We start from the raw sequence: 55,632 nt of genomic DNA, 5'->3' as shown, positions 1-55,632 counted from the left end.
TCTTGAAGCCATAGGCCTCGATCATCCGCCGCGCCTGGGCAACGATCTGCTCTTCGTTCAGCGCCTCGCCCCAGCTGTCCGGCTTGTAGGGTGAATCCACGTGTTGCGCATATTTGAAGAACAAATAAGCGCTGAACGGAATCTCGTCGCGTATCGCCCCGCCCAGCAGATCCACCAAGGGTAGGTTCAGGGCGTGCGCCTGCAAGTCGAGGAACGCCACTTCGAACGCCGAATAGGCATTGCTCACCGCTTTGCTCGCGTGGGAGCCCGGCGCCAGTTCGGCGCCGGCCAGGGTCGGCGATTTGTTCGCCGCCACCGTGGCTTGGACAATGGCCCGCAGCTGATTGAGATTGAACGGGTCAAGGCCGATCAGCTGACTTTGCAACTGCTGCTGGATCGCCAGCGCCGATGCATCGCCGTAGCTTTCACCGAGGCCGATGTAGCCGGTGTCGCTTTCGATTTCGATGATCGAGCGCAGGGCAAAGGGTTCGTGAATGCCGCTGGCATTGAGCAAAGGCGGATCACGGAAGGCGATGGGGGTGACGGTGACGCGAGTGATTTTCAAGAGGCTGCTCCCGTTGCATCAGTTTTCAGGGCTGGGTGACTCATCGGCGGCTTCTTTGGCGCAGTGTCTTTGCACGGCGTGTTCGGAACGTCGCCACGCGGCGCGGTTCGGGCAAAAAAGATCACCACGGCAGCCACCAGCGAAACGCCGGCCAAACCGTACAGCCCGCCCTCGATGGACCCGGTGGTCTGCTCCAGCAAGCCGAACGTGGTCGGGGCCACGAAGCCGCCGAGGTTGCCGATGGAGTTGATCAGGGCGATCACCGCCGCCGCGATGCGCGCATCCAGGTAGCCTTGCGGAATTGGCCAGAACAGCGCCGAGGCGGCCTTGAAGCCGATCGCGGCGAAACAGATGGCGACGAAGGCGAAGACCGGCCCGCCGAAGGTGGACATGAACATGCCGAACGAGGCGATCAACAGCGTCAGCGTGACCCATGCCTGCTGGAATTTCCACCTGCTGGCCATGGCAGCGAAGCCGTACATGGCGACGATGGAGATGATCCATGGGATCGAGTTGAACAGCCCGACCTGGAAGTCACCCAGATTGCCCATCTTCTTGATCATGCTCGGCAGCCAGAACGTGGCGCCGTAGATGGTCAGGGCAATGGAAAAGTAGATGAAGCAGAACAGCGCGATCTGTTTGTCGGCCAGCAACTTGAACATCGAGGGCTTGACCGTCTGCGTGGCTTCCCGGGCCCGCTGCTCCTGGTCGATGGCGGCGATCAGTGCGGCTTTTTCTTCTTCGCTGAGCCACTTGGCCTCCCGTGGGTGGGATTGCAGCCAGAACCAGACAAAACCGCAGAGGGCGATGGACGCAAAGCCCTCGACCAGGAACATCCACTGCCAGCCGTGCAGGTTCAAGCCATCGATGTGCAGCAACGCGCCGGACACCGGGCCGGAGATCACCGAGGCGATGGCCGAGCCACTGAGGAAAATCGCCATGGCCTTGCCGCGTTCGGTCGAGGGCAGCCATTGGGTGAAGTAGTAAATGATGCCGGGAAAGAAGCCGGCTTCCGCGGCGCCGAGGACAAAGCGCAGCACATAGAAGCTGGTTTCGCCCTGGACGAAGGCCATGGCCATCGCGGCGGCGCCCCAGGTGAACATGATGCGCGTCAGCCAGACGCGGGCGCCGTAGCGTTGCAGCAGCAGATTGGAAGGCACTTCGAAGATCGCATAACCGACGAAGAACAGCCCGGCGCCCAGGCCATAGGCGGCAGCGCCGATGCCCAGGTCGGTTTCCATATGGCTGCGCACAAAGCCGATATTGACCCGGTCGATGTAGTTGACGATGAACATGATCACGAATAACGGCAGGACGTGGCGCTTGACCTTGGCGGCAGCCCGGGCAAGCACGTTCGGGTCTGGTGGACTCTGCAGGGTATTCAATGAGCGACTCCCGATATTGTTTTTTTGGGGATTGCTGGTGACGTGGGTCGATCATGGACGCGGGTATTGATCCCGTCTAATCTAACTTGGCATTCGATTGATACCTGGATTAGATCAATGTTCGAGCTGAGCCATCTGCGCTGTTTCACCACTGTCGCCACTGAACTGAATTTCCGCCGCGCCGCCGAACGGCTGAACATGACCCAGCCACCGCTCAGCCGGCAGATCCAGTTGCTGGAGCATCACTTGGGCGTCGAGCTGTTCACCCGCAACACCCGTAACGTCGCCCTTACCGCGGCCGGCCGGGCGTTTTTCATCGAGGCGCAGAACCTGCTCGAGCGCGCCCAGCAGGCCGCAGTGACCGCCCGGCGTTTTGCCCAGGGCGACATCGGCTCGGTGAATATCGGCTTCGTCGGCAGCGCGGTGTACGAGTTCCTGCCCAAGGTCATTGCCGAGACACGCATCACCCAGCCCCACGTGCGAATCGACCTGTCGGAAATGAACACCTACCAGCAGCACGAGGCCTTGCGCGCTCGACGTATCGACCTGGGCATCGCCCGCGCACCGTTGCTGGAACCCGGTTACGCCACCGAATGCCTGGTCCGCGAGCCCTTTGTGCTGGCCGTCCCCAACATCCATCCACTGGCTGATGCCAAAACCGTATCGGTCAGGGACCTCGACGGTCAGCCGTTCCTGATGTATTCCCACGCCGCCTATCCGCCGTTCAACGAACTGCTGACCGGCATGCTGCGCTCTGCCCGCGTCGCCCCGGATTATGTGCAGTGGCTCGGCTCGTCCCTGACCATCCTCGCCCTGGTTAACGCCGCCATGGGCCTGGCGCTGGTGCCCCGTTGCGCCACCAGCGTAGTGTTCAAGAACGTGGTGTTCCGCGATATCGACCTGGGCGAAGGCGTACAAAGCGAGCTTCATCTGATCTGGCGCGAGAACAACGACAACCCGGCGTTCGCGATGCTGCTGGAAGGGATTCGGCATGCGGTGCGCGAGGGGTGGGGAGGAGGGTGAGGGGCCTGGTCTTGGCTAAAGCCGTGCACCCTGGGGCATGGTTATCTACACAACTCTGACGTAGTGCCGTCAGTAACCACGATGCGAAGCGAGCCGCTCTTGATCTTGATCTGCTTTTGATCTCAGGCGCCCCGTCAAACCACGCTGGCCGGAATTCGACAGGGATTTGGGTGGTTGGCTGCCAGGCCGCCATCGGGAGCAAGCCCCCTCCCACATTTGCACCGCTCGGCATCAGTTGGATACCCGTCGTCCACCAGGCCGTCGCGGGAGCAGGTTCAGGGCCACGCCAAAGTTGTGTAGATACCCATGCCCCCGGGGGGCCAAGCACCCGGGTCCGTCACCTGATGGTCATAAAACAGACGGAAGGCACATCAGAATCCTAAAGTTGCGAGGTACTGGGCAGATACCCCCTATATCCGCAACACTGTTCAAGGATCGAACTCATGACCCAGCGTCAATCCGGCTGCATTTCCCTTCCTGGTTATCCGCGTTTTTGCTGGTTTGCCCTTATACCGGTCGTGCCTGCTGTCGTGTGGCTGCTGGTGCAATCAGCTTCCTCGGCCAATCTGCTGGCCTGCGCGGTACTGGTGCTGACGGGCTTGGGTGCTTGTGCCTGGAGCACACATTCGCAACGCAACGCTGTGCTGCTTGCGACCGCGCGGGCGCAGGCGGATCAGTCGGCGGTGGACGCAGCGCACCACGGCATGGCTTCTCGCGCACAACTCGATGAAGTGCTGCTCGGCGCCATGCCGATCTGGGCCAAGCAGGTGGAAAGCTCGCGGCACCAGACCGAAGAAGCGATTGTGAGCCTGGCCAACCGTTTCACCGGGATCGCCGCACGATTGCAGGAAACGGTACAGGCCTCGCAGCAGGCTGCCGGCGAACTGGATGGGCAGTCGGCCGACGGCGCGCTCGAGGTACTGGCGCGCAGCGACAGCGAGCTGAGCCAGGTGATCAATTCGCTCAAGGCCACACAGACCAGCCGTGACCAGACCCTGGTCCAGGTCCGCAGCCTCACTGCCTATACCAAGGAACTGCGCGCCATGGCCGCCGACGTGGCGGCGATTGCCGCGCAAACCAACCTGCTGGCCCTCAACGCCGCCATCGAGGCGGCGCGTGCCGGTGAGGCCGGACGCGGCTTTGCGGTGGTGGCCGATGCGGTGCGCAGCCTGTCGAACAAATCCAGTGAAACCGGCCAGCAGATGTCGGCCAAGGTCGACATCATCAATAACGCCATCACGCAATTGGTGCAGGCCGCGTCCAGCAGTGCCGACGAGGACAGCCACTCGGTGGCCGAGTCCGAAAACAGTATTCAAAAGGTGCTCGAGCGCTTCCAGAACATCACCGGGCGCCTGGCCGAATCCGCCGACCTGCTCAAGCAGGAAAGCTACGGCATCCGCGATGAGATGACCGAAGTGCTGGTCAGCCTGCAATTCCAGGACCGCGTCAGCCAGATCCTCAGCCACGTGCGCGACAACATGCACGCCTTGCACGACCACCTCCTGCAAGCCAGCCAGGCGCCGGACCAGGCGGTGGGCGTCGACGCCCGGCAGTGGCTGGCGCGCATGGAAGCCACCTATGCCACCGACGAGCAACGGCGCCTCCATCACGGAGTGGCCGCCGCGCAGCCGAATTCCCAAGACATCACCTTTTTTTAGGAGTACACCATGGCGAAGAATGTATTAGTGGTCGACGACTCCAGCAGCGTACGACAAGTGGTCGGCATTGCCTTGAAAAGCGCCGGCTACGACGTGATCGAGGCCAGCGATGGCAAGGATGCCCTGAGCAAGCTCACCGGGCAGAAAGTGCACCTGATCATCAGCGACGTGAACATGCCCAACATGGACGGCATCACCTTCGTCAAGGAGGTCAAGAAGCTGGCCAATTACAAGTTCACGCCTATCATCATGCTGACCACCGAGTCCCAGGAGTCGAAGAAGGCCGAGGGCCAGGCCGCCGGCGCCAAGGCCTGGGTGGTCAAGCCGTTCCAGCCGGCGCAAATGCTCGCAGCCGTTTCCAAGCTGATCCTGCCTTGATCCTCTGGCGCCAGGGAGGCTGCCATGCCAATCAGTACTGAAACACTCGACGGCACCACCTGCGTGCGCATTGACGGCGAGCTGACGATCTACACCGTGGCGGAACTGGCGGCTGCGCTGCTGCCGCAGATGGGCGTCACGCCGCGCCTGGAGCTGGACCTGTCACAGGTCACGGAAATGGATGGCGCCGGTTTGCAGTTGCTTGCAGTTGTCCAGCGTGAGGCGGGCGTTGCCGGTACAGCCTTGAGTGTGACCGGCCAGAGCCAGGCGGTCATGCACGCACTGCAACTGTGCCGTAGCGCAGGCTTGTAGTCGCCACTTCCCATGTTTTTTTGATCGACAAGGACAGTCCAGGTGAGCATCAATCTCGATCAGGCACAGCAGACATTCATCGTTGAGGCACGCGAGCTGTTGCAGGCCATGGAGCAATCCCTGCTGCAATTGGAAAGCGAGCCCGGCGACCAGGACGCCATCGGCGCGATTTTCCGCGCCGCGCACACCATCAAGGGTTCGGCGGGCCTTTTCGGTCTGGCGTCGATCGTGGGGTTCACGCATATCGTCGAAGACGTGCTTGACCGCCTGCGCGAAGGCAATGTGGTGGTGGACGCCGCATTGATCGCTCTGCTGCTCAAATGCGGCGACCACATGCTCGAACTGGTCGAAGTGGTCGCCAACCGCGGTGAGACGCCGACGCCTGCCGTTCTGGAGCGCGGTGAGGCGTTGCGCGAGGCGCTGAGTGCCTATCAGCCGATGCGAACCGTCACTGCCAGCGTTGAAACCGCTGAGGTGGCCGACGACACGGCGGTCGAAGTGCTCTGGCACATCTCCCTGCGCTTCGGCGTGGACGTGTTCCGTAATGGCATGGACCCGCTGTCATTTTTGCGCTACCTCGAGACCTTGGGGCAGGTGCTGCAGGTCACCACCCTGACCGACAGCATCCCGCCCATAGACCGCTGGGACCCGGAAAGCTGCTACCTGGGGTTCAAAATCGGCCTGCGTTCGACGGCCAGTCACGCCACTCTCAACGAAGTGTTCGACTTTGTGCGTGACGATTGCGAGGTGCACATCCGTGCCGTCGACGAAGCGCCTGAAAGCACTGCGGTCGTTGCCGGCGACCGTGTCGCCCAGGCAGAGCAGGGCGTCGTGGCGGCGACACCGCAGCGTTCTGCGCCAGCCACCGAGACGAAGCCCCGTGACGGCAATTACGTGCGGGTCAACGCCGACAAGCTCGACGAGCTGATCAACCTGGTCGGCGAACTGGTGATCGCCAGTGCCGGCTCAAGCCTGCTGGCCCGTTCCTGTGACAACGACCCCTTGCAAGAGGCGACTTCGACTGTATCGGCCCTGGTGGAGGAGATCCTCGATGGCGCCCTGCACCTGCGCATGATCCCCATTGGTGACACGTTCAACCGCTTTCGCCGAGTGGTGCGCGATATCAGCCAGGAACTGGGCAAGGACATCGAACTGATCATCAGTGGCGCGGAAACCGAACTGGACAAGACCGTGGTCGAGAAAATCGGCGACCCACTGATGCACCTGCTGCGCAATGCCATGGACCACGGTATCGAAAGCGCCGATGCGCGGCAGGCGGCGGGCAAGCCGGGCAAGGGCCATCTGAGCCTCAATGCCTACCATGACTCCGGGAGCATCGTCATTGAAATCGCCGACGACGGCGCCGGGCTCAACCGCGAGCGCATCCTGCAAAAAGCCCAGGAACGCGGGCTGGTGGCAAGCGGTGCGGTGTTGACCGACCAGGAGATTTACAACCTGATCTTCGAAGCGGGGTTCTCCACCGCCGAGGCGGTGACCAACCTGTCCGGGCGCGGCGTCGGCATGGACGTGGTCAAGCGCAATATCACCTTGTTGCGCGGCACCGTCGACCTGGACAGCCGCCCCGGCGAAGGCACCGTGGTGCGCATTCGCTTGCCGCTGACCCTGGCGATCATCAATGGGTTCCTGGTTGCCATCGACCAGTCTACCTATGTGATCCCGTTGGACATGGTCCAGGAATGCATTGAACTGGATGAGCGCCAGCGCCAGTCCAGCCGCGACGACGGCTATCTGGACCTGCGTGGCGAGGTGTTGCCGCTGGTGGACCTGCGCGAACACTTCAGCCACGAAGGGCCCGCTTCACGGCGCCAGAACGTGGTGGTGGTGCGCTACGCCGAACACAAGGCCGGGCTGGTGGTGGATGACCTGCTCGGCGAGTTCCAGACCGTGATCAAACCGCTGGGCAAGCTGTTCGGCGCACTGCGCGGCATCAGCGGCTCGACCATATTGGGCAGCGGCGCGGTGGCCCTGATCCTCGATGTACCGGCACTGCTCAACCAAATCGTACAACTGGAAGCCCGCACGCCCCAGGCGCCTCAATCGCCGCCGGTCGTCGCTCGCTGATGTCTTTGCAATTCCATGGAGGTTCCCCGATGAAATGGTTCTACGATCTCAAGATTTCCACCAAGTTGATCAGCTCATTCCTGGTGGTCCTGGCGCTCACTGCGGCCATGGGTGGCTTCGCCATCCACCAGCTCGGCGCCGTCAACCAGGCAGCCCAGGACATCAAGGGCAACTGGATGCCTTCCATGCGCGCAGCGGCAGGCATGCGTTTTTTTGCCGCCAACTATCGCTTGAAGGAAAACCGCCACCTCGCGACCGAGATCGCCGAGGAAAAGGCCCAGGCCGAACGTGAAGCCGCCGACGCGCGCCAACAGTTCGAAACCCGCATGGGCACCTATGAGCAGTTGCTGTCGAACGATGAAGATCGCCAACTGCTGGCTAGCGTGAAAAGCGCGTGGGACGCGTACCTGGCGAGCAGCAAGCAATTGCTCGAGTTTTCCCGGCAGAACCAGGAAGTCCAGGCGCGCGGTTTGCTCAGAGGGGAGTCCAAGGGGCATTTCGATGAGGTGACCAGCCGCCTGCAGAAAATGATTGAGCTCAATGATGTCGGTGCAACGGTCGCGGGTGATAAGGGCTCGGCGCTGTATGAAAACGCACGCCTGTCGATCATCGCGGTACTGGTCGCGGCCTTGTTGATCGGCCTGGGCCTGGCGGTATTCATCGCCCGCATCATTTCCCGCCCACTGCGCCAAGCCGCAACCGCCGCCGAGCAATTGGCCGAAGGCAACCTCAACGCCCACATCGAGCCGGGTGCCAAAGATGAAACCGGCATGGTGCTCAACGCCATGCGCAATATGGTCGGCAAGCTGGCGCATATCATCGGCGAAGTGCGCAACGCCGCCGATAACCTCGCCAGCGCCTCCGAGCAGGTCAGTGCCACCGCGCAATCGATGAGCCAGGCCACCAGTGAACAGGCCGCCAGCGTCGAGGAAACCAGCGCCTCGGTGGAGCAGATGAGCGCCAGCATCAACCAGAACACCGAAAACGCCAAGGTCACCGATGGCATGGCCAGCAAGGCTGCCAAGGAGGCCACCGAAGGCGGTGAGTCAGTACAGCAGACCGTGGTGGCGATGAAGAAAATCGCCCAGCGCATCAGCATCATCGATGACATTGCCTACCAGACCAACCTGCTTGCCCTCAATGCCGCCATCGAGGCCGCTCGGGCTGGCGAGCATGGCAAGGGCTTTGCCGTGGTGGCCGCCGAAGTGCGCAAGCTGGCCGAACGCAGCCAGGTCGCCGCCCAGGAAATCGGCGAGCTGTCCTCCAGCAGCGTGGACATGGCTGAGAAGGCCGGCAAGCTGCTCGACGAAATGGTGCCCTCCATCAACAAGACCTCCGACCTTGTGCAGGAAATCAGCGCCGCCTCCGAAGAACAGGCCGCGGGTGTCGGGCAGATCAACACGGCCATGACCCAGCTCAACCAGGTGACCCAGCAAAATGCTTCGAGCAGCGAGGAGCTGGCGGCCACGGCCGAAGAGATGAGCAGCCAGGCCGAGCAACTGCAACAGGCCATGAGCTTCTTCGTGCTGGATTCAACCCCCAGGGCCGCGGTTCAAGACAACAGCGTCGACAGCCCCGGCAGCAAGCCCAACCGTCAGCCTCCGCGGCCGAAACCACAGGCACCGCGCAAGGCCTTCGCCTACAGCCTGGCCAGCGCCCCGGATGAATCGGAATTCACCCGCTTCTGATCCCACGATCGATGCGGGCCTACAAGGAGAGTGACATGGGCGCAGTGATGACGACTCGGCATACCGCGTTTGCGGTGGATGAGGATGCGCAATACCTGACCTTCATGCTTGGCGGCGAAATGTTCGCTATCGCCATTCTGGGGATCAAGGAGATTATTGAATACGGCAGCCTGACTGTGGTGCCGATGATGCCGGCGTTCGTGCGTGGGGTGATCAACCTGCGCGGCGCGGTGGTGCCGGTGGTGGACTTGTCGGCGCGCTTTGGGCGGGCCAATTCGGCGATCACCCGGCGCTCCTGCGTGATCATCATCGAGGCGAGTAGCGAAGAGGGCAGGCCACAGGATATCGGCTTGCTGGTCGACACCGTGTCGGCGGTGCAGGAGATCCCGGCCGCGCAGATCGAGCCACCGCCCAGCTTCGGGGCGCGGATTCGCGCCGACTTCATCGGTGGCATGGCCAAGGTCGACGGCAAGTTCGTGATCGTGCTGGAGGTGGACAAGGTGCTGTCCATCGATGAGATGTCCAGCCTTGCCGAGGGCGGCCAAGCACCCCTCGACCTCGATCCGCGTTGAGTGCCGACCATGCCAGATACCGCTTCCATCGACGATCGTGAATTCGGCCAGTTCCAGAGCTGGCTGTACCGTGCGGCCGGCATCAACCTGTCACCGGCCAAGAAGGCCCTGGTGGCCGGGCGCCTGTTCAAGCGCCTCAAGCACTATGAGCTGCACAGCTATGGTGAATACTTCAAGCTGATCATGAATGACCAGCGCAAGGGCGAACTGCAGGTTGCGCTGGATTTGCTCACCACCAACGAAACCTATTTTTTCCGCGAACCCAAGCACTTCGACTTCCTGCGCCAGCAGGTGCTGCCCAAGGCGGCGCCGGGCAAGGTCTTTCGCGTGTGGAGCGCGGCCAGTTCATCGGGCGAAGAACCCTACAGCCTGGCGATGACCCTGGCCGAGAGCCTGGGCACCACCCCCTGGGAAGTGATCGGCTCGGACATCAGCACCCAGGTGCTGGCCAAGGCGCGCAACGGCCATTACGCCATGGAGCGCGCCGGGACGCTGCCCCAGCCGTTGCTGAGCAAGTACTGCCTCAAGGGTATTGGCCGCCAGGAGGGCACCTTCCTGATCGACAAGGCCTTGCGTAGCCGGGTCAATTTTGTCCAGGTCAACCTTAATGAAGCGCTGCCGGCCCTGGGCGAGTTCGAGGTGATCTTCCTGCGCAACGTGATGATCTATTTCGACCAGCAGACCAAGAGCCAGGTGGTCGCGCGTCTGCTGCCGCTGCTCAAGCCCGGCGGTTATTTCATCATCAGCCACTCGGAAAGCCTCAACGGTGTAAACGACACCTTGAAGCTGGTGGCGCCGTCGATTTACCGCAAGCCATGAAAAAACCAGTCGATGCGAGCGAAGTGGTCTTAGCGCCTGGCCAGGTCAGCTTTGCGACGCGGCCGACGCGCCTGCGCACCTTGCTCGGTTCCTGCGTGGCGATCACCTTTTGGCACCCGCAACGGCGGATCGGCGGCATGTGTCACTTCATGCTGCCGGCACGCCTGCGCGATCATCAGCCCCTGGATGGCCGCTATGGCGACGAAGCCATGGAATTGTTGCTGCGCCACGCCCAGGTCAATGGCACCCATGCACGGGATTACCAGGTCAAGTTGTTCGGCGGCGGCGAGATGTTTCCCGATCAGCCGCGCCGCTTGCCGACCCAGGACGTGGCCAGCCTGAATATTCGCGCAGCGCTGGCCCTCGCCGAGCGCTATCACCTGCACCTGACGGCCCAGGACATGGGCAGTACCGGTTACCGCACGGTCATGTTCGACCTGTGGAACGGCAACGTCTGGGTCCGGCACCAACCAATGGGAACACTTCAACAAGATGCCTACCAAAAAAATCAGTGTGCTGCTGGTCGATGACTCGGCCGTGGTGCGCCAGGTACTGCTGGCGATTCTCGCCGACACGCCGGATATCCACGTCATGGGTGCCGCCTCCGACCCGATTTTCGCCATGGACAAACTCACCCGGGAATGGCCGGATGTGATCGTGTTGGATGTGGAGATGCCGCGCATGGACGGCATCACCTTTCTCAAGAAAATCATGAGCGAACGGCCGACACCGGTGGTGATCTGCTCGTCGCTGACCCAGAAAGGCGCGGAAACCTCCCTGCAAGCGCTGGCAGCGGGCGCCGTGGAAATCATCACCAAGCCGACCACCGGCTTGAAGAACTTCCTGATCGAATCGGCGGCCGAATTGGTGACAGCGATCCGTGCCGCAGCGAACTCCAACGTCAGGAACCTGGGCAAGCGCAGCGTCAGCCCGTCGCCATTGGCCCCGGCCAGCAAGCTCAGTGCGGATGCGATCCTGCCCGCCGCCAACGGCCATGCCATGGCGCAGACCACCGAACGTATCGTCGCCATCGGCACCTCCACCGGCGGCACCCAAGCGTTGGAGGCGGTGTTGACGGCGCTGCCGCGGGTGTGCCCGGGCATGGTGATCGTGCAGCACATGCCGGAAAAATTCACCGCCTCGTTTGCCGAGCGTCTGAACAGCGTCTGCGAGATCGAGGTGCGCGAAGCACGCAACAATGACCGCATCCTGCCTGGCCTGGCCCTGATCGCCCCTGGCGGCAAGCACCTGATGGTCACCCGCAGCGGTGCCTACTACCACGCCCAGGTTATCGACGGCCCGCTGGTCAACCGGCATCGGCCGTCAGTGGACGTGCTGTTTCGTTCGGTGGCCAAGTTCGCCGGCAAGAACGCCACGGGCATCATCATGACCGGCATGGGCGACGACGGCGCGCGCGGGCTCAAGGAGATGCTCGAGGCCGGTGCCACCACGGTGGCCCAGGACGAGGCCAGTTGCGTGGTGTTCGGCATGCCCAAGGAAGCGATCAAGCTCAACGCTGCCCAGCGGGTCATGGCGCTGGAAGATATTCATCGGGCGATTTTGCATAAGTGAACCTATTGATCTGGGTCAATAAGGTGGGCGCGTGCAGGGTGTAATTAGGGCTGTTGACTGCACGGCCTGACGTACTCAAGAGTACGTGTGTGGGGCGATACGCCTTTCGATTCTTTGCGCTGTTTAAGGTTTTCAAGACGTTTAACTGTCTTGAAACCCATCCCGCTATTGCCAAGTGTTTTGCACATCCGAGGTATAGGGAACATGAATCGCCACGCACAGGTTATGGCTGACGAGGAAGAGGCGCGCACCCTCGAGAGTGTGCTCGGCTGCCTTTCAGGTGCGGTTGCAGCGCTGGATCGAGCGGCACGGGTGGTAACGGGCAACCCTGCGTTCTCAAGCCTGCTGGTTGAAGACGGCGCTTCTTCTGCTGTCGGCTGCGAGTTTGTCTCACTCTTGCGTGCCGAGGACCATTGGCTTTTTTACCTCGCCCTGGAGAAAGCGGGGACAAATAATCGCGCATTTTTTGCGGCGGAGGGCGAGGGGCAGGGCATGCTCGATGTCTGCCTGACGCTGTGGCGCGACGCTTATTTTATCGTTGAAGTGATTGCGCGCCAGGCTTCATCGACGCCGCCACCCGCGGTCGAAAGTTATGCGCAGATCCCGCTCAGGTCGATTTTCGACGCCTCCGGCACCGGCTTGGCGCTGGTGTCACTGGAGGGCCGTTGGCTGCGTGCCAATGGTGTCATCTGCACGATGCTTGGCTACAGCGAAGCGCAGTTGCAACGCACCACATTCATGGCGCTGACCCACCCCGACGATATGCAGGTCGGCAAACAGCTGATCGAAGAGTTGAAGTGCGGTGCAAGGGCGGGAGCGACAATGCACAAGCGCTATATTCACCGCGACGGGCACGTGGTGTGGGTGCGCTTGACCGTGGGCTTGGTCCGTGACGACCAGGGGCAACCGACCTGTTTCGTGTCTCAACTGGAAGACATCACCGAGAATTGGCAACTGCGCGAAACATTGATGGGCAGCGAGCTCAAGTTTCTCACCCTGGCGGAAAACTCCCCCAATATCATTGTCCGTTACGACCGCAACCTGTTACGCACCTACGTCAACCCGGCCTATCTGCGTTTGACTGGCAAGACGTGTGACGCGGCGATAGGCGTCAGCCCGGATGAGGAAGCCAGTGACTACCTCAATCAGTTGCGCCGAGTGGTAGCAACGGGCGAGACCGCGCAATTCGTCGACAGCTGGAGCATCGCCAACGGTCTTGGTTACGTGAGTTGTGCGGTCAGCCTGATGGCCGAACGCAGCAACACTGGCGAAGTGGTCGGTGTGCTCTCGTTGGCCCACGACATTACCGAACTGCGCAGGCAACAGCTGCTGGAAGATGCGCGTTTGGGCATCTTCGAAAAAATGGCGACGGGTGCCTCCCTGGAGGAAACGCTGGCACTGCTCGTGGGGTATCTGCAATTGGCCTTGCCCCATCGGTCTTGCCGTGTACAGCTGGTAGAGCCGCACGGCACTGGCCTGGCGAAGTACCAGGGACCTGCTTCGGCAATTGCAGGCAACTCGCGGGCCTGCTGGTCCGAACCGATCATGGACAAACAAGGCCAGATCCTGGGGGCTTTCGAATTGTCCCGGTCGCCCGGTTCGGTGACGCACGAGAGCGATATCCAGCCTGTACGGCAAACCTGTCACATCGCCGCGATCGCAATTGAACGTTGGCAATCGGAGTCGTTACTGCGCGAGCGTGAGCGCCGTTACCGGGATATTTTCGACCATAACCTGGACATGCTGCTGCTGTTGCAGGTGACATCGGCCGGCGATGTGTCTTGTGTCGAAGCCAACCCGGCGTTGTCACGCGCGCTGGGCAAAGCCCATGAGGCGCTGATCGGCGCGACGCTGGTGTCGATATTCGGCCGGTTGGGCGCGCAGAAACTCCAGGGGCTTTGCGAGCAGTGCAGGGCAGCCGGTCGCACGGTTGAGTCAGATGAGAGCATGCTGCTGCTCAACGAAATTCGTAACCTGCATTTCACCCTGGTACCGGTGGCTGATTCTGGGCGTACGGGCTCGCGCATACTGGTGATCAGTCGCGATACCACCTTGCTGACCCGCGCCCGACACAAAGAGCTGGAGCGCCAGCACGACATCAACACACTGGTAGAAAACAGTCCGGACGCCGTCGCCCGGTTGAGTGCCCAAGGTGACGTGCTCTACGTCAATGCGCGGTTAAAGACCTGGGTGGGTGACGCCTGGCCGAAGCTGATCGGCATGCCGATGGATGCGTTGGCCCCCCTGAATCACCAGTCCCAGCTGTTCCGTGAATTGGTGGCCCAGGTGATTCGTGAAAACAAGGCAACCGAGCAAGAGTTTCGACTCTCAGTCTTGAAGGCGGCCCCCAAAGTAGTACTGATCCACTTTGTTCCGGAGGTGGATGGTGAGCGAGTGGTCAGCGTACTGGCGGTAGGGCGCGATATTTCCAAGCTGCGTGCGGCGGAGCGGCGCCTGGCCAATTCCAACGCGCAGTTGCGCGATTTGTCGACCCGCCGGGAAACGGCACGGGAAGAGGAACGCAAACTGATTGCCAGGGAGGTCCACGACGAATTGGGCCAGCACCTCACCGCACTGCGCATGGGGATTTCGTTACTGCGGTTTCAGTTCGGCGCCACCACGCCGGAGCTCGCGCCTCAGGTGGAACGCTTGCTGGCGCTGACCGACAAGACGATTCAGGTGGTGCGCAATGTTTCCACCAGCCTGCGACCGTCCGCCTTGAACCTGGGGCTGGTCTCGGGACTGGAATGGCTGACCACCGAGTTCTCCACCCTGACCCTGGTTCCGTGTGTGCTGCACTTGCCTTCGATTCCCCTGGTCCTGCCTGATACACACATTACCGCCGCGTTTCGCATCGTTCAGGAATCGCTGACCAATGTTGCGCGATACGCCGAAGCGACACAGGTCAGCGTCACCCTGACCCCGCAGGAAACCCATTGGCTGCTGGAGGTGCAGGACAACGGCAAGGGTTTCGAGCCGGAGGCGCTCACGCGCCAGACCCTGGGCCTGGCGGGCATGCGTGAGCGTGGCCTGATGTTGGGCGGCAAAGTCATTATTTTCAGTCATCCCGGCCAGGGCACTACGGTCCAGGCATTTATTCCGATGCACAAGGATACGTATTGATGATTCGCATGCTGATCGCCGATGACCACACCATCATGCGCGAAGGGCTCAAGCAGCTCTTTAGCCTGGTGGCCGATGTGCAAGTGGTGGCCGAAGCCGAGAGTGGAACGCAGCTGATCGAGCTGTTGCGCCAGGTCGAGATCGACCTGCTGCTGCTGGACATGAACATGCCGGGTATCAGCGGCGAGATCCTGATCGCCCGTTTGCACGCCCAGTACCCGAGCCTGCCGATTCTGGTGTTGAGCATGCATAACGAAATCCACATTGCCCAACGCGCATTACGTGCTGGAGCGCTCGGGTACGTCACCAAGGACCGCGACCCCGAGACTTTGCTGGCTGCCATGCGGCGGGTGGTCAGTGGCCAACGTTACCTGGACCCGGGCCTGGCTGAGCAGATTGCGCTGCAAAGCAGCGGTTTGAAACAGCAGACCTACGTCGAAAGCTTGTCTGATCGCGAGTTCCAGATTCTGCGCTTGCTGGCGCACGGCCTGAGTGTCAACCAGATTGCCGAACAGTTGGTCATCAGCAACAAGACCGTCAGTACCCACAAGACGCGCTTGATGGAAAAGATGGGGTTCAGCTCGACGGCAGACATTGTGCGCTTTGCCATGACCTTGGGCATCTCGTGATCCGCGCGCTCATGTAGGGATTTTCCTAACCGGTTTGCCGTTATCCCTACCCCAGAATAGGGATGCTCTGATGGTTGCGTTGCCATCATTGGGCCATTATTGCTCCCAGGCCTTCGAACAGCCGATTCACCGGCGATGAAAGGCTTTGACTGGGAGACACACCGTGAGTGAACAGGCCCCAACCCCTTCAGCTGCCTTGACCCTGGTTCCGATGATGATTGCCGGCCTGCTCGGCGGCAGTGCGCTTGCCTACAGCGGTGGTTTCAGCGCCTGGGCCCTGATAGCAGGAGTTGCACTGTTGGTGCTGTGCACAGGCCTGAGTTGCCTGGTGCACTGGCGTCACCAGGCACACTGCAAACACCTGTGCCAGCAGCTTGACGATCCAGCAACTGCGGCGACGGTGGTGGCTGTCGATAACGGCCTGGCAGACGTCTGCGTCCATGTATTGCCCATCTGGTCCAGGCAGATCGAAGCGGCGCGTGAGATCAGCGAAACCTCGATCCTCAAGCTCAGCGAACGCTTCAGTACGCTGTCATCAGACATCAGCCACAGCGTGTCCAGCCAGGGGGCGCAAGACGCCTCGCTGCAACTGGTCGACTTATTGGAGGTTGGCCAGCGTGACCTCAACTCCATCGTGGTAGCGCTGCGTGCCGCGCTGTCCAATAAAGAGAACGAACTCAAGGAAGTCCTGCAACTGTCCGGGTTCACTGAGCAACTCCAGCAGATGGCCAAGTTTGTCGGAGACATTGCCAGTCAAACCAACCTGCTGGCGCTCAACGCTGCCATCGAAGCGGCGCGTGCCGGCGAGGCCGGGCGAGGTTTCGCGGTAGTGGCCGATGAAGTGCGCAAACTCTCGAGCATGTCCGGCGAGACCGGGCGCAAGATCAGTGAAACCGTCAACACCGTCAACGCGGCCATTGCCCGTACGGTGCAAATGTCCCGTCACCACGCCGAACAAGACACCCTGACCCTCGCGGATTCGGAGCGTGTGGTGTCGCAGGTCATCGAACATTTTCGCGGTACCGCCCAGAGCATCGTGGGCAACAGCCATGACCTGCAGCAACAGAACGCCAATGTCGCCGGCGAAATTGCCCAGGTGCTGGTCGCCCTGCAGTTCCAGGATCGCGTCAGCCAGATGTTGACGCTGATTACCGGCGACCTGGGCAAGTTGCAGCAACAGTTAGGCGAGCGCCAGGAAGCGAGCCTCAGCGGTGGCGTCCTGATGCCGATGCGCGGTGACCAGTGGCTGCAGACACTTGCAACGGGCTACACCATGCCCGAGCAGCACGCGATTCACGGCGGCAAAGCGCACGCCAAGGCGCAAGCCAGCGAAATCACCTTTTTCTAGAGGAGTTTTTCCGATGAGCAAAACCATTCTGATCGTCGACGATTCGGCCTCCATCCGGCAGGTGGTGAGCATCACCCTCAAGGGGGCGGGTTACGACGTGATCGAAGGCTGTGATGGGCGTGATGCGCTGAGCAAGCTGGACGGTCGCAAAATCCACTTGATTGTCAGTGACGTGAACATGCCCAACATGGACGGCTTGAGCTTCGTCAAGGCCGCCAAGCTGTTGCCGGCCTACAAGTTCACCCCGGTCATCATGCTGACCACCGAGGCCAGTGATGCGATGAAACAGCAAGGCCAGGCCAGCGGTGCCAAGGCGTGGATGGTCAAGCCTTTCCAGCCTGCGCAAATGCTCACCGCCGTCTCCAAGTTGATCCTGCCATAGCGATGACCAGCGAGCGCTGGCCAGGAGGTTTGCATGAAAAGCACCGTGCCGATGCTGCGTCGAATCCAGGTCATGGAAGGCCCCCTGACGATCTACACGGCCAGCGAGCAAAAAGACGTGTTGTTGTCGTTGTTTCCCCTGGCCCATGAGGTCGAGTTGGACCTGTCCAATGTCGATGAACTGGACAGCGCCGGTTTGCAACTGTTGATTCTGATCAAGCGCGAATCGTTCAAGGAAGGCACGCAGCTGGTGCTGAGCAACCCCAGTGCGACGGTACTCGAAGCCCTGCGGCTCAGTGGCCTTGACGACTACTTTGCCAATCCCTCTTTCACTGTATCGGTTGGAGCATGACCCAATGGCCCAGCCCATGAACATGGATGACGTGCTGCAAACGTTCATTGCCGAGAGTCGCGAGCTTCTGTTGCAAATGGAAGATGCGCTGCTGCAGATCGAGCAGTCGCCGCACGACCTGGACACCATCAACGGCCTGTTCCGCGTGGCCCACACCATCAAGGGGTCGGCCGGCCTGTTCGGCCTGATGCCAATCGTTGAGTTCACCCACGTCGCCGAGAGCGTCCTGGATCGCGTACGCAGCCTGGAAGTGAGGGTGGACGAAGCCTTGAGCGCGTTGTTTCTCGACGCCCGCGACCATATCGGCCAACTGATCGACCTGCTGGCCGAGGATGGCGACCTTGAGCGCCTGGGTGAACCGTTGCGGGTTCAGGGCCAGCGCTTGGCTGAGCGCCTGTCGATGTATCTGCAAGCGCCCTGCGCGCTGCCTGCATCGGTTGCTCAAGACCAGTCGCCGATGGCTGCCGAAGGGCCTGGTCACTGGCATCTGTCCGTGCGCTTTGGTGCGGATATGTTTCGCAATGGCATGGACCCCCTGGCGTTCCTGCGTTACCTGAGCACCCTGGGGCACTTGGCGCATACCGTCACGCTGTTCGACGCATTGCCGCCTTTGCTGTCGATGGACCCGGAAACCAACTACCTGGGCTTTGAACTGGCGCTGGTCAGCGACGCCTCGCGGGAAGTCATCGACGGCGCCTTCGATTTTGTCCGCGATGACGCCCTGGTGCTGATCCTGGCGCCCCAGGCCGATATCCAGGCGTATCGCGCGCACATCGACGCGCTGCCGGAAGACAATACGGTGTTGCTGGAGCTGTTGGTACGTTGCGGCAGCTTGACTGAGGCTCAGGCCGCACTCGTTATTCAAGATGAGGCGCCAACGCCCGCCATCGCGCCTGAAGTCGCGCAGGATTCACAGGCCACGCCGGCCAAGGCCGGTAAAGGCGCGGCCAATAACGAAGGCAACCTGATTCGAGTCGATGCCGCCAAATTGGATCAACTGATCAATCTGGTCGGTGAGCTGATCATCGCCGGTGCCGGCGCCAACCTGGTGGCGGTGCGCAGTGGGATTGGCGAGATGATCGAGGCGACCAGCCTGTTGTCGCGGCTGGTAGAGGAGGTGCGTGATTCGGCTCTGACCTTGCGCATGGTGCAGATCGGCGCGACCTTCACCCGCTTCCAGCGCGTGGTCCGGGATGTGTCCAAAGAGTTGGGCAAGGACATCGTGCTGCGCATCGGCGGTGGCGAAACCGAACTGGACAAAACGGTCGTCGAGCGCATTGGCGACCCGTTGACGCACTTGGTGCGCAATGCCATGGACCATGGCATTGAGGCGGTGTCGACTCGCCTGCAGCGGGGCAAACCGGCCCAGGGCACCGTACGCCTGAATGCCTACCATGAATCCGGCAGCATCGTGATCGAGGTGTCGGACGACGGCGGTGGCCTGGCCAAGCACAAGATCCTCGCCAAGGCCCGCGAGCGCGGCCTGGTCGGGGAGGGCCAGGTACCGGCCGACAAAGACATCCTGAACCTGATCTTCGAGCCAGGCTTCTCCACCGCCGACCAGGTCAGCAACCTGTCCGGCCGCGGCGTGGGCATGGACGTGGTCAAGCGCAATATCACTGCATTACGCGGCAGCGTGAGCCTTGAGAGTGAAGAGGGGCAGGGCACCACGGTACGCATTCGTTTGCCGCTTACCCTGGCGATCATCGATGGCTTTCTGATCGGTGTGGGCAAGGCCTCTTACGTCATCCCGCTGAACATGGTGGAGGAGTGCATCGAGTTGGAGCCTGGGCAGGGGGCTGAATCCGGCTTCCTGGACCTGCGCGGCGATGTGCTGCCGATCTTGCGGCTGCGCGACATGTTTGCCGTGCAAGAGCCGGGCGGCATCCGCGAAAACGTCGTTGTCGTGCACTACGCCGGCTTGCGTGCCGGCCTGGTGGTCGATCGCTTGCAGGGGGAGTTTCAAACCGTGATCAAGCCCTTGGGCAAAGTCTTCGGAGAGGCCCATGGATTGGGTGGTTTCACCATCCTCGGAAGCGGGGCCGTGGCCCTGATCCTGGATATTCCCAATCTGTTAGGACTCGTTGCCAAGGAAGCCACCAACCGTTCGACCCCACGTCCTTTATCGATCCAATAAGCGTCATCAGGAGTTCCTCGCCATGACCGTTATCAAAAATATTACGCTGTTGATTTTCACGGCAATGCTGGGCGTCGTCGTGTTGGGTGGCACCAGTTTCTATCTGACCAGTGAAGTCAATTCCAGCGCCAGTTTTGCCAGTGTCAACACGGTACCCAGCCTGCTTGAGATCGATCGCGCCGCCGAGGCTTTCGCCAGCCTGCACGCCCTGCAATGGGAGCACCTGAATGAATCGGGCAAGAGCACGGTTGCGCCGTACGCCGCACTGATAGCGCAGCATTTGGGCAATATCGACAACGCCTTGGAGCGTTACCGCACCCAACTGGCTATCGACGCGCATGATGCGGCGTTGTTGAGCCAGTTGCGCACCCGGTTTGACGAGTTTGCAGCCTTGCAGGGGCGATTCGACAAACTGGTTGAAACAGGCGATATCGCCGGCGCTCGCGCGTTGCTCGAAGTGAGCCAGCCTCTGCAAACGGCGACCCAGGCAGCAATCGCCGATGTGCGCCAATACAACCTGGAACTGGGGCGCAAGGCTCAACTGCTGGCCACCAGCACTGAGCAGAATGCCCGCTACATCATCCTGCTGATCGGCGCGCTCACACTGCTGGTCACTGGACTGATGGGCTTACTGCTGGCACGCAATCTCATGCGCCAGATGGGCGGTGAACCCGCCAGCGTCCGCGCCTTTGCTGCGCGCTTGTCAGCTGGCGAGCTGGAGGCAAAAGCCACCCTCAAGGCCGGTGATACCACGAGCTTGATGGCTTGCATGCAACAGTTGGGCGAGAACCTGCAGGCGCTGGTCGCGCAGATAAACACGATGTCCAGCGCGCACGACAAGGGTGAGATCGACGCACAGATCGATGTAAACCGCTTTCACGCCAGCTACCGTTCGATGGCCCAGGGCATCAACGACATGGTCAACGGTCATATCGCGGTGAAGAAGAAAGCCATGGCCTGTATCCGTGCCTTTGGTGAAGGTGATCTATCGGCGCAGCTGGAACAGTTCCCCGGCAAAAAAGCCTTCATCAATGAAAATATCGAGCTGCTGCGTAGCAATATCCTGGCGCTGATCAATGAAATGCAGCACATGTCCAGCGAGCACGAGAAAGGTGACATTGATGTCATGATCGATGTTGAGCGCTTTAGCGGTTCGTACCGTGAAATCGGGCAGGGCATCAATGGCATGGTCAGCGGCCATATCAGTGTGAAGAAAAAGGCCATGGCCTGCATTCGCGCGTTCGGCGAAGGCGATCTGGCCGCGCCCCTGGAGCAGTTCCCGGGCAAGAAAGCCTTTATCAACGAGAACATCGAGCAATTGCGCGCCAACATCCTGGCCCTGGTCGACGACACGCGCCAGATCAGCGACAGCGCGATGATCGGCAAACTCGATACCCGGCCGGATGCCTCTCGCCATCAGGGCGATTTCCGCCGCATCATCCTGGGAATCAACGGCTCGCTGGATGCGATCATCGTGCCGATCACTGAGGCCATGGACGTCCTGGCGTCGATCTCCAGTGGCGATCTGACCCGGACCATCGTCGGTGACTACCAAGGCAAGTTCCTGGAGCTGAAAAACTCGGTCAACGGCACCGTGGAAAAACTCTCGGAAATCATCGGCGAAGTGCGCGGGTCGGCCGACTCGCTGTCCAGTGCCTCCGAGGAAATCTCCGCCACTGCCCAGAGCATGGCGCAATCGGCGTCCGAACAGGCGGCGTCGGTGGAACAGACTTCGGCGTCGATGGAGCAAATGTCAGCGTCCATCGCCCAGAACACCGAAAACGCCAAGGTGACCGATGGTATGGCGGGCAAGGCTAACAAAGAGGCGTCCGAAGGCGGTCGCGCCGTGAAGGACACGGTGGCGGCGATGAAGACCATCGCTGAAAAAATCGGCATCGTCGATTCCATCGCCTACCAGACCAACCTGTTGGCGCTCAACGCGGCCATTGAAGCGGCGCGGGCCGGCGAGCACGGTAAAGGCTTCGCGGTGGTAGCAGCCGAGGTGCGCAAACTGGCCGAGCGCAGCCAGATAGCAGCGCAGGAAATCAGCGAAGTGGCCAAGAACAGCGTGGCCCTGGCCGAACGGGCGGGCAACCTGTTGGATGAAATCGTGCCTTCGATTGCCAAGACCTCTGACCTGGTGCAGGAAATTGCGGCCGCCTCGGAAGAACAATCGATCGGCTCCGAGCAAATCAACAGCGCAATGTCGCAAATGAGCCAACTGACTCAGCAAAACGCGTCGGCCTCCGAAGAGTTGGCCGCGACTGCCGAGGAAATGAGTGGCCAGGCCGAGCAGTTGCAGGAACTGATGGGCTTTTTCACCGTACAGGGCAAGCGCGTCGGGCGGGCTGTTGCCACGTCGGGTCTGGGGCGTACGGCGTCGCTGTCGGATCATGACAGCCGTGCGGTGGAGAGCGGTTTCGTCCGCTTCGGGAGTTGAACCATGAGTGCCTCAGCCGTTGTGCCTGGCACTTCAGCCCCAGCGCTGCAAGTCGGCGAGCCCTTGCAGTACCTGACCTTCTCGGCTGATCAGGAGATGTACGCGGTCAACACCTTGAGCGTTCGAGAAATCATCGAATACAGCCAGGTGACCAGCGTGCCGATGATGCCGGAGTTCCTGCGCGGGGTGATCAATCTGCGTGGCTCGGTGGTGCCGGTGGTGGACCTCAAGGCCCGGTTCGGCAAGGGCGTGACGGACCTTGGCAGCCGCACGTGTATCGTCATTCTCGAAGCGGCCAAGGAGGGCGAGTCCCAGGTGCTGGGGGTGGTGGTGGACTCGGTCAGCGAGGTGATCGAGATCCTCGATATCGACATCAAGCCCGCGCCGGCCTTCGGCAACCCTATTCGTACTGACTTCATCAGGGGGATGACCAAGGTGCGGGGAGCGTTTGTCACGCTGCTGCAGATCGAGCAGGTGCTGTGCGTCGATGAGATCGCCGGCTTGATGCGCGCTTGAGGTGTACGACCGTGCCCCCAGGTGCGGGCCAAAGCAATTGATCCGAGGTGAATCATGGCGTTAACCATCCAAAGTCCTGGCAGTGCTGCGATCTCGGGCCCGAGCCAATACCTCACCTTCGAGTTGGGGGGTGAGATGTTCGCGGTCGGCACGCTCAACGTGCGCGAGATCATCGAATATGGGCCGATCACCCACGTACCGTTGCTGCCCGCCAGCCTGCGCGGGGTGATCAATCTGCGAGGCGCTGCGGTGCCGATACTGGACCTGGGTGTGCGCTTTCGTGGCGAAAGGACGCTGCAGACGTCAAGAACCTGCTTTGTGATCCTGGAGGTACAGGTCGGTAGCGTGCGCAAGCCGGTGGGCATCATTGTGGATGCAGTCAGCGAGGTGCTTGAAATCGCCGAGCAGGATATCGAACCTTCGCTGAGTGTCGGCACCGAGGTCAGGGCCGATTTCCTGTTGGGCATCGGCAAATTGGACAGCGGCTTTGTACTGCTGCTGGACATCGGTCGCGTGTTGTCCCTGGAACCGATCGAGGTGCTGGCAAACCTTGAATCCTTACTGCCTGCCACCGCCTGATCAACTTTTGGGATGCCCTTATGAACGTGATTCTCTCCGACGCCGAGTTCCAGCAGTTTCGCAGCCTTATCCATCAGATCGCCGGCATCAGCCTGTCCGATGCGAAAAAACAGTTGGTCAGCTCACGGCTTGCCAAGCGGCTGCAGGCGTTCGAGCTCACGACTTACGGTGCTTACTACAAGGTGTTGATGAAGGACGCCACGGAACTGCAGGTGGCGGTAGACATGCTGACCACCAACGAAACCTATTTTTTCCGCGAACCCAAGCATTTCGACTTCCTGCGCGACGTGGCCCTGCCCGAACTGCGTGGCAATGCAACGCTGCGGGTATGGAGTGGCGCCTGCTCCACCGGTGAAGAACCTTACACCCTGGCGATGGTGCTGGCGGACAACCTGGCCGGTCGGCCTTGGGAGATCATGGCGTCGGACATCAGCAGCCGTGTGTTGGATAAAGCCCGCCAAGGGCGCTACCCACTCGAGGGTATACGCGGCATTCCCGAAGCGCTGCTGCACAAGTATTGCCTCAAGGGCGTCGGTGCCAACCACGGTTGCTTCATGGTCGATCCGGCGCTCGCGGCGAAAATCGATTTCCAGGCGATCAATTTGAACAATCCGCTGCCGAAAGTCGGCATGTTCGACGTGATCTTCCTGCGCAACGTGATGATCTATTTCGACAGCGATACCAAAGTGCAGGTCGTCAAGCGTCTGGTCAGCCATCTCAAGCCTGGCGGCTATTTCCTGGTCAGCCACTCTGAAAGCCTCAACGGCGTGACCGACGAGCTGAAGCTGGTCAAGCCTTCGATCTATCGGAGGCCACATGCCTGACACTCAACCTTCCCGCGAGGTGTTCCTGAATCCTGGAGATTGGTTTTTCGGCACTGGCGCGATTCGGCTGCGCACGGTGCTGGGCTCCTGCGTGGCCCTGGCGTTCTGGCATCCGCAGCGCTTGTTGGGTGGCATGTGTCACTACCTGCTGCCCCAGCGTACTGCGACGAGCGCCAAGCCCCTGGACGGTCGCTATGGCAATGAAGCGCTGCAACTGCTGCTCGATGCCATGCGCGCGAGCAAGGTGCCGCCGACGGAGTTCAGGATCAATGTGTATGGCGGCGGGAATATGTTTCCCGGGCTGGTGCGCCCGGACAACCACTACGTCGGGCAACGCAATGTCGAGCAAGCCCGGCGCCTGCTCGACGTGAATCACTTGCGGTGTCTGAACTGGCACGTGGAAGGCGTGGGGTATCGCACCGTGGTATTCGACCTGGCCAATGGCAATATTCAACTCAACTACCTGGCGCTGCAGCGCCCCCTCAGCAGCCCTCAACGAGAGCGTGCGCTATGAGTCCTATCAAAGTACTGATCATTGATGACTCTGCCGTGGTCCGCCAGGTATTGACGGCGACCCTGGGACGAGACCCCGCCATTGAAGTGATAGGCGCGGCGGCAGACCCGGTATTCGCCATGGATAAAATGAACAAGCAATGGCCGGATGTGATCGTGCTGGACGTCGAGATGCCGCGCATGGACGGCATTACGTTTCTCAAGAAACTCATGGCCGAACGCCCCACGCCGGTGGTCATCTGCTCGACCTTGACCGAGAAGGGCGCGGCCACCACCATGCAAGCCTTGGCGGCAGGGGCCGTCAGTATCGTCACCAAGCCGCAGTTGAATTTGCGCCAGTTCCTGACCGACAGCGCCGATGAGTTGGCGGGCGCCGTCAAGGCTGCGGCCAAGGCCAACATGAAACGAATGGTGGCGTGCGGTGAACGTGCTCCCCAGAGGGTGAGTGCCGACGCCATTCTTGCAGCGGGCGCCCCGGCAATGGTGCGTACCACCGACAATATTGTTGCCATCGGCACCTCCACGGGCGGTACTCAAGCCCTGGAGTTGATACTGACCGCATTGCCCAGGGTGTGCCCGGGCATCGTGATCGTGCAGCACATGCCTGAACACTTCACCGCGGCGTTTGCCGAGCGACTCAATCGACTGTGTGAAATCGAGGTCAGGGAGGCGAAAAATGGCGACCGGGTCATCCCCGGTTGCGCATTGATCGCCCCCGGCGGCCGACACATGGTGCTCAAGCGCAACGGTGCCCAATATCAGGTGGAAATCGTTGACGGCCCACCGGTGAGCCGGCATCGGCCCTCGGTTGACGTGCTGTTTCGTTCCGTTGCCCGCAGTGCCGGTGGCAACGCGCTGGGCATCATCATGACCGGCATGGGCGACGACGGCGCGCGGGGGCTTAAGGAAATGTTCGACGCCGGCGCCGCCACGGTGGCCCAGGACGAGGCCAGTTGCGTGGTGTTCGGCATGCCCAAGGAAGCGATCAAGCTCAACGCCGCCCAGCGGGTCATGGCGCTGGAAGATATTCATCGGGCGATTTTGCATCGGTGAACTTGAGTGCCAGGCTGCTTGTGCCGGTACACAACTAATGTGGGAGGGGCGGTGCGACGATTCGACTTGCTCCCGATGGCGGCCTCAGGGCCGACCAGGATGTTGGATCAGACCGAGTACATATCCATTATTTAGGTAATGGCCACTATTGTCACTTTGAAAAGCGCAAAGTAACCAAACGCTCTTGCCCCACCACTCGGCACCTCGCTTAGGCTCGGTGTGCCCGTAATCCGACAGGGATTTGGGGGGGCGCCTGAGATCAAAAGCAGATCAAGATCAAGAGCGGCTCGCTGCGCATCGTGGTTACCGTCGGCTGCTACACAGTGTAGATACCTATGTATACGCTATAGCCGCCTCGGCCATGCAGTGTGCATTCAGTCCACTGTGGTTGCATTACCGCAATGTGGTATTGCGCAGGTAACGGGCCGGTGAGGTGCCCAGGGTTTTACGAAACATCGTGATGAACGAGCTGACAGACTCATAGCCGAGGGCTTCAGCGGTTCTCTGCACCGATTGCCCTTCGGCCAGACTTTGCAGGGCGACGATGATCTGCCATTGCTTGCGCCATTGTCCGAAGGTCAGGCCGGTTTCGGCTTTTACCAGGCGGGCAAGCGAGCGTTCGCTCATGGCGACGTTGCGTGCCCAACTCGCCATGGTGGCGCGGTTGGCGGGATCTTGCGCCAGTGCCCGGGCGATGGTGCGCAGTGGGTTTGAGGCGGGTAAAGGCAGGTAAAGCTGTTCCGTGGGGGCCAGTTCAAGTTCTTCGAGCAGTACGTGAGCCAACCGCGAACTGCGCGAATTGGCCGGGTAATCCTGGGCCTGGCCGCTCAGGTGCAGGATCAGCTCCAGGATCAAAGGCGACAGCGCCAAGGTACAGCAGCAATCCGGCAGCGACGCGGCGCCGGGCTCCACGAACAGAAAACACACCTGCCCGTTGGCCGTTACGCGGTTGCTGTGGGCGACACCCCCCGGAATCCACACGCCGAACCCTGACGGCACCATCCATACGCCATCTTCGACCGTACACACAATGCCGCCGCAATACGCCACCACCAGTTGGCCCTTGCGGTGCTTGTGTACGGCGGACTCGCTGTCGTTGCGCTGGGGTTCCAGCATCAGCGCTACGGCGGGCTGGGAAAGGGTGTCGTACTCAAACTGATCGACGTGGATTTCGGCCATGCAAGGTCATCCAGGGTTGTCCGAATTTGATTATATTTTGGCAGTGTACTCAATATCGGCAGTGGCAGTAATTCCCTAGCATTACCTGCAAGCCCCGCCTTCAGTAGGCGAGCGAATGCCAGAACCTCTCGAATCCCGGTGCTTGCCATGCTCAGCGAAATCTCGATTGCCAACCTCTACTTTCCGCCCTTGCTGGTTTACCTGGGGGCGTCCGTCCTGGCCTACCAGCTGATCGAGCGCCTGACCCGCCGCTGGTTGGACCGGGCGTGGCACCCGGCGCTGGCGCGTTTTTTCGTCTCGCTCATCGTCGTGTCGACGATGGTCGTCCATTGCTGAGCGAGGCCGCGCATGTCTATCGTCAAACTCCTTAAAACTGCCGCCACCCTGGGGCTTGGTGTGCTGGCCCTGGTGTTTTGCCTGCAACTCTGGCGCGCTTATGTGCTGGCGCCCTGGACGCGGGACGGGCGGGTGAGTGCCCAGGTGATCCGCATTGCGCCCGAGGTGTCCGGCCAAATCGATCAGTTGTGGGTCAGTGACAACCAATGGGTGGAAAAGGGCGACCCGCTCTATCGCATCGATACGCGTGCTTATCGATTGACCCAGCAGCAGCGCGCGGCGCAGTTTGCAGAAGCGCGCAGTGTGTTCGAGCAGCGCAGTGCGCAATTCAAGCGGCGCGCGCAGCTGGGCGGCGCCATTGCCCGTGAAGAGATCGACAATGCCGCGCGTGACTTGGCCGTGGCCCAGGCGCGCCTGGACGCGGCACGCAGCCAGTTGGCCCAGGCCCAGCTCGACCTGGACCGCACCACCATTCGTGCGCCGGTGGACGGCTATGTCACGCAACTGCGGTTGCAGCCCGGTGATTACGCCCAGGCGGGCATCACCAACCTGTTTGTAGTCGACGGTCATAGCTTCTGGATCACGGGCTATTTTGAAGAGACCAAGTTGCCGGGTGTACGCATCGGCGCAGCGGTGTCGATCAAGCTGATGGGCTTTGACCCGCTGCTGCAAGGCCACGTGGCAAGCCTGGGCAGGGGCATTGCCGACGCCAATGAGTTGCGCAACGACAGCGGCTTGCCCCAGGTGAGCCCGACGTTCAGCTGGATTCGGCTGGCGCAGCGTGTGCCTGTGCGCATCGAGTTGGACAAGGTGCCGGACGGGGTAGAGTTGGCGGCGGGCATGACCGCCAGTGTCGAAGTGACGCAGCCGGGCGTCGCACCGCGCTGGCGACTCACCCAATGGCTGCAGGCGTTCATGTGATGACTGACCTGGCGACACGCTTTTTCGCGGCGATCCCCCGGCCCTGGACATCCGCCACGCTTGCCTACGTGCTGCGCAGTCTATTGGCGGCCGGCCTGGCACTCTGGCTTGGCTTGCAACTGCATCTGGATTCGCCGTTCTCGGGTGCTTCCACCGTGTTGCTGCTGGTGCAGCCTATCCAGGGGGCAGTGCGGGGCAAGGGTGTGTACCGAATGCTGGGCACGCTGGTCGGCATGGTCGCGGCCTTTGTGCTGATGGGGTTGTTCGCGCAACAGATGCTGTTGTTCATACTGGGCGTCGGTATATGGCTGGGCCTGTGCGTCGGTGCAATGACGGTCCTGCGTCATTACCAGGCCACTGCGGCAGTGGTGGCGGGCTATACGGTGTGTTTGGCGCTGGGCCCTGCCATCGTCGCCCCGGAGCAGGGCTTCGACCACATCATCACCCGTGGCACGGCGGTAGCGCTCGGCGTGCTCAGCTTGAGCCTGGTGGCGACGCTGTTCAGCGCCAAGACCATGGAGCACAAAGTTCGAAGCTCGCTCGTCGACGTCTGCGCGCGCAGTGCCCGGTTGCTCGCGGCCAGCCTTGTGGGCGAAGAGCCTGCGCGCCTGGCGACGCTACGGCACCAGCTCGCGATCGATATCGGTAAGGTGGACGACCAGCTGGGGCTCGGCCGTGGCGAGTCGGCGCTGATCCGCTCGCGGCAGCTGGCGATTCAGGCCGGCCTGGCGCATCTGCACTCGGCGGTGCTCGACGCGCACCCGGAGCACCCATACCAAGGAATCGACCCGGCGTTGCGCGCCCGGATAAGCACAGGGTTGCAGCAACTGAGTGAATGCCTGGCGCATGCTCGCTGCGACTTTCGCACCGCGGCCGATACGCTGGAGCAATTGCGTCGCTGGGCGGATGTTCGCGCCGACTCAAGCCCACAGGTGCGGTTGCGCGGCGAACGCTTGGACGACCCACTGACGGACCTGGGCGCTGCGTTGCTGAACTTCTCCAGCCTCGACCATGCCCGCCGCGGGCCGACACGCGCCGTGGGGTATCACCGCAATTACGCGGATGCTGTGCGAAACGGCATCCGGGCACTGCTCGCCACACTGAGTGCGGGTGCGATCTGGTATTTCAGTGGTTGGGATCAGGGGCCCACATTGCTGGCGGTGCTGGGGCCGTTCTGCACGTTGGTGGCGACGGCTGCCGCGCCGGCCCAAGGCATTAACAGCTTTATCCGCGGCACGCTCTACGCAATTGTGGCGGCAGCGCTGTGCAAATTCCTGCTGATGCCGCAGATCAATGGCTTCCCTCTGTTGTTGCTGGTCATGGCAGGGTTCTGGTCGTTCGGCATCCATGCCACGAGCCAGCCGCGCCATGCCCTGCAAGGGGTTGCCTACCTGATCGGCTTCAACACCTTGGTGAGCACCGGTATGACCGCCACCTACGATTTCGTCGGCTTCGCCAACCAGGCGCTGGCCTGGATCGTGGCGATGCTTGTGTGCCTCTTGGCGTTCCAGATCCTGCCCAAAGATCCAGCCAGGCAAGTACGCGCATTGAAACATGCGCTCCACCAGCACACACGCCGGCTGCTACGCCAGGCCAGTACAATCGATCATGCTCAATGGCAAGCGAAGCAACAACACCGGTTAGTTACGTTGAAGAGTTTGCTTGGCACGGGTCAACCGCACGAATACCAGGCGGGCTACTTGTCGCTGCAACTGAGCAAGCAATTGAATCGGCTGCAGCGCAAAGCCAGCGGTATTGATCCGGCATCTCCCGTGACCCGATGTGTGCAAAGCGGTGCGCGGCGGGTTGCACGATATGTCGATTATCCCGCTATCGGCGCCGCGCAGGCGCGGCGCACATCCCGGTCGTTGAGCAGGCTCGGCGCGCCTCATCTGGCGAGCGGTTATCAGGACTTGGCGTGGCTGCTGGAGCAGTACGCGAACCTTGTGCATTAGCGCTAACATGAGTCAACGCTCATGCTCAGCGCTTATTGCCAACTCGCCGGATACCCTACCTATGAGAGATCTGCCGCCCACCGCGACCTTGCGCGCCTTTGAAGCCGCCACTCGGCACCCGACCTTTACGGCGGCCGCCCAGGAGTTGCATGTCACCCAGAGCGCAGTCAGCCACCAGCTCAAGCATCTGGAGGCGCTGTGGGGCTTGGCGTTGTTCGAGCGCGGCCAGTCGTTACGCCTGACCCCGGCAGGGGCTACGCTGGCGCCCATCGTGCGCGAGTTCTTCATGAGCCTGGAGGCTGCCCTGGCCGACCTGCGCGAACAAAAGGGCAGGGTACGGCTCAAGGTCAGCACCACCTATTCCTTTGCCTTGAAATGGCTGCTGCCACGCTTGCCGAACCTCGCGCGCCAGCACCCCGAGCTGTTGGTTGCGCTGGACACCACGGATGACGTCATCCACTTTTCCGACGCCCAAGCGGATGTCGCGGTCCGGCTGGGCAAGGGCAGTTACCCTGGCCTGTATTCAGAATTCCTGTTCGGCGAGCATGTGTTTCCCGTGGCCAGCCCCGAACTGTTGCGGCGCCTTGGCACCCCGGGCAGCCCCGCCCATTTATTGGACTTCCCTCTACTGGCCCGCGATGGCGCCGAGCTGGCACCGAAATGGGAGGCCTGGTTTGAAACGGTGGGGCTGGCCTTTTCGCCGCTCAGGGAAAGCGTCAGGTTTGGCGACACCAACATGACCGTCGAGGCGGCCTTGCTCGGCCATGGCATCGCGTTGGTGCGCAGCGGGCATGTGGAGCAGGAAATCAGCGACGGTCGCCTGGTGCGCCTGTTTGATGTGCCGTTTCCATCGCCGCTTGCCTACTATTTCGTGTGCCCCAAGGGCATCGAAACCCAGCCGCATATCCTCAGCTTCCGTCAATGGCTGATGAGCGAGGCGCTGAAAGTACAACGGGCGGATCAGTGAGGTATGAGTATCTATTCATGCTGTGATGAGCAGACTTCGCTGTAAACCGGGGCCTTGGCTTGCCTAAGATGGCGCATGCCTACTCATATCATCTTCCTGGTGCTGTTCGCCGCACTGCTGCATGCCAGCTGGAACGCGCTGCTGCGCGGTGGTGCCGACCGGCTATGGTCGATGACGGTCATGTGCATGGCCATTGCCGTCACCTGTGTCATCGCCGCAGCGTTCATGGCACCGCCAGCGATTGAGAGCTGGGGCTACGGGGTGCTTTCGGCGTTGCTGCATGTTGGCTACAACCTGTTCCTGGTGCGCAGCTACCGGGTGGGCGACCTGGGGCAGATCTATCCTATTTCCCGTGGCTCATCGCCGGCACTGATCACCCTGGGGGCTGCGGTCTTTGCCGGGGAACGCATTGCGCCCGGCGAGTTGCTGGGGATTGCACTGGTGTCAGGCGGGATTATTTCCCTGGCCTTCAGTGGGCGCCGGCTTTCGGTTCCCAGCCTGCCTTATGCGCTGGGAACGGGTTGTTTCATCGCGGCCTACAGCGTTGTCGACGGTATCGGCGCCAGGCTCTCCGGCGCGCCGCTGGCCTATACCGTATGGATGTGCGCGTTGTGGGGCGTGATGATGCCAGCGGTGTACATCGGCCTGCGCGATGCCCGCAGTTTATTGCGTCTGCGCCCCGGAACCTTGGCCGCGGTGCTCGGCGGGCTGGTGTCTTTGCTGGCCTATGCAATCGTGATCTACGCCATGAACGAAGCGCCGTTGGGCGCGGTCTCGGCATTGCGCGAAACCAGCGTGTTGTTCGCGATGTTGATTGGCTACTTTTTTCTTGGCGAAACCCTTACCGCGCGCAGGGTCCTGGCGTGCGTAGTGATCGCCGGCGGCATCCTCATCATCGGCTGACACAGCCATCTTCTAAGGAGGTATTTTCAATGGTTGACGTTTCGCAGGCACCGCTGATCCTGATCACCGGTGGCAGTCGCGGAGTGGGTGCCGCGACCGCCCGGCTAGCCGCCGCAAAGGGCTATGACGTGGCGATCAGCTACGTGTCCAACGAGCCCGCGGCGCTGGCGGTGGCCGCAGATATCGAAGCAATGGGCCGCAAGGCCCTGGCCGTGCGGGCCGATAGCGCCGACCCCGATCAAGTCGCCGACTTGTTTACCGCCATCGACCGCAGGTTCGGACGCCTCGACGTACTGGTCAATAATGCCGGCGTGCTGGCGATTCAGTCGCGTCTGGAGGACCTGAGCCTGGAGCGCATGCAGCGCATCTTCGCGGTCAACGCCATCGGCCCGATGCTCTGCGCCCAGCAAGCGGTAAAGCGCATGGCATATCGGCACAACGGTGCGGGCGGCGTGGTGATCAATATCTCCTCGGCCTCGGCGCGCCTGGGCAGCCCGAATGAATACGTCGACTACGCGGCGTCAAAAGGAGCCCTGGAGACCTTCACCATCGGGTTTGCCAAGGAAGTGGCCCGGGAAGGCATCCGCGTCAACTGTGTTCGCCCCGGGCACATCTACACCGACATGCATGCCAGCGGCGGCGAGCCGGGGCGGGTCGACCGGGTCAAAGACTCGATCCCCATGGGGCGTGGCGGCCAGCCTGAGGAGGTGGCCCAGGCGATTTTGTGGTTGGCAAGTGCCGAGGCGTCATTTGTTACCGGTACGTTCCTCGATGTAACGGGGGGCAAATGAGTCGGCAAGCGATCTGTTGCTCGGCCATTGTGCATCCAGGCGGGCATGAATGACTGCCTGATCAAGCCGATTGGCCTGGATGCGCGGTTGATTTCCTACCAGCACAGCCACAACGGTGAAGAACTCGCGTTGCCGCCTACCCCGGAGCGCCTGACTGCGGCGTCTGACCCGGTACATCTGGTTGACCTTGGTCCACTGGAGTTGTTGATCAGCAGTGAGCCGGTAAAATTTCGGCAAATTCTCATTGAGTTAATCAATAACAATCGTAAGGATCGCCAGCAACTGGGGGTGCTGTTGCAAGCGGGGGATACCGATCAGCTCGTCGAGTTGGCCCATCGAATCAAAGGGGCTGCCCGGGTGGTTAAAGGTGGGCAGTTGGTCGAACGATGTCAGGTTCTGGAAGCGACCTGTGCTGATCCGAATGCATAAACCTAATCGGCCTTCGCCAACAATGGGTTTGGCTTGAGCGCCAGGTCACGCGCAAACGCTTGAGCAAAATAATCCATGACGGTACGCACCAGCGCCGAACGCTTCATATCGCGGTGAGTGACTAACCAGATATCACGCGAAAACCCCGCGCTGTCGTGCTCCAGCCTGATCAACTGCGGATCTGCATCCGCCAAAAAGCACGGCAGGCCGGCCACGCCCACGCCTGACCGAGCGGCCACCAGATGGCCGCTGATGTCGCTGAGTTCGCACGCCACGGCTCGCTCGCCTGCGATCTGCAGCAACCATTGTTGCTGGGGCATGTCGGCGAATGCTTTTTCATAAGCGATGAAGGCCCACTGTGCCGGGCTGCAAAGGTGCGCATAGGCGCGGCTGGCGTACAAATCGAAGTCCATCTTTGCAACCCGCCGGGCGACGTTACTCGGCTCCCGTGGCCGCAGGTGCCTGACGGCGATATCCGCCTCGCCACGACTCAACGAGACCTGATGCGCCTGGGCACTGATCGATAACTGAATCTGGGGGTACTGCTGGCGGAAGTCACCTAAACGCGGTGCGATGAAATGCGTTGCCAGTACCGGGGAGGCGCTCAAGGTTACTCGCCCACTCAAGGACACTTGTCGGGATTTGACCTGCCGGGTGATATCAAACGCCGCGCTTTCCATGCGCAGGGCCTGTTCCACGATCAGCACGCCCGCTGCTGTCAGGCGGCAGGATCGAGGCAGGCGCTCGACTAACGGTGTGTGTAATTGGGCTTCAAGCGCGGCGATGCGCCGGCCGACGGTCGCGTGGTCCACCCGCAACTCCCGTGCAGCGCCGGAAAGCGTTCCAGCCTTGGCCACCGCGAGCAGATGGCGCATGTTTTCCCAATCGAACATCGGTGCAAATTCTCACATGAGCAGTGCGCTTGTGTGGAATTTACACCATAGGCGCGGGGGCAATAGTCTTTTTACGGGTGAACAGCAACTGGATAAACCTGTTTAGGAGCAACAAGAACATGACCCTTGCCATGGCAATGACGCGAACCGGCGGCCCGCAGGTTTTGCAACCGATTGAGATTAACGTCCCAAGCCCCGGGCCCCACGAGGTGTTGGTGGCCCAGTCGGTGATAGGCGTCAACTTTGTGGACACCTACTTTCGCAACGGCCTCTACCCGGTCGCGACGCTGCCGGCCGTGCTCGGCTTCGAAGGCGCCGGCGTGGTGGCCGCTGTCGGCAAGCAGGTCAGCCACCTACGCGACGGTGACCGGGTTGCCTATACAGGCGGGCCGCTCGGCGCATACGCGCAGTTGCGCCTGTTGCCCGCGAGCCGGCTGGTGAAGCTGCCTGACGAGGTGTCTTTCGAGATGGCCGGCAGCTCGATGCTACGCGGGCTTACCGCGCATATGCTGCTGCGCAAAGTGCATATGACCAAGCGCGGTGACTGGATCCTGGTGCACGCGGCAGCAGGCGGGTTGGGGCAGATTGTGGTGCGCTGGGCAAAGCGCCTGGGGGCCAACGTTATTGCTACGGTGGGCTCGGAGGGCAAGGTCGCCATGGCGCGCGCAGCCGGTGCCGATGTGGTGCTGTTGCACACCGATGAGGGCTGGGCAGACGAAACCGTGCGCTTGGCAGAAGCAAAGGGTGTGCACCTTGCAATCGACGGTATCGGCGGCGGCATGCTGAGTCAGTCATTGAGCGTGGTGCGCCCCTTTGGCGTAGTCGCCAGCCTCGGCCAGCCTGCTGGGCCGATCCCGCCGGTGCGCGTGGAAGACCTGGGTTTCAGCCGCTCAATTGCACTGATGCGGCCCAGCTCGCTCCTGTATGCCAATGACCCCCAAGCCTACAAATCCGGTACCGATGAACTGCTGCAGAGGATGTTGGACGGCATGGTCAGCCCCGTCGGTGCGCGTTATCCACTTGTGGAGGCGGCAAGGGCTCACGCAGACCTTGAGGCAGGCAAAACCATGGGGAGTGTGATCCTTGTGGTATGACGTGGCCATCTGACCCTGGTGCCTGGGCGCCGGTCACTCAACGATGCTTGAAAAATGCGGTACGACGTTGGCATCGAGCAGGAAAATGAAGCTGTTTATCAAAGCTGATTCGTTGCGGCTGTTCCAGCTCATATACAAGCCGATTGCCGGATTGGGAGCATCGCTGACCGGCAGGAGCCGGCGAAACACAACCTTGTCGCGCATGACTGACTGGGCAATCGACTCGGGCACCAGGGCAACACCAAAACCACAGGCAACCAGGCCGATCAAGGTGTGCAGCTGTGTGGCTTCTTGCACCACCAGGCCAGCGGGTATGTGCTGCGCGCCAGCAACGGCCAGTTTACGGCAACGCGGTGGGTCGAGAGCCCTGGTGTTGACTACCCGCTCGATCTTGCCCGGGTAAAAGCCGCCACTGCCGAGCAAGTGGCCCAGCGATGAAGCCAGATCAAGGAGTGCTGAACAGCAGGCGCCAGGTGTCAACCACTACGGACTACTTGTATGCTTGCGCCTGGGCACATAGGGCTGCAGAACGCGCCGGCGTTTGAACGATGGCGAGTGGAAACCGGATTTCCTTAAGGGGCTGACGTGAAGCGTGAAATTCGCCTGGTGATGCTGTTGCTGTTGGTGATCGGCTGTTCCCTGACCTCCCTGACCATCTGGAAAGTCCTGTCTTCCCGTGAGCGCGCGCTGGCGGAGGTGGACGTGCACGGCCTGAACCTGACCCAGGCACTCACCACCTACACCGAAGGTATCGTGCGGCAAAGCTCGCTGCTGTTGCTCGGGCTGGTCGAGCGCCTGGAAACCGAAGGCAGTGGCCCGGCGCAGATCGAGCGTATAAGTACCCTGATCGGTCGGCAGCAGCCGTTGATGCCGCAACTCAGTGGCATCACCGTCTACGACCATCACGGCCACTGGTTGATGTCGTCCAACCGTCCGATCCCAGTGGGTGCCAACAGCAGCGATCGCGCTTATTTCATTCATCATCGCGATGATCCGAGCCGTGAGCCTTTTATCGGCCCGCCGATCCAGAGTCGTACCAACCACGAGTGGGTGGTGACCATCAGCCGCCGCTTCAATGATGCGTCGGGCAACTTCGCCGGGGTGGTTGCGGTCACCCTGGGGGTGGAAAACTTCCTGCGGGTGTTCGGCAAACTCGATGTAGGCCAGGAGGGCGCGATCGGTTTGTCCTATGCCGATGGCACGCTGTTGGTGCGCTATCCTTTCCGCGAACAGGACATGGGCCGCAACTTTTCCAAGTCGCCTATCTATGCCAAGTACCTTGTCGACCAATCGGTCGGCACCGCCGCCTACACGTCCAGCCTGGACGGTGTGGAGCGGCTCTACGCGTTCCGCAAAAGCGAGACCCTGCCGCTGATCACCACGGTCGCATTGGGCAAGCATGAAGCCCTCGCTGCGTGGCGTATCGAGGCGGCGTTGTCCGCAGTGGTGGTGGTAGGGCTGCTGGGGCTGACAGGGTTGATCGGCTGGTTCCTGATCCTCGATATCCGCCGGCGTACTGCGGCGGAAGAGGCGCTGCGTGTCGTCCAGCAACAGTTGCTCGACTCCAATCGGCAATTGGCGCTATTGGCCAAGAAGGATGCGCTGACCGGCCTGGCAAACCGCCGCTGCTTCGACGAAACCCTGGCACTGGAAGCGCGCCGAGCGCAACGCGACGGTACGTCGCTGGCGTTGCTGATGATCGATATCGACTATTTCAAGCGCTACAACGACGCCTGCGGTCACGTTGCGGGGGATGCGTGCTTGCAGTCGGTCAGTACACTGTTGGAGAACTGTGTGCAGCGTCCATCAGACTTGGTGGCGCGCTATGGCGGAGAAGAAATAGCGATCATCATGCCGGCGACCGACAGCGAAGGCGCGAAGGTGGTCGCAGAAAGGATCCTTGCGCGACTGCAGCAGGCAAACATCCCCCATCCCGGTAGCCCGTTCGGGCGCGTGAGTGTGAGTATCGGCATTGCGACGGGTACAGGCTCACGGCTGGAGCCAGTATCAGGTTTGATCGAGGCGGCCGATGCCGCGCTTTACGGTGCCAAGGCTGCCGGGCGCAATGGGTTTTCCCGGCAGCCCACGGACATTGCTTCGGGCGGCTGAAACGGCCTGTACTTATGTGCTTGCCGGTTCACATCCCAAGTGTCGGCATCGTGAGTTCGCCGCACTCCATGAGCTGGCCGGCTGTGACTTGTAGCTCGTTTGTGGGTTTCGCCGCGTAGCCAACGATGAAGCCGGCGCTGAGCAGTGAAAGGCAGAAGGCGGCTTTTATCAGGATCATGGGAGGTGGTTCTCACATCAGCTCAAAAGGGTGAACCACAGATTGTGTATTCAAGGAAAGGTTCCTGGGACCCCTGCCGCGCTCCAGCACATCACCTTTTCCAAGTGACCCGTATGTTCGTCCCGTTGTTCGTTGAGTACGATGAACCCGTGTTTCTTGTAAAAGTGCAGGCTGGGTAAATTTTGCGAATACACGCTCAGTTGTAGAACTGATCGGGATTCCATTGCGTGTGCGAGCAACCGCGTACCCACGCCGCCGCCCTGATGCGCGGGCGCGACAAACAGCGCCGCCAGGGTGTCTTCATACACGCAACTGAACCCGAGGACTGTTCCATCGGCCTCAAACACGCGTGTCACGGCGCTGGGCAGGTAGACGTCACGCATGGCGCCCAGTTGCTCATGCCAGAACTGGGGGGCGATGAAGTGGTGGGCGAGGATCGATGCTTGCAGCCAGATATCCAGCACCGGTTCAAGGTCAGTGTGTTGAAAGTCGCGAATCATGATGCCTCAACGATTGAGTGAACAGGCCGAACCCCAGTGGGGCGGCCGACAGTACTGCGCTTGAACGCCCCTGCGGCAGCGATTTTGAGCAACCGCTGGAAATTTGGGCATTGCGCATGGTTGGGTGCAGGGCAGGCGGCGGCGTGACGTAAGCCTCGACTCATGGCCTTCAGTTGTTTGACCGTCGCATCGATCTCGTCGGCCTTGGCCAGCAGTACCGCTCTATCCACATTGGCCTGGCCATTGGGTGACAGCATGGCGTGTATCTCGTCCAGCGACAGGCCACCCGCCTGCCCGAGGGCGATGACCGCCAACTGCTCAACGACCGCTGCTGCGAAATGACGGCGAGCACCGGGCTGGCTGGTCGATGTAATCAGCCCCTTCTTTTCATAAAAACGCAGCGTATGGGCAGGAATGCCCGTGCGTTTGACGACCTCGGTGATATCCATTGGCAGACCATTGACTTGAAGTTGACTTCAACTTCTATGATGCCTGCGCAGGTTGAATGGGTCCATGACTAAGAGGTAGGTATGACAGCGCTGGAAGGGGTTGCACAGGTTGTGTTGTTGGGGGCAGGGGCTACCGTGGTGATGGATATGTGGATGCTGCTGATGAAGGCCATTGGCGTGCCAACGCTGAATTTCGCGTTCGTGGGGCGTTGGGTTGGACATGCGTGCCAAGGCCGTTTCACTCATTCGAGCATCGGGCAGGCGTTACCGGTTCGAGGGGAAGTGGCCCTGGGCTGGATCGCGCATTACGTCACGGGTGTAGTTTTTGCGCTGCTGCTCGTGTGGGTTAAAGGGGCTGACTGGTTGCAGGCGCCCACCTTTGTGCCAGCCCTGGTGTTGGGGGTGGTCACCGTGGCCGTCCCGCTGTTGGTGATACAGCCCGCCATGGGCGCAGGTTTTGCCTCATCCAAGACGCCTACGCCCGGTCAGAACTGCCTACGCAGCCTGATCAATCATGGGGTGTTTGGTGTGGGCCTCTACTTGGCTGCGTGGGTGATCGCCTGGGCGTGATCAGTCACAAATGGATCTTTAGATCAGCGAATGAATTTAACGTACACCCGCTCCGGGTCACCTTCGTCAAGGTTCTCGATCTGCCCGCTGGGGACAAACCCGGCCTTGGTCATGAGTGCCTGGGATGCGGTGTTGGAAGCGTTGGTCGAGGCGAAGAGCTTGGGCGTCTTGCAGGCCGTTTCGGCTGCCGCCAGCAGACGCAGGGCCACACCCTGGCGCTGGTGCGCGGGTGACACAACCACCAGCGCGACGAAGCCGTGATCGAAAAAGTCATGGGTGAGCACCAAGTAGCCGGCGCATACGCCAGCGTCGACGGCGACCAGGCATTGCTGGCGAACCACCGCGTCATAGATAAACACGCGACGGCTGGCGTGGGCGGTGGCGTAGGCATCCAGCTCGACCAGGGCATGCACATCATCGGGCATGGCCTGGCGGATCAGCCAATGTGGGGTTATCCAGCCATCTTGCCGATCGGTCACAGTAATGGTGTTGCGTACAGTGGCATGGAGAGGTTCCAGATAATAAGCGTTGGTGAACCTATCATACGGGGTTGCCCACTTTCAATCGGCACACACCAGGGAAGGCTTACGATGGCTTTTGCCCAAGTGCTCGTGGCGTGTGTACTCATGCCCAGTGATGTGCGTCGGCGCTGTGCCAGCGCTGATTGCCTGGTCATGCAACGCTGCTTCCAGCGCTTGAAGATGCCGCGAGAGGATCTTCACCGACCCACTCGGGTTGGCCGGGTCGAACGGGATCCTGCCATTGGCAATCAACACCATGGCCAGTTCCCAGGCGCGTTGTGAGTCGTTCATCAGGCCACCTCCTTGGCACTTTGGCAGGCCATCATCTGGGTGTATGTGTCGTTGTATTGCATGACGGAGCTCCTTGCTAAACGGGACTGATATAGGTGTGACCCGCTCAAGAAGGCTCGGTATCAACTGGGTTGCCGTCGAAATTTCGATCATTTCAACGATTCAGTTCCGCCCAAACCATCTTCTTTTTAGATGGTGGCTGGGTTGCCCCGTGAAAGAATGAACCCGCGCGGCCCCACGCACACCTAAGAGGTTATGAACCGGACCCGGGGACAGGGTATGAAGCCGCCAGACCATCGTGACCTGCATAGCCGCAATTACCCGGTCAGCGAGGACATGACCTTGCAACGTAAGGTCTGGCGCTTCGAGCGATGGGGTTGGTATGGGTTGGTAGTGCTAATGGGCTTGACCCTGGCCGGCCTGTTTTCCAAGGGCCCATTGAGCAGTGCCGAGGTACGCAGCGCCGATGGGCAGCTGCGTGTCGAGTACCAGCGCTTCCTGCGCAATGGTGCTACCGATGCACTGGTGATTCATGTGCAAGGCCGGGCGCGTGAGCCCCTTGAAGTGGAGCTCAGTGGCGCGCTGTTGCAGGGCTTCAATGTGCAAATGCTGCAACCCCAGCCGCTCAAGGCCAGTACGGCAGGCGATGGCATGAAGGTGTGGGTGCTGAGCGACAACGACGGTCATGCGATGCTTCACGTGACCCTCAACAGCGACGGTGTTGGCAGCTTTCAAACCAAGGTGGCGCTGGCATCGGGCGCCTCAGTTGGCCTTTCCCAATTCATTTATCCCTAGGGGCGACCATGGACTCTGTGTTGCGGGCTGCGGCGATTTACCTGGTACTGCTGGTGCTGTTCAAGGTGGCCGGCAGGCGCACGCTGGCTGAACTCACCACTTTTGACCTGGTGCTGTTGATGGTCATCGGCGAGGCCACCCAGCAGGCGCTGCTCGGTGACGATTTTTCGCTGACCAATGCCGTGATGGTGATTGTCACCTTGATTGCCATCGACATTGGCTTCTCGCTGGTCAAGCAGCGCTCAACCTGGTTCGCACGGGTGCTGGATGGTGGGCCGACGGTGCTGGTCGAGGAGGGCCAGGTGCTGCACAAACGCCTCAAGCATGCGCGCCTGGATGAAGGCGACATCCTTGAGGCGGCCCGGTCCACCCAAGGGCTTGTCGAGATCCGGCAGATACGCTTCGCGATTCTGGAGCGCAACGGCAAGATCTCGGTTATCCCCTACGAATAACATCCTGGTTGGCGCTTACTTCCCTTCGCTCGATGGATGCGCATCCATTCTTGATACGCCGCCGTGCGTTGCGCATCCGCGAGCTTCTTGGCTTCGGTGAAACGCAGCCAGGTTTTCGCATCGCCGCTGTAGGACTCGATGATTTGGTACGCCAAGGTATCGAGCCGATCAGCTTCGAAAAACATCCGGGTGTTCTGCGCTATTTCGTCTTCCCATGCCTGTCCAGGCGTGTAGTCGAGCGTCTGGCTGTTCATTGTGTCAAATCCTCCGCCCACTGGAGTTGCGCCGCACCGCACCAGCGCACATCAGTGATGCCGTATTTTTCCGCCATCGGTTTGGAAACGCGCTTGAGGTTGTTTTGCCCGAACCTCGGTATTACCGCCACACCGGCATCGCAACTTGCCCAATGCCAGGCGTCGGCGTTATTCATTTGCGGCGCACGCAAAATGAACGACTTGGGCTTGCCGTGAAGTTGATACTCGATGGTAAACAGTTCGTTGGTTTTCATGAGGCCTCCCTAAACTCATGCTCTACAGATATTTGACGCCAGAAAAAATTCAGAAAGATTGTCGGACACCTCGATAGCTGGCACTTCGGTGGTCAGCGGTCAGTGCCGGTGGGGAGTCTGGGTCGGGTCGTCGATCTGGATAATCGTGCCTTGGCGCCAGGCGTCCGCCCCTGGAGCAATGGCGGGTGTGGCGATATCCGCGCGTGCCGCCTTCTTCTGGTTGCTGTCTACGCCCAGGCGCTTATCCCGCTCGGCGACCATTTTCGGGTCGGCCTGGCCGTCGGCGGTAAACCCCATCATCAGTTGCGGCACGCCCAATGGCAGCTGCTTGTGAAGGTCCGTATGCCAGGTGTGCCAGGTCTTGCCATAGGTATGCACGAGTTTCTCCATCAGGGCATGTTCGGCCACTTGTGGAATGCCCGGTGCAACCAACTGGCCTGATTTGACCTCATGCACGTGGCTATGCCACAGCGCCTTCTCCTGCGCGGGCAGGGTGTTGAACAGCTGCTCACTGATGATGTATTCGACACCCATCAGCTTGGCATCCTTGCGGTTGCCGTCGTAGATCACGCACTGGATCACTTCTTCATTGAGGATCGCGCAGTAGTGGTGAGCTTCCATCTGCACATCGGGGTGCCCGTTGTAGAAATGGAAGCCGTCCAGGTAGGCATTCAACGCATCCACCGGTGGGCGCGATTGCAGCACCGCAGCGCCAGCATCCAGGGTGCGCGTAGTGGGCGACTTCGCGTCACCGGGCGCAACCACGTTGGACGGTGAGTTGTTGCTGGCGCAGGCGGTCAGCAAAGCAATGGACAGTGTCAGGCTGAGTTTTTTCATCGTGGATTCCCTCCATGGTCGGTGAGGCTGTACCGAGGGTTAGAAGGCTTGGCCGCGCAGGTGTTCAACCGGATTGGCGAGCGGCTGTCGATAGGCCCCGCGTCGCCGGGGATGCAGCCCAAGTGCTAAAAGTTTTGGAACACTGGTCAGCGAGATGGGTCATTTTTCATAGGTGTTAAATAGCACGACAGCGTTTGGCTCAGGCAAGCCTGTCGAAGTGGATGGCACCTCGGCCCGCGCCGGCTGTGTGGCGATTCCCACGGAAAACACCCATGGCTATGAGGTGATTGTCGACGGTGCGATCCAAGCGTGCGCACAGACCTTGGCCGACTACCTGGCCACGTACTGAACCAGCATCAGGCTCGCACACGACGTGCAGGAGGATAAAACCGTGTCTATCGCCGTTTCCACTATTGACTACCTGAAACAACACGGTATGACCCTTACCACGGCCGAGTCCTGTACAGCGGGGAAAATCATCACCCTGCTGTCGGAAGTCGAGGGCGGTGGGGCGTGTATCGAGAGTGGGTACGTGGTGTATTCCCCTGAAGCCAAGCAGCGTTTGTTGGGCGTGCGTGCGTATACGATTGAGACCTTCAACCTCACCAGTTGCGAGGTCGCCCGTGAGATGGCCGCAGGCGCGATGCACGACAGTCCGGCGGACGTGGCCGTAGCCACCACCGGGCTGCTCGGCCCTGACGACATGGATGGCATTCCAGCCGGGACCATTTGCTTCGCCTGGGCTTATCGGGTGGGGCAGGGGGTGACTATTTTCAGCCGCAAGGAACGCTTCCTGGGTTCCCGTGAGCAGGTGCAGCTTTACGCGGCGGAGCATGCCTTGAAGTGGCTGCCGAATTTCCACCAGCGTGCCCTGGCCGGCGAGCAAGGTTAGCGAAGCCTTATTTGACCGGCTGCGAGGCCCATTCGCCGCCGGCTTTTTCACAGTCGATCTTGGCTTGGACCAGATCATTGGCGGCGTAGTGGTAGGTCACTACGCGGGCATTCTTGGGCAGCAATGCGCCTTCGTGATCCGGTGCCTTGGACGTCGAATGGGGATTGGCCAGGGCCTCCTGGGTCGGCGTGGCCTTGCAACTGGCGACATGGTTGCTGGCACAGGCCGCTACCTTGTTTTTCGTAGTGGGCATCATCTCCTTGTTCTCGTTGCTGCAAGACCAGTCGATGGCTTCAGGCGGCATGCCCTCGTAGCGGTAGCAGGTATGTTGCTCGACCGTCGGCACCTGGTCGCTTTGCCCGCGTGTTACCACATCGCAGGCGTCGGCCAGGGCCGTCGAGGACGTAAGGATGAGTAGCAAGGTGATCGGCAGTCGGACGTTCATAAACCTAATCTCCGCGCTTGCTTGAAAGGGCGAGCAGATGCGCCGCTTCGTAAGCATTGGAAAAGGCCACGAGCACTAAAGTTTGAACAATTTGCGCAGGCCTCGACGAGCGGCTGACCATTCGTCTAAGCCCGCGCCGATTTGTTGAACGCCCGCGCCTTCGTTCCGGACAGATACAGCAAGGGCCGACGAACGTTGCTTTCGTCTGGCGCCCTGGATATCAATCACTCAGCAGCAGGTGAACCATCATGAAGAAGCTCTATATGTGCCTGGGATTGTGCAGCGCGTTCATGCTTCACGGCTGTTTTGACAGTTCCGACAACACCACCAAGGACAACACCAGCGGGACCAAGTCTTCGGTACAGATGCAGGAAGGCAAGGCTGAGGAAAGCAAGTAGAGGCCCCTGGACTAAATGTGGGAGGGGGCTTGCTCCCGATATAGGTGTGTCAGTCTATGCAACTGTGACTGAACTACCGCCATCGGGAGCAAGCCCCCTCCCACAGTTCATACATCACTCAGCGCATATGCAGGATGATCGGGCTGCTACTCGCAGGGTCGGTATGCCCGCGCAATTTACCCACAGCCTTCGCATTGATCGCGCCACCGTTGTTGCCCCAGGTGCCGCGTACATAGCTCAGCACGTCGGCGATTTCTTGATCGGACAGTTGCTCACGAAACGCCGGCATACGGTAGGCGTCCGGCATCCCGGCCGCCACCACGCGTTGAGAGCCGTTGAGGGTGATGTTGATCGCGGAGGCGTCTTCCTTCGCCAAGGCTGAAGTGGCCCCAGCCAATGGCGGCATCCACTCCGGCTGGCCCTTGCCGTCCAGGCCGTGGCACGAGGCGCAGCGTGTGGCATAGGTATGGGCGCCCGGGTTTTGCGCCGGGGTGTTGGCGACCGCCTGATACTGCCATGGTGAGCCCTCACGCTGCTGGTCGCCGGGCAGTGACTTGAGGTAACGAGCGATGGCGGCCAGGTCATCGTCCTGCATGAACTGCGTGGAGTTGTTGAACGCTTCGGTCATCGAACCGTAGACCACCGCATGGGCATTACGCCCGGTCTTGAGGAACTGCACGATCTGCGCCTCGCTCCAGCGGCCCAGGCCGGTGTTGTGGTCCTGGCGCAGGCTCGGCGCGTACCAGCCGTCGAGCAGGGCGCCGGCGAGGAACGGCGCGCCGGACTCATCCAGGGCTTTCTCGTTGAAGGCCAGGCCACGGGGTGTATGGCAACTGCCGCAATGGCCGGGACCCTGGACGATATAGGCGCCACGGTTCCACAGTGCATCCTGGCCGGGCTTGGCCGTATAGGTGGCGGTGGGGGCGAACACGCCGTTCCACAAAGCGATGGGCCAGCGCATATTGAGCGGCCAGGGAATGTCACTGGGGATGTTCGCCTGGTTGGCGGGTTGCACGCCTTGCATGAAAAACGCGTACAGCGCCTTCACGTCGTCATCGCTGAGCTTTACATAGGACGGGTAGGGCATGGCCGGGTACAGCCGTCGCCCGCCCGGCGCTACGCCGTGGCGTACGGCGCGGTCGAAGTCGGCCAGGCTATAGGCGCCAATGCCATGCTCGCGGTCGGGGGTGATGTTGGTGGCGTGAATCGCCCCCAGTGGCGTGGCCATTTCCAGGCCACCGGCAAAGGGCTGCTTGCCGGCGAGGCTGTGACAGGCCACGCAGTCACTCACCCGCGCAACGTATTCGCCGCGACTGACCAAGGTGGGCTCGAAACTTGTAGCCTGTTGCTGTTCAAAAGGCGAAGCGGGCTGGCGTGTGACGTACCAGGCCAGCAGGCCTGCGGCGACCACGCAGGGCAGCACCAGCCACCCTGCGGTTCTTGCGAATCGGCGGTTGTTCATCGGCGTTCCCTGTCGGTTAGCTAAAGGTGTAGCGGCTCAATGGCAGACTGCGGATGCGCTGGCCGGTCAACTGCGCCACCGCGTTGGCCACAGCCGGCGCCACCGCGGGCAGCGGCGGTTCGCCGATACCGCCCATCTTTTCGCCACTCTCGACGATCTTCACGTGAACCTGAGCCATACGCGAGGGCGGCAGGATCGGATACAGGTCGTAGTTACGTGCTCGTGGCATACCGTCCACGTACACCGCTTCCTCCAGCAATGTTTGCGACAGGCCCAAGGCCACAGCGCCGCTGACCTGGGCTTGAATGATCGCCGGGTTGACGATGCTGCCCGGGTCGATAGCCTCCCAGATATGGTGGACCTTGACCTGGCCGTTCTCGATCGACACTTCGGCCACTACCGCCGCGTGAGAGCCAAAGGGTGAGGCCATGGCCACCCCGCGAGCACGGCGCGTGCCGTCCTCTGCGGTGTAGGGGCCGCGCTTCCAGCCCCCCGACAACTCGCCCACGGCTTGCAGCAAGGTGGTCAACCGGGGGTTGTCACGCAGCAAGTGCAGGCGCAGCTCATACGGGTCGTGGCCGCCTTTGTCCGCCAGCTCATCCAGGAACGCTTCATAGAAAAAGTCGTTGAGGGAGTTACCCACCGAACGCCAGTAGCCAAGCATGGGCGCGCCCTTGACGTAGATCTGCGCGATGCGCTTGTTGGGGATCGCATAACTCTTGCCCGACAGGCCTTCCAGGGCGGTAGGGTCGATCTGCTCGCCCTGTTTGCCACTGAGGGCTTCAGTGGGGCCTTCGGTGGCGCTGACCGCTTCGATGGCCACCGGCAGGCCTTTGTCATCCAGTGCGGCGCGGAATTTGACCACGGCGACTGGGCGCAGCACATCGCGCAGGAACTCTTCCTCACGACTCCAGATCAGCTTGATCGGGCGGCCGACGGCCTTGGCCAACGCGATGGCCTGTGGGTACGGGTTGGCTGAGTCATACAGGAAATGCCGACCAAAAAAGCCCCCCAGCAGTGGCGAGTGCAGGGTGATTTGCTCGGGGGCCAGGCCCGTGCGCTTGGCGATGTCAGCACGGAACATATCCGGCGCCTGGTTGGGCAGCCACACCTCCAGGGTGCCGTCCGGGTTGAAGCGCGCCAAGGCCGAAGGCGGTTCCAGTTGGGCGTGGTTGAGGTATTGATTATGGTAGGTGGCTTCGACTCGGGTCTTGGCGCCGGCCAGTGCACCGGCCACATCGCCTTCGTTTTCGTCATCGCGGGCCGGGCCTTGCTGGGCGGCAAGGAAGTCGCGGTGCTTGTCGCTGGAAAAGTCTGCCGGCATCGCCCGCACGGTCGAGTCGGCAGAGGCTTCCTGCCAGTCAACCTGGATGGCCTCGACCGCACGCTTGGCGTGCCACCAACGTTCGGCCACCACCGCCACCGCGCCGGGCAAGGTGTGAACCGAATGCACGCCCGTCATGGCTTGGACCTGGGCCTGATTGCGCAGGCTGCCCACCGTCATACCCAGGCGCGGCGCGTGCTGGACGGCGGCGTGGAGCATGCCGTCGATTTTCAGATCGATGGTGTAGAGCGCCTTGCCAGTGGATTTGTCATAGGCATCCAGGCGTTTTACCGGCTTGCCGATCCAGCGGAACTGGCTCGGGTCGCGCAACGTGATGGTGGCGGGGTCGGGCACCGGCATGTCCAGGGCGCGGCCGGCTAGCTCGCCGTAGCCCACGGAGCGGCCGGACGCGGCGTGTACCACGCGGCCAGGCTGGGTAGTCAGTTCACTCAGCGGTACGCGCAGTTGCTCGGCGCCGGCTTGCATCAGCATGGCGCGGGCGAGGGCGCCGAGGCGGCGCATGGTCGGGTAGCTCATGCGCACCGACATGCTGCCGCCGGTGATGCGCATACCGTTTTCCATCACCACGTAGGCTTCACCGGGCGGGGCCGCTTCGACGATAAACGTGGCGGGGTCGGCATCCAGTTCTTCGCCGATGATCTGTGCCATGGCGGTATGGGTGCCCTGGCCGCCCTCCATGAAGGGGCTGAGCAGGCGCACGCTACCGTCGGGGCGAATCTCCAGGAACGCCGGCACTTGGGTGCCGCGTTCAGCTGCGCCGCCGGTAGCGGCCTGCACGCGGGACACACCGAGGGGCAGGCCGAAGCCGATGACCAGCGCACCCACGGCGGTACTGGCAAGGAAGCGACGACGCGACAGGTTGATCGGCTCGTCCAGCTTAACGCCCGGCAGGATCTCAGACATGTTCATCAGGCGGTCTCCTTCCCGGCTGCCAGGCCATCCATGGCGGCATGGATGGCGTTGTAGGTGCCGCAGCGGCATAGGTTGACCATTGCCGCATCAATCTGCGCTTTGGATGGAGTGGGGGTGTGCTTGAGCAGTGCAGTGGCCGCCATCACTTGCCCGGACTGGCAGTAACCGCATTGCGCTACCTGGTGCTCGACCCAGGCCGAGACCACGCGTTTGCCTACCGCATCGGCCTCGATGGCTTCGATGGTGGTGATCTCACGCCCGATCACCCCGGCTACCGGCGTGACGCAGGAGCGCACCAGATTGCCGTCCACCAGCACCGAACAGGCGCCACACTGGGCCAGGCCGCAGCCGTACTTGGTGCCGGTCAGCCCCAGATTGTCGCGGATCACCCACAACAAGGGGGTGTCGGCTTCGGCATCGACTTGATAGGCCTTTTGGTTGATACGTAATTCCATGGCTCACCTGCTGATCAACGGTTGGTGCTGCTGAGTTCTTATAGGAGCGGTGCGACTGTACGTCGCCCATCGTCGAACTCTAGACCACCGCGCAACAGCTATCTATGCAATTGCCTTCAAGTCCAGAGGATCAGGCAAGAATTCAACAGGATTGGGTCACATCCGTCTGTAGGAGTCAGCTTGCTCGCGAAAAACGTCAACGATAACGCGTGTTTCCTGAATAAACGCGGCGCCTATGGGTTTTTCGCGAGCAAGCTCGCTCCTACAAGAGCCTTCATCAGCCGTCAGCAAATTGAAACCCGCCTGACAGTTTTTCCTTCAAATACCCCACCAACACCGTCACCGACCTGGGCACATGGGGCGAATAGGGCCGTATCAGGTAAATCTCATCGGCAAACGCACCCTTTAGCGTCCACCCTTTCAACACCTGCACCAACTTGCCGCTGGCTAAAGCGGCCTGGGCACTGAAGTCTGGGAGCAGGGCGATGCCCAGGTGGTTGAGCGCCGCGTCACGCAAGGCTTCGCTGTTGTTGGTAGAAAAGCTGCCGGCGATGGGCACGGTGACGCGCTGGCTGTTTTTACCGACGCGCTCGAAGGTCCAGGCCGGCTGGTCGCTGCCCCGTGGGTAGTAGAGGCAGTTATGCGCGCTGAGATCTGCCGGGGTTCGCGGTTCGCCGTGGTGTTGCAGGTAGTCTCGAGTGGCGACCAATACCGAGGTGGTGTCGCACAGCTTCCACGCCACATGGGTCTCCGGCACCTGGAAACCATGGCGCACCGCCAGGTCGTAACCCTCGGCCGCCAGTGAGCTCAAGGCGTCGGACACATCGAGCTGAATGCGCACCTGCGGATACTGCTGCAAAAAACCGGAAAGATGCGGCACCAGTTGTTGCCGGGCGAACGCCACCGGGGCGGTCAGGCGTACCAGGCCGCGAATTTCGCCGACCGAATCGCGCACCGAGGAGAAGCTGCGGGCGATCTGCGCGTAGGCGCTGCGCACGTCGCGGGTCAATGCCAACCCGGCCTCGGTCAGTCGCACGCTGCGCGTGGTGCGGGTTACCAGGCGCGTGCCGGTGGCTTTCTCCAGGTCGGAGATACGCTGGCTGACCGCGGATTTGCTCACCCCAAGGCGGGCGGCCGCAGCGGTGTAGGTGCCGTGTTCCTCCAGCACCGACAGCCAGTGAATGTGGGTCCACAAGCCTTCGATCTCAACCTTCTCCATGAGTGTATTGTTCGCCTGTCAGGACAATAAGTTCTGGATTCTGCTCTGGTTTGGAACAAATCGAAAGCCTATCGTGTGTTCCAACGCTACCCACCGGGGATCCATTGCCATGACCACCACCATCGAACACTACATCAACGACCAGCGCGTCAGCCGCGATGATCGCTACCAGGACGTCTACAACCCAGCCACCGGCGAAGTGACCGGGCGCGTGGCCCTGGCCAGCCGCCAGACCGTTGCCGAAGCTGTCGATGCCGCCCAGGCTGCATTTGCCGGCTGGGCCGACACGCCGCCGATCCGCCGCGCCCGTGTATTGTTCGAATACCTGCACCTGCTGCGCGAACGCAAGGACGACCTGGCGCGCATCATTGTTGCCGAGCATGGCAAGGTCTTCACCGATGCCCAAGGTGAAGTCGACCGTGGCATCGATATCCTCGAATTCGCCTGCGGCATTCCCAACCTGCTCAAGGGCGAGCATTCCGACCAGGTGTCCCGTGGCATGGACAACTGGACGATGCGCCAACCCCTGGGCGTCGTCGCTGGCGTCACGCCGTTCAACTTCCCGGTGATGGTGCCGATGTGGATGTACCCTATCGCCATCGCGGCGGGCAACACCTTCATCCTCAAGCCCAGCCCTACTGACCCGAGTGCCGCGCTGTTCATGGCCGAGCTGCTGCGTGAAGCCGGCTTGCCCAAAGGTGTGTTCAACGTGGTGCAGGGCGACAAGGAGTCGGTGGACGCACTGATCGAACACCCTGACGTCAAGGCCGTGAGCTTCGTCGGCTCCACGCCGATTGCCCAGTACATCTACGAGAGCGGCGCCCGCAACGGCAAGCGCGTACAAGGCCTGGGCGGGGCGAAAAACCATATGGTGGTGATGCCCGATGCCGATATCGAGCGTACCGTCGACGCGCTGATGGGCGCCGCCTACGGCAGTGCCGGCGAGCGCTGCATGGCGATCTCGGTAGCGGTGCTGGTGGGGGATGTGGGTGATAAAGTCATTGCCGCCTTAACCGAGCGCGCCAAGACGTTGCGCATCACCGATGGCCGCGATTTGAAAGCCGAGATGGGCCCGATCGTGTCGCGGGCGGCGCTGGAGCGTATCAGCGGTTATATCGAGCAGGGCGTACAGGCCGGCGCGCACTTGTTGCTCGATGGCCGTGACTACGTGCCCACCGAGCCTGGCCTGGAAAACGGCTTCTGGCTCGGCGCCACCTTGTTCGACCACGTGACCCGCGACATGAGCATCTACCGCGAAGAAATCTTCGGCCCGGTTCTGGCCTGTGTACGCGTGAATGATTTCGCCGAGGCGGTAAAGCTGGTCAACGACCATGAGTTCGGCAACGGCGTCAGCTGCTTCACCCGCGACGGCAACATCGCCCGCGAATTTGCCCGGCGCATTGAAGTGGGCATGGTCGGCATCAACGTGCCGATCCCGGTGCCCATGGCCTGGCATGGTTTTGGTGGCTGGAAGAAGAGCCTGTTCGGCGACATGCATGCCTATGGCACCGAGGGCGTGCGCTTCTACACCAAGCAGAAGTCGATCATGCAGCGCTGGTCGGAGAGCATCGAGCAGGGCGCGGAATTTGCGATGCCTGTTTCAAAATAAGGTCTCACAGGCACTGTAGATCCAGATGTGGGAGGGGGCTTGCCCCCGATTGCAGAGTGTCAGGCACTGTAAAAGTGGCTGATACACCGCAATCGGGGGCAAGCCCCCTCCCACATTTTTATGTGTGTTGCCCTGAATTGACCTCTAGAGCATAAAAGTCCATTATGGAATTATAAGTACAAATTCATCGCTACACGTTTTTCTTCACTCTTGCCAAACCAACAACAACCCGCGAGAACCCGATCATGAAGAAACGCCACCTTATCCCCGCCCTGGCCCTGAGCCTGTTTGCCGCAAGCCACTTGCTCGCCGCCGAGAAACCCCTACGTATCGGCATCGAGGCCGCTTACCCGCCGTTCGCCTCAAAGACCGGTGACGGCAAGATCGTCGGTTTCGACTACGACATCGGCAACGCCCTGTGTGCGCAAATGAAGGTCAAGTGCGTGTGGGTTGAAGGTGAGTTCGACGGTCTGATTCCGTCCCTCAAGGTCAAGAAAATCGACATGGCGCTGTCGTCCATGACCATTAATGAAGACCGCAAGAAATCGGTGGATTTCACCCACAAGTATTACTTCACCTCCTCACGCCTGGTGATGAAGGACGGCGCGGTGGTGGATGACCAGTACGCCAGCCTCAAGGGCAAGAACGTCGGCGTGCAGCGCGCCACCACCACCGACCGCTATGCCACCGAGGTGTTCGAACCCAAGGGCATCAACGTCAAGCGCTACAGCAATAACGAAGAAATCTACATGGACCTGGCCGCAGGGCGCCTGGATGCGATCTTTGCCGACACCATCCCCCTGAGCGACTTCCTGGCGATGCCACGCGGCCAGGGCTACGCCTTTGTCGGCCCGGAGCTCAAGGATCCGAAATACGTGGGCGAGGGCGCGGGGATTGCGGTGCGCAAGGGCAATACGGCATTGGTCAGCGAGTTGAATGCGGCCATCGATGGCATTCGAGCCAGTGGCGAATACCAGAAGATTTCGCAGCAGTACTTCAAGACCGATATCTACGGCGACTGAAGGTCACTGCGGCGAACGGGTGTGGCGGGCGTTAACCCTTCAACTCCTTCAAATGCTTGTAGACCGTCGCCCGCCCCATGCCCAGCACATTGGCCACATAGTTGGAGGCGCTCTTGCCCTTGAATGCGCCTTCGGCATGCAGTGCCAGCACCAGTTCACGCTTGTGGTCGCGGGTCAGCAGGTTGAGGCTCAGCTGACGCTCGCGCAGCCAGGCATGCAGGAACGTGTTGATGCGTTCCTGCCAATCATCGCGAAACAATGCATCTGGCTGGGCGATCAGCTTGCTTGGCGACAGGAACAGGTCCAGTGCTGCCTTGGCGGTTTCAAACATCGAGATATTCAGGTTGATACACAACACGGCCAGCCGGCGGCCTTTGTGGTCGTGCAGCACAGTGCTCAGGCTGCGAATTTTCTGACCGTCCCAGTTGAGTTTTTCGTAAGGGCCGATATTCACTTCGCTGACGTCACCGTCCAGCATGTCCTCCAGCGACGAATCATCACCCAAACTGCGTTTAGATAGATTGTTGGCGATGTAGTCGACGGTTTGCGTACGCAAGTCATGCAGCACCACTTCCGCATGGGGAAAGAACAGGGTGGCGATCGCATCGGCGATCCCACGAAAGTTTTGCATGACGGTGTCTTGTTCGGCGATGGTCATCAATGGGGCTCCAGGCGGACGGGGGAGAGCATACCAGCGTCCAGGCCGAATCGCGTCAGCGCCTCGGGCAGCGGCGCGCCGCGCACCAGTGCGGCGCTGGCCTGGCCCATGGCGGGCGACGTCTGGATACCATAACCACCCTGTGCTGCCACCCAGAACAGCCCTGGCACCTGCGGGTCAAAACCGCAGAGCAAATCACCGTCGTGCACGAAACTGCGCAGCCCGGCCCAGGTGCGCGTGGGGCGGCGGATGGTCAGGGTGGTGGCCTCTTCAATCTGGTAGATGCCCATGGCGATATCCAGTTCTTCGGGCTGCACGTCCTGGGGCTCCACTGGGTCGGCGTTGGCCGGCGAGCCAAGGAACATGCCGGCATCCGGCTTCATGTAGAAGGCTTCGTCGAGGGCTACCAGCATTGGCCAGCCGTGGCTGTCCAGGCCGTCGGGGCCGGCGAAGATAAAGGCCGAGCGGCGCTTGGGTTGCAGGCCGATGGACGCCGCGCCCGCCAGCCCGCCGATATGGTCGGCCCAGGCGCCGGCGGCGTTGATGATGATCGGCGCACGGAAGGTTGCATCCTGTGTACGCACCTGCCAGCAACCGTCGGCATCGCGACTCAGGCCCAGCACATGGCTGTCGGTGCGCACCTCGCCGTGGTTACGGCGTATACCGCGCAGGTAGCCCTGGTGCAGGGCGTCGGTGTCGATGTCGCAGGCGGTGGGGTCATAGATGGCACCGTGGACTTTTTCGCGGCGCAGGATCGGCAGCCGTGCACAGGCTTCGTCGGCACTCAGGCGTTCCACCTGTTCGACGGTAGCCTTGGCGTTCAGGTATTGGCTGTCCAACTCCGCCGGATCGCCGTTAAAGTCGACGGTCATTTCGCCCCGGGGTGTGAGCAGCGGGTGCTCGCAGAAGCCCGCTGGCGGTTGATCGAAAAACGCCCGGCTGGCCAGGGTCAGCGCGCGCACTTGCGGGGTGCCATACGCGGCCGTGTAGAGCGCCGCCGAACGGCCAGTGGAGTGATAGGCCGGGTGGTTTTCGCGCTCCAGCACCAGCACCTTGCTGTGCTGCGACAACCAGAAACCGGTGGATGCGCCGGCAATGCCGCCGCCGATGATGATGAAGTCTGCCTGGTGCATAACAATCTCCGGGTTAGCGTTGCAGTTGGTAGAGGGCATTGGCCAATGCAATGTCTTCCAGGCCCAGGCCGATGGAGCGGAAAAATACAGGCCGATCGTAGTTTGGGCGTTGCGCCATGTCGCTGAGCAATTCGGGCAAGTCACCGAGCACTGCGCGCGCGTCCCAGCCGTGCTGTTCGCTGGCGATCAGCATATCGCCGGCCGCGCCCGGAGTGGTCTGCCGATAGTCGCAGTACACCTGCATCTGGTTGAGGCACGCCGGGGGCACTTCATGGGCTCGCGGTGCATTGGTGCTGATGGAGGTGATCAGCGCGGGCTTGCGCAAGCGCATCGGGTCGATCACCGGGCCAGCCGATGAGGTGCAGAGCATAATCACATCCGCGTCCTCTACAGCGGCATCGCAAGTGTCGGCGAGGGCCAGGCGCGGGTCCAGGCCGGTCAACTGCGCACGGGTGTCGGCGCTGGCACTGCCAAGGCTGGGGGAGCACAGACGGATGTGCTGCCAGTCGCGCAGGTTCTGCACATAACGCAGGTGCGCCTGGGCGACCTTGCCGCTGCCGATGATCGCCAGGCGCTGCGCTGTCGCCGGGGCCAGGGCGTCCACCGCCAATGCAGTGGTCGCAGCGGTGCGCGCAGTGGTCAGTTCAGAGGCGTCGCACAACAGCAGCGGCTGGCCGCTATGCATCGACATCAACAGCGTCCACGCCGTCACCAGGGGCCCGTGCTCACGCACGATATAGGGTGAGGTCTTGACTCCATACACCCCGTCCTCGGCCAGCACCCCCAGGTAGTTGATAAAGTCACCGGCACCGTGGGGGAACTCCACCCACTGCTGCGGCGGTTGCACCGCCTGCCCGGCGGCCAGGTCACGGAACAGCTTGCGCAGGATAAGCGGCACGTCTATCTGGGCGAGCAATGCCCGCGCCTGAACTTGATCGATGATGAGGGGGGCATTGGACATGGATGTCTCCAGGGAAACTAATTTGTCTATTATGGACATTTAGTTCTTGTACGCAATAACCCCTGGAAAAAATGGAGATCAATGTGGGAGGGGGCTTGCTCCCGATGGCGGTGTGTCAGTAACAAATGTGCTTACTGACACTCCSYCATCGGGAGCAAGCCYCCTCCCACAGTTTTAACYGCGTTTCAGGCAGTGGCTTTTGTGCAGGTCAGGCACTCGATGGAGCGATCCACCGTGGTCTTGGCAATTTCCAGCAAATGCCACACCGCCAGGATCTTCGCGCGCTCGGGGCTTTGTAGCAGCTCGCCGCAGTCCAGCGCGGTGGCGGATGCGCTGTCGAGCAAACTGGCGGTGTAGAGCAGGGCATCTTCGAAGCTCAGGTCTTCGTTGACGCAGTGGAAGCCTTGGGTGGGCAGGTAGTGGTCGATGGCGCGGTTGAAGGCGGCGCGGTCTTTTGCGGGATCGCGGGGTGGGTCGGGTAGGACTTTATTCAT

57 protein-coding genes and 5 pseudogenes (1 of these 62 running past the window's edge) are annotated in these 55,632 nt (G+C 61.2%); 41 read left to right on the top strand and 21 right to left on the bottom strand.

Annotated elements, in window-relative coordinates; genetic code table 11:
• A protein-coding gene (locus ASD70_RS07280) for a glucarate dehydratase family protein (RefSeq protein WP_056846055.1) crosses the window boundary here: on the bottom strand, positions 1–565 show its 5' end (the start). It extends 710 nt beyond the left edge of the window; the window shows 565 of its 1,275 coding nt (coding positions 1–565); the start codon lies at positions 563–565; its stop codon lies beyond the left edge, outside the window.
• Positions 562–1,950, bottom strand: a complete 1,389-nt coding sequence (locus ASD70_RS07275) for an MFS transporter (RefSeq protein ID WP_056846054.1) — start codon at positions 1,948–1,950, stop codon at positions 562–564. The genes ASD70_RS07280 and ASD70_RS07275 overlap by 4 nt, the downstream gene beginning before the upstream one ends.
• 117 nt (positions 1,951–2,067) lie before the next feature.
• On the opposite strand from ASD70_RS07275, the gene ASD70_RS07270 reads away from it, so the two are divergent.
• The 23 genes and pseudogenes from ASD70_RS07270 (at position 2,068) to ASD70_RS07165 (ending at position 25,949) form a co-directional block, all read left to right on the top strand.
• On the top strand, positions 2,068–2,973 hold the full coding sequence (locus ASD70_RS07270) for a LysR family transcriptional regulator (RefSeq protein WP_056846053.1): 906 nt from the start codon (positions 2,068–2,070) through the stop codon (positions 2,971–2,973).
• A gap of 443 nt (positions 2,974–3,416) precedes the next feature.
• Positions 3,417–4,631: a methyl-accepting chemotaxis protein gene (locus tag ASD70_RS07265; RefSeq protein ID WP_080944752.1), complete on the top strand. Its 1,215-nt coding sequence runs from the start codon at positions 3,417–3,419 to the stop codon at positions 4,629–4,631.
• Positions 4,632–4,640: 9 nt separating this feature from the next.
• On the top strand, positions 4,641–5,009 hold the full coding sequence (locus ASD70_RS07260) for a response regulator (protein ID WP_010446480.1): 369 nt from the start codon (positions 4,641–4,643) through the stop codon (positions 5,007–5,009).
• 24 nt (positions 5,010–5,033) lie between these two features.
• Positions 5,034–5,321 (top strand): STAS domain-containing protein, encoded by a 288-nt coding sequence (locus ASD70_RS07255; RefSeq protein ID WP_056846052.1) that lies wholly within the window; start codon positions 5,034–5,036, stop codon positions 5,319–5,321.
• 42 nt (positions 5,322–5,363) lie between these two features.
• The gene (locus tag ASD70_RS07250; RefSeq protein WP_056846051.1) at positions 5,364–7,403 is read left to right on the top strand and encodes a chemotaxis protein CheA; all 2,040 of its coding nucleotides are present in this window, start codon (positions 5,364–5,366) and stop codon (positions 7,401–7,403) included.
• A gap of 29 nt (positions 7,404–7,432) precedes the next feature.
• A complete protein-coding gene (locus ASD70_RS07245) occupies positions 7,433–9,091 on the top strand; it encodes a methyl-accepting chemotaxis protein (protein WP_046072077.1) in 1,659 nt (552 codons plus the stop codon).
• A 35-nt stretch (positions 9,092–9,126) separates the two neighbouring features.
• Complete coding sequence (locus tag ASD70_RS07240; protein WP_056846050.1) at positions 9,127–9,663, top strand: chemotaxis protein CheW; 537 nt, start codon at positions 9,127–9,129, stop codon at positions 9,661–9,663.
• A gap of 9 nt (positions 9,664–9,672) precedes the next feature.
• Positions 9,673–10,482 (top strand): CheR family methyltransferase, encoded by an 810-nt coding sequence (locus ASD70_RS07235; RefSeq protein ID WP_056846049.1) that lies wholly within the window; start codon positions 9,673–9,675, stop codon positions 10,480–10,482.
• The gene (gene cheD / locus ASD70_RS07230; protein ID WP_056846048.1) at positions 10,479–11,012 is read left to right on the top strand and encodes a chemoreceptor glutamine deamidase CheD; all 534 of its coding nucleotides are present in this window, start codon (positions 10,479–10,481) and stop codon (positions 11,010–11,012) included. The genes ASD70_RS07235 and cheD overlap by 4 nt, the downstream gene beginning before the upstream one ends.
• On the top strand, positions 10,975–12,054 hold the full coding sequence (locus ASD70_RS07225; protein WP_046072081.1) for a protein-glutamate methylesterase/protein-glutamine glutaminase: 1,080 nt from the start codon (positions 10,975–10,977) through the stop codon (positions 12,052–12,054). Before cheD ends, ASD70_RS07225 begins: the two co-directional genes overlap by 38 nt.
• Positions 12,055–12,258: 204 nt before the next feature.
• Positions 12,259–15,177, top strand: coding sequence for a PAS domain-containing sensor histidine kinase (locus ASD70_RS07220; protein ID WP_056846047.1), 2,919 nt, complete (start codon positions 12,259–12,261; stop codon positions 15,175–15,177).
• Positions 15,177–15,806 (top strand): response regulator, encoded by a 630-nt coding sequence (locus tag ASD70_RS07215; RefSeq protein ID WP_046072083.1) that lies wholly within the window; start codon positions 15,177–15,179, stop codon positions 15,804–15,806. The genes ASD70_RS07220 and ASD70_RS07215 overlap by 1 nt, the downstream gene beginning before the upstream one ends.
• Positions 15,807–16,017: 211 nt before the next feature.
• Entirely contained in the window at positions 16,018–17,154 is a 1,137-nt protein-coding gene (locus ASD70_RS07210) for a methyl-accepting chemotaxis protein (protein ID WP_442965899.1), read from the top strand.
• Positions 17,155–17,167: 13 nt separating this feature from the next.
• Complete coding sequence (locus tag ASD70_RS07205) at positions 17,168–17,536, top strand: response regulator (protein WP_010563050.1); 369 nt, start codon at positions 17,168–17,170, stop codon at positions 17,534–17,536.
• A gap of 33 nt (positions 17,537–17,569) precedes the next feature.
• On the top strand, positions 17,570–17,887 hold the full coding sequence (locus ASD70_RS07200; RefSeq protein WP_046072084.1) for an STAS domain-containing protein: 318 nt from the start codon (positions 17,570–17,572) through the stop codon (positions 17,885–17,887).
• 4 nt (positions 17,888–17,891) lie between these two features.
• The gene (locus ASD70_RS07195) at positions 17,892–20,024 is read left to right on the top strand and encodes a chemotaxis protein CheA (RefSeq protein WP_236708691.1); all 2,133 of its coding nucleotides are present in this window, start codon (positions 17,892–17,894) and stop codon (positions 20,022–20,024) included.
• Positions 20,025–20,046: 22 nt separating this feature from the next.
• Positions 20,047–21,564: pseudogene (locus ASD70_RS29310) on the top strand (MCP four helix bundle domain-containing protein); the annotation flags it as partial.
• A gap of 63 nt (positions 21,565–21,627) precedes the next feature.
• Positions 21,628–22,344: pseudogene (locus ASD70_RS29305) on the top strand (methyl-accepting chemotaxis protein); the annotation flags it as partial.
• Positions 22,345–22,467: 123 nt separating this feature from the next.
• Positions 22,468–22,980 (top strand): chemotaxis protein CheW, encoded by a 513-nt coding sequence (locus ASD70_RS07185; protein ID WP_046072086.1) that lies wholly within the window; start codon positions 22,468–22,470, stop codon positions 22,978–22,980.
• Between the two features lie 54 nt (positions 22,981–23,034).
• Positions 23,035–23,559, top strand: a complete 525-nt coding sequence (locus ASD70_RS07180) for a chemotaxis protein CheW (RefSeq protein ID WP_046072087.1) — start codon at positions 23,035–23,037, stop codon at positions 23,557–23,559.
• A 20-nt stretch (positions 23,560–23,579) separates the two neighbouring features.
• The gene (locus ASD70_RS07175; protein WP_046072088.1) at positions 23,580–24,383 is read left to right on the top strand and encodes a CheR family methyltransferase; all 804 of its coding nucleotides are present in this window, start codon (positions 23,580–23,582) and stop codon (positions 24,381–24,383) included.
• Positions 24,376–24,897 (top strand): chemotaxis protein CheD, encoded by a 522-nt coding sequence (locus ASD70_RS07170; RefSeq protein ID WP_046072089.1) that lies wholly within the window; start codon positions 24,376–24,378, stop codon positions 24,895–24,897. Before ASD70_RS07175 ends, ASD70_RS07170 begins: the two co-directional genes overlap by 8 nt.
• Positions 24,894–25,949: a protein-glutamate methylesterase/protein-glutamine glutaminase gene (locus tag ASD70_RS07165; protein ID WP_046072090.1), complete on the top strand. Its 1,056-nt coding sequence runs from the start codon at positions 24,894–24,896 to the stop codon at positions 25,947–25,949. Before ASD70_RS07170 ends, ASD70_RS07165 begins: the two co-directional genes overlap by 4 nt.
• Positions 25,950–26,342: 393 nt before the next feature.
• On the opposite strand, the gene ASD70_RS07160 is transcribed toward ASD70_RS07165, so the two are convergent.
• A complete protein-coding gene (locus ASD70_RS07160) occupies positions 26,343–27,128 on the bottom strand; it encodes an AraC family transcriptional regulator (protein ID WP_056846045.1) in 786 nt (261 codons plus the stop codon).
• Between the two features lie 147 nt (positions 27,129–27,275).
• Between ASD70_RS07160 and ASD70_RS07155 the strand changes: the two genes are divergently transcribed.
• The 7 genes from ASD70_RS07155 to ASD70_RS07125 all read left to right on the top strand — a co-directional run bounded on the left by ASD70_RS07155 (position 27,276) and on the right by ASD70_RS07125 (position 33,430).
• Positions 27,276–27,464: a DUF1656 domain-containing protein gene (locus ASD70_RS07155; RefSeq protein WP_046072092.1), complete on the top strand. Its 189-nt coding sequence runs from the start codon at positions 27,276–27,278 to the stop codon at positions 27,462–27,464.
• Positions 27,465–27,476: 12 nt separating this feature from the next.
• Positions 27,477–28,385, top strand: coding sequence for an efflux RND transporter periplasmic adaptor subunit (locus ASD70_RS07150; protein WP_056846044.1), 909 nt, complete (start codon positions 27,477–27,479; stop codon positions 28,383–28,385).
• Positions 28,385–30,340 (top strand): FUSC family protein, encoded by a 1,956-nt coding sequence (locus ASD70_RS07145; protein WP_082561415.1) that lies wholly within the window; start codon positions 28,385–28,387, stop codon positions 30,338–30,340. Before ASD70_RS07150 ends, ASD70_RS07145 begins: the two co-directional genes overlap by 1 nt.
• Before the next feature lie 61 nt (positions 30,341–30,401).
• Positions 30,402–31,307 (top strand): transcriptional regulator GcvA, encoded by a 906-nt coding sequence (gene gcvA / locus ASD70_RS07140; protein ID WP_056846042.1) that lies wholly within the window; start codon positions 30,402–30,404, stop codon positions 31,305–31,307.
• A 75-nt stretch (positions 31,308–31,382) separates the two neighbouring features.
• Complete coding sequence (locus tag ASD70_RS07135; protein ID WP_046072096.1) at positions 31,383–32,210, top strand: DMT family transporter; 828 nt, start codon at positions 31,383–31,385, stop codon at positions 32,208–32,210.
• A gap of 29 nt (positions 32,211–32,239) precedes the next feature.
• Positions 32,240–33,001, top strand: a complete 762-nt coding sequence (locus tag ASD70_RS07130) for a glucose 1-dehydrogenase (protein ID WP_056846041.1) — start codon at positions 32,240–32,242, stop codon at positions 32,999–33,001.
• Between the two features lie 45 nt (positions 33,002–33,046).
• Positions 33,047–33,430, top strand: a complete 384-nt coding sequence (locus ASD70_RS07125; protein ID WP_056846040.1) for an Hpt domain-containing protein — start codon at positions 33,047–33,049, stop codon at positions 33,428–33,430.
• A 2-nt stretch (positions 33,431–33,432) separates the two neighbouring features.
• Here the strand turns inward: ASD70_RS07125 and ASD70_RS07120 are convergent, their stop codons facing one another.
• A complete protein-coding gene (locus tag ASD70_RS07120; protein ID WP_056846039.1) occupies positions 33,433–34,323 on the bottom strand; it encodes a LysR family transcriptional regulator in 891 nt (296 codons plus the stop codon).
• Between the two features lie 119 nt (positions 34,324–34,442).
• Here ASD70_RS07120 and ASD70_RS07115 point away from each other — a divergent pair, with 119 nt between their 5' ends.
• Positions 34,443–35,417 (top strand): quinone oxidoreductase family protein, encoded by a 975-nt coding sequence (locus ASD70_RS07115; protein WP_056846038.1) that lies wholly within the window; start codon positions 34,443–34,445, stop codon positions 35,415–35,417.
• Between the two features lie 33 nt (positions 35,418–35,450).
• On the opposite strand, the pseudogene ASD70_RS29300 reads toward ASD70_RS07115, so the two are convergent.
• Positions 35,451–35,717, bottom strand: a pseudogene (locus ASD70_RS29300) (LysR substrate-binding domain-containing protein); the annotation flags it as partial.
• Here ASD70_RS29300 and ASD70_RS29295 point away from each other — a divergent pair.
• Both ASD70_RS29295 and ASD70_RS07105 read left to right on the top strand, forming a co-directional pair.
• Positions 35,718–35,855 (top strand): annotated as a pseudogene (locus tag ASD70_RS29295) (short-chain dehydrogenase); the annotation flags it as partial.
• Between the two features lie 147 nt (positions 35,856–36,002).
• Entirely contained in the window at positions 36,003–37,526 is a 1,524-nt protein-coding gene (locus ASD70_RS07105) for a sensor domain-containing diguanylate cyclase (RefSeq protein ID WP_056846037.1), read from the top strand.
• A gap of 228 nt (positions 37,527–37,754) precedes the next feature.
• Here ASD70_RS07105 and ASD70_RS07100 read toward each other — a convergent pair whose 3' ends face one another.
• Together ASD70_RS07100 and ASD70_RS07095 are read right to left on the bottom strand one after the other, a co-directional pair.
• Positions 37,755–38,204, bottom strand: a complete 450-nt coding sequence (locus tag ASD70_RS07100; RefSeq protein ID WP_056846036.1) for an N-acetyltransferase — start codon at positions 38,202–38,204, stop codon at positions 37,755–37,757.
• Positions 38,201–38,653, bottom strand: coding sequence for a helix-turn-helix domain-containing protein (locus ASD70_RS07095; RefSeq protein WP_056846035.1), 453 nt, complete (start codon positions 38,651–38,653; stop codon positions 38,201–38,203). Before ASD70_RS07095 ends, ASD70_RS07100 begins: the two co-directional genes overlap by 4 nt.
• Before the next feature lie 81 nt (positions 38,654–38,734).
• Between ASD70_RS07095 and ASD70_RS07090 the strand changes: the two genes are divergently transcribed.
• Entirely contained in the window at positions 38,735–39,223 is a 489-nt protein-coding gene (locus tag ASD70_RS07090) for a DUF2938 domain-containing protein (protein ID WP_056846034.1), read from the top strand.
• Between the two features lie 23 nt (positions 39,224–39,246).
• Here ASD70_RS07090 and ASD70_RS07085 read toward each other — a convergent pair whose 3' ends face one another.
• A complete protein-coding gene (locus tag ASD70_RS07085; protein ID WP_056846137.1) occupies positions 39,247–39,648 on the bottom strand; it encodes a GNAT family N-acetyltransferase in 402 nt (133 codons plus the stop codon).
• Between the two features lie 135 nt (positions 39,649–39,783).
• Positions 39,784–40,035: a hypothetical protein gene (locus tag ASD70_RS07080; protein WP_046072106.1), complete on the bottom strand. Its 252-nt coding sequence runs from the start codon at positions 40,033–40,035 to the stop codon at positions 39,784–39,786.
• Between the two features lie 279 nt (positions 40,036–40,314).
• Here ASD70_RS07080 and ASD70_RS07075 point away from each other — a divergent pair, with 279 nt between their 5' ends.
• Positions 40,315–40,830 carry a hypothetical protein gene (locus tag ASD70_RS07075; protein ID WP_046072107.1) on the top strand — a complete coding sequence of 172 codons (516 nt, stop codon included), beginning with the start codon at positions 40,315–40,317 and terminating at the stop codon, positions 40,828–40,830.
• A gap of 8 nt (positions 40,831–40,838) precedes the next feature.
• A complete protein-coding gene (locus ASD70_RS07070; RefSeq protein ID WP_046072108.1) occupies positions 40,839–41,282 on the top strand; it encodes a DUF421 domain-containing protein in 444 nt (147 codons plus the stop codon).
• Here the strand turns inward: ASD70_RS07070 and ASD70_RS07065 are convergent.
• The 3 genes from ASD70_RS07065 to ASD70_RS07055 form a co-directional block, all read right to left on the bottom strand.
• Positions 41,273–41,536, bottom strand: coding sequence for a hypothetical protein (locus tag ASD70_RS07065; RefSeq protein ID WP_056846033.1), 264 nt, complete (start codon positions 41,534–41,536; stop codon positions 41,273–41,275). The genes ASD70_RS07070 and ASD70_RS07065 overlap by 10 nt on opposite strands.
• Positions 41,533–41,790: a DUF6555 family protein gene (locus tag ASD70_RS07060; protein WP_046072110.1), complete on the bottom strand. Its 258-nt coding sequence runs from the start codon at positions 41,788–41,790 to the stop codon at positions 41,533–41,535. The genes ASD70_RS07065 and ASD70_RS07060 overlap by 4 nt, the downstream gene beginning before the upstream one ends.
• A 99-nt stretch (positions 41,791–41,889) precedes the next feature.
• Entirely contained in the window at positions 41,890–42,627 is a 738-nt protein-coding gene (locus ASD70_RS07055; protein ID WP_056846032.1) for an OBAP family protein, read from the bottom strand.
• 220 nt (positions 42,628–42,847) lie between these two features.
• Between ASD70_RS07055 and ASD70_RS28880 the strand changes: the two are divergent.
• Both ASD70_RS28880 and ASD70_RS07050 read left to right on the top strand, forming a co-directional pair.
• A pseudogene (locus tag ASD70_RS28880) lies at positions 42,848–42,976 on the top strand (M42 family peptidase); the annotation flags it as partial.
• A 42-nt stretch (positions 42,977–43,018) separates the two neighbouring features.
• Positions 43,019–43,519 carry a CinA family protein gene (locus ASD70_RS07050; RefSeq protein WP_056846031.1) on the top strand — a complete coding sequence of 167 codons (501 nt, stop codon included), beginning with the start codon at positions 43,019–43,021 and terminating at the stop codon, positions 43,517–43,519.
• Between the two features lie 7 nt (positions 43,520–43,526).
• On the opposite strand, the gene ASD70_RS07045 is transcribed toward ASD70_RS07050, so the two are convergent.
• Positions 43,527–43,964: a hypothetical protein gene (locus ASD70_RS07045; RefSeq protein ID WP_056846030.1), complete on the bottom strand. Its 438-nt coding sequence runs from the start codon at positions 43,962–43,964 to the stop codon at positions 43,527–43,529.
• A gap of 248 nt (positions 43,965–44,212) precedes the next feature.
• Between ASD70_RS07045 and ASD70_RS29115 the strand changes: the two genes are divergently transcribed.
• A complete protein-coding gene (locus ASD70_RS29115) occupies positions 44,213–44,362 on the top strand; it encodes a hypothetical protein (protein WP_173664482.1) in 150 nt (49 codons plus the stop codon).
• A gap of 118 nt (positions 44,363–44,480) precedes the next feature.
• Here the strand turns inward: ASD70_RS29115 and ASD70_RS07040 are convergent, their stop codons facing one another.
• The 4 genes from ASD70_RS07040 to ASD70_RS07025 form a co-directional block, all read right to left on the bottom strand.
• Positions 44,481–45,824 carry a c-type cytochrome gene (locus tag ASD70_RS07040; RefSeq protein WP_056846029.1) on the bottom strand — a complete coding sequence of 448 codons (1,344 nt, stop codon included), beginning with the start codon at positions 45,822–45,824 and terminating at the stop codon, positions 44,481–44,483.
• A 16-nt stretch (positions 45,825–45,840) separates the two neighbouring features.
• Positions 45,841–48,078, bottom strand: a complete 2,238-nt coding sequence (locus ASD70_RS07035) for a xanthine dehydrogenase family protein molybdopterin-binding subunit (protein WP_056846028.1) — start codon at positions 48,076–48,078, stop codon at positions 45,841–45,843.
• Entirely contained in the window at positions 48,078–48,536 is a 459-nt protein-coding gene (locus ASD70_RS07030) for a (2Fe-2S)-binding protein (RefSeq protein WP_056846027.1), read from the bottom strand. The genes ASD70_RS07035 and ASD70_RS07030 overlap by 1 nt, the downstream gene beginning before the upstream one ends.
• Positions 48,537–48,813: 277 nt before the next feature.
• Positions 48,814–49,755: a LysR family transcriptional regulator gene (locus ASD70_RS07025; RefSeq protein WP_046072117.1), complete on the bottom strand. Its 942-nt coding sequence runs from the start codon at positions 49,753–49,755 to the stop codon at positions 48,814–48,816.
• 109 nt (positions 49,756–49,864) lie between these two features.
• Between ASD70_RS07025 and ASD70_RS07020 the strand changes: the two genes are divergently transcribed.
• On the top strand, positions 49,865–51,364 hold the full coding sequence (locus ASD70_RS07020; protein WP_056846026.1) for a CoA-acylating methylmalonate-semialdehyde dehydrogenase: 1,500 nt from the start codon (positions 49,865–49,867) through the stop codon (positions 51,362–51,364).
• 245 nt (positions 51,365–51,609) lie between these two features.
• On the top strand, positions 51,610–52,386 hold the full coding sequence (locus ASD70_RS07015; RefSeq protein WP_046072119.1) for an ABC transporter substrate-binding protein: 777 nt from the start codon (positions 51,610–51,612) through the stop codon (positions 52,384–52,386).
• A gap of 31 nt (positions 52,387–52,417) precedes the next feature.
• Here the strand turns inward: ASD70_RS07015 and ASD70_RS07010 are convergent, their stop codons facing one another.
• From ASD70_RS07010 to ASD70_RS06995, 4 genes are all read right to left on the bottom strand, one after another.
• Complete coding sequence (locus ASD70_RS07010; RefSeq protein WP_046072120.1) at positions 52,418–53,044, bottom strand: helix-turn-helix transcriptional regulator; 627 nt, start codon at positions 53,042–53,044, stop codon at positions 52,418–52,420.
• Complete coding sequence (locus ASD70_RS07005; RefSeq protein WP_046072121.1) at positions 53,044–54,177, bottom strand: NAD(P)/FAD-dependent oxidoreductase; 1,134 nt, start codon at positions 54,175–54,177, stop codon at positions 53,044–53,046. The genes ASD70_RS07010 and ASD70_RS07005 overlap by 1 nt, the downstream gene beginning before the upstream one ends.
• A 13-nt stretch (positions 54,178–54,190) precedes the next feature.
• Complete coding sequence (locus ASD70_RS07000; RefSeq protein WP_056846025.1) at positions 54,191–55,138, bottom strand: ornithine cyclodeaminase family protein; 948 nt, start codon at positions 55,136–55,138, stop codon at positions 54,191–54,193.
• 185 nt (positions 55,139–55,323) lie between these two features.
• On the bottom strand, positions 55,324–55,632 hold the full coding sequence (locus tag ASD70_RS06995; protein ID WP_043050242.1) for a DUF6124 family protein: 309 nt from the start codon (positions 55,630–55,632) through the stop codon (positions 55,324–55,326).

Source organism: Pseudomonas sp. Root569, from assembly GCF_001427465.1.
GTDB classification, from domain to species: domain Bacteria; phylum Pseudomonadota; class Gammaproteobacteria; order Pseudomonadales; family Pseudomonadaceae; genus Aquipseudomonas; species Aquipseudomonas synxantha.
This window is presented reverse-complemented; position numbering and strand designations above follow the sequence as displayed.

Bases quoted from the DNA above. Each gene is read 5' to 3' on its own strand.
- ASD70_RS07270 (WP_056846053.1), top strand. From the start codon at position 2,068: ATGTTCGAGCTGAGCCATCTGCGCTGTTTCACCACTGTCGCCACTGAA.
- ASD70_RS07265 (WP_080944752.1), top strand. From the start codon at position 3,417: ATGACCCAGCGTCAATCCGGCTGCATTTCCCTTCCTGGTTATCCGCGT.
- ASD70_RS07260 (WP_010446480.1), top strand. From the start codon at position 4,641: ATGGCGAAGAATGTATTAGTGGTCGACGACTCCAGCAGCGTACGACAA.
- ASD70_RS07255 (WP_056846052.1), top strand. From the start codon at position 5,034: ATGCCAATCAGTACTGAAACACTCGACGGCACCACCTGCGTGCGCATT.
- ASD70_RS07245 (WP_046072077.1), top strand. From the start codon at position 7,433: ATGAAATGGTTCTACGATCTCAAGATTTCCACCAAGTTGATCAGCTCA.
- ASD70_RS07240 (WP_056846050.1), top strand. From the start codon at position 9,127: ATGGGCGCAGTGATGACGACTCGGCATACCGCGTTTGCGGTGGATGAG.
- ASD70_RS07235 (WP_056846049.1), top strand. From the start codon at position 9,673: ATGCCAGATACCGCTTCCATCGACGATCGTGAATTCGGCCAGTTCCAG.
- cheD (WP_056846048.1), top strand. From the start codon at position 10,479: ATGAAAAAACCAGTCGATGCGAGCGAAGTGGTCTTAGCGCCTGGCCAG.
- ASD70_RS07225 (WP_046072081.1), top strand. From the start codon at position 10,975: ATGCCTACCAAAAAAATCAGTGTGCTGCTGGTCGATGACTCGGCCGTG.
- ASD70_RS07220 (WP_056846047.1), top strand. From the start codon at position 12,259: ATGAATCGCCACGCACAGGTTATGGCTGACGAGGAAGAGGCGCGCACC.
- ASD70_RS07215 (WP_046072083.1), top strand. From the start codon at position 15,177: ATGATTCGCATGCTGATCGCCGATGACCACACCATCATGCGCGAAGGG.
- ASD70_RS07210 (WP_442965899.1), top strand. From the start codon at position 16,018: ATGATGATTGCCGGCCTGCTCGGCGGCAGTGCGCTTGCCTACAGCGGT.
- ASD70_RS07205 (WP_010563050.1), top strand. From the start codon at position 17,168: ATGAGCAAAACCATTCTGATCGTCGACGATTCGGCCTCCATCCGGCAG.
- ASD70_RS07200 (WP_046072084.1), top strand. From the start codon at position 17,570: ATGAAAAGCACCGTGCCGATGCTGCGTCGAATCCAGGTCATGGAAGGC.
- ASD70_RS07195 (WP_236708691.1), top strand. From the start codon at position 17,892: ATGGCCCAGCCCATGAACATGGATGACGTGCTGCAAACGTTCATTGCC.
- ASD70_RS07185 (WP_046072086.1), top strand. From the start codon at position 22,468: ATGAGTGCCTCAGCCGTTGTGCCTGGCACTTCAGCCCCAGCGCTGCAA.
- ASD70_RS07180 (WP_046072087.1), top strand. From the start codon at position 23,035: ATGGCGTTAACCATCCAAAGTCCTGGCAGTGCTGCGATCTCGGGCCCG.
- ASD70_RS07175 (WP_046072088.1), top strand. From the start codon at position 23,580: ATGAACGTGATTCTCTCCGACGCCGAGTTCCAGCAGTTTCGCAGCCTT.
- ASD70_RS07170 (WP_046072089.1), top strand. From the start codon at position 24,376: ATGCCTGACACTCAACCTTCCCGCGAGGTGTTCCTGAATCCTGGAGAT.
- ASD70_RS07165 (WP_046072090.1), top strand. From the start codon at position 24,894: ATGAGTCCTATCAAAGTACTGATCATTGATGACTCTGCCGTGGTCCGC.
- ASD70_RS07160 (WP_056846045.1), bottom strand. From the start codon at position 27,128: ATGGCCGAAATCCACGTCGATCAGTTTGAGTACGACACCCTTTCCCAG.
- ASD70_RS07155 (WP_046072092.1), top strand. From the start codon at position 27,276: ATGCTCAGCGAAATCTCGATTGCCAACCTCTACTTTCCGCCCTTGCTG.
- ASD70_RS07150 (WP_056846044.1), top strand. From the start codon at position 27,477: ATGTCTATCGTCAAACTCCTTAAAACTGCCGCCACCCTGGGGCTTGGT.
- ASD70_RS07145 (WP_082561415.1), top strand. From the start codon at position 28,385: ATGACTGACCTGGCGACACGCTTTTTCGCGGCGATCCCCCGGCCCTGG.
- gcvA (WP_056846042.1), top strand. From the start codon at position 30,402: ATGAGAGATCTGCCGCCCACCGCGACCTTGCGCGCCTTTGAAGCCGCC.
- ASD70_RS07135 (WP_046072096.1), top strand. From the start codon at position 31,383: ATGCCTACTCATATCATCTTCCTGGTGCTGTTCGCCGCACTGCTGCAT.
- ASD70_RS07130 (WP_056846041.1), top strand. From the start codon at position 32,240: ATGGTTGACGTTTCGCAGGCACCGCTGATCCTGATCACCGGTGGCAGT.
- ASD70_RS07125 (WP_056846040.1), top strand. From the start codon at position 33,047: ATGAATGACTGCCTGATCAAGCCGATTGGCCTGGATGCGCGGTTGATT.
- ASD70_RS07120 (WP_056846039.1), bottom strand. From the start codon at position 34,323: ATGTTCGATTGGGAAAACATGCGCCATCTGCTCGCGGTGGCCAAGGCT.
- ASD70_RS07115 (WP_056846038.1), top strand. From the start codon at position 34,443: ATGACCCTTGCCATGGCAATGACGCGAACCGGCGGCCCGCAGGTTTTG.
- ASD70_RS07100 (WP_056846036.1), bottom strand. From the start codon at position 38,204: ATGATTCGCGACTTTCAACACACTGACCTTGAACCGGTGCTGGATATC.
- ASD70_RS07095 (WP_056846035.1), bottom strand. From the start codon at position 38,653: ATGGATATCACCGAGGTCGTCAAACGCACGGGCATTCCTGCCCATACG.
- ASD70_RS07090 (WP_056846034.1), top strand. From the start codon at position 38,735: ATGACAGCGCTGGAAGGGGTTGCACAGGTTGTGTTGTTGGGGGCAGGG.
- ASD70_RS07085 (WP_056846137.1), bottom strand. From the start codon at position 39,648: ATGCCCGATGATGTGCATGCCCTGGTCGAGCTGGATGCCTACGCCACC.
- ASD70_RS07080 (WP_046072106.1), bottom strand. From the start codon at position 40,035: ATGAACGACTCACAACGCGCCTGGGAACTGGCCATGGTGTTGATTGCC.
- ASD70_RS07075 (WP_046072107.1), top strand. From the start codon at position 40,315: ATGAAGCCGCCAGACCATCGTGACCTGCATAGCCGCAATTACCCGGTC.
- ASD70_RS07070 (WP_046072108.1), top strand. From the start codon at position 40,839: ATGGACTCTGTGTTGCGGGCTGCGGCGATTTACCTGGTACTGCTGGTG.
- ASD70_RS07065 (WP_056846033.1), bottom strand. From the start codon at position 41,536: ATGAACAGCCAGACGCTCGACTACACGCCTGGACAGGCATGGGAAGAC.
- ASD70_RS07060 (WP_046072110.1), bottom strand. From the start codon at position 41,790: ATGAAAACCAACGAACTGTTTACCATCGAGTATCAACTTCACGGCAAG.
- ASD70_RS07055 (WP_056846032.1), bottom strand. From the start codon at position 42,627: ATGAAAAAACTCAGCCTGACACTGTCCATTGCTTTGCTGACCGCCTGC.
- ASD70_RS07045 (WP_056846030.1), bottom strand. From the start codon at position 43,964: ATGAACGTCCGACTGCCGATCACCTTGCTACTCATCCTTACGTCCTCG.
- ASD70_RS29115 (WP_173664482.1), top strand. From the start codon at position 44,213: ATGAAGAAGCTCTATATGTGCCTGGGATTGTGCAGCGCGTTCATGCTT.
- ASD70_RS07040 (WP_056846029.1), bottom strand. From the start codon at position 45,824: ATGAACAACCGCCGATTCGCAAGAACCGCAGGGTGGCTGGTGCTGCCC.
- ASD70_RS07035 (WP_056846028.1), bottom strand. From the start codon at position 48,078: ATGAACATGTCTGAGATCCTGCCGGGCGTTAAGCTGGACGAGCCGATC.
- ASD70_RS07030 (WP_056846027.1), bottom strand. From the start codon at position 48,536: ATGGAATTACGTATCAACCAAAAGGCCTATCAAGTCGATGCCGAAGCC.
- ASD70_RS07025 (WP_046072117.1), bottom strand. From the start codon at position 49,755: ATGGAGAAGGTTGAGATCGAAGGCTTGTGGACCCACATTCACTGGCTG.
- ASD70_RS07020 (WP_056846026.1), top strand. From the start codon at position 49,865: ATGACCACCACCATCGAACACTACATCAACGACCAGCGCGTCAGCCGC.
- ASD70_RS07015 (WP_046072119.1), top strand. From the start codon at position 51,610: ATGAAGAAACGCCACCTTATCCCCGCCCTGGCCCTGAGCCTGTTTGCC.
- ASD70_RS07010 (WP_046072120.1), bottom strand. From the start codon at position 53,044: ATGACCATCGCCGAACAAGACACCGTCATGCAAAACTTTCGTGGGATC.
- ASD70_RS07005 (WP_046072121.1), bottom strand. From the start codon at position 54,177: ATGCACCAGGCAGACTTCATCATCATCGGCGGCGGCATTGCCGGCGCA.
- ASD70_RS07000 (WP_056846025.1), bottom strand. From the start codon at position 55,138: ATGTCCAATGCCCCCCTCATCATCGATCAAGTTCAGGCGCGGGCATTG.
- ASD70_RS06995 (WP_043050242.1), bottom strand. From the start codon at position 55,632: ATGAATAAAGTCCTACCCGACCCACCCCGCGATCCCGCAAAAGACCGC.